43 protein-coding genes and 1 pseudogene (2 of these 44 running past the window's edge) are annotated in these 57,671 nt (G+C 64.2%); 21 read left to right on the top strand and 23 right to left on the bottom strand.

All coding sequences use genetic code 11. The features are described from left to right. The 4 genes in view from ACK2SD_RS23050 to ACK2SD_RS23065 are tightly spaced (at most 31 nt apart) and all read left to right on the top strand, a layout consistent with a single transcriptional unit that may run on beyond the window. Nucleotides 1–7: the 3' portion of a hypothetical protein gene (locus ACK2SD_RS23050; protein ID WP_412460934.1), read on the top strand. The gene continues 164 nt to the left of window position 1, outside the view; only the last 7 of its 171 coding nucleotides appear in the window; its start codon lies beyond the left edge, outside the window; its stop codon occupies nt 5–7. Next, nucleotides 4–795, top strand: a complete 792-nt coding sequence (locus ACK2SD_RS23055; RefSeq protein WP_412460935.1) for a hypothetical protein — start codon at nt 4–6, stop codon at nt 793–795. The genes ACK2SD_RS23050 and ACK2SD_RS23055 overlap by 4 nt, the downstream gene beginning before the upstream one ends. Nucleotides 796–826: 31 nt before the next feature. Next, complete coding sequence (locus tag ACK2SD_RS23060; RefSeq protein ID WP_412460936.1) at nt 827–1,600, top strand: RHS repeat domain-containing protein; 774 nt, start codon at nt 827–829, stop codon at nt 1,598–1,600. After that, nucleotides 1,597–2,733 (top strand): ankyrin repeat domain-containing protein, encoded by a 1,137-nt coding sequence (locus ACK2SD_RS23065; RefSeq protein WP_412460937.1) that lies wholly within the window; start codon nt 1,597–1,599, stop codon nt 2,731–2,733. The genes ACK2SD_RS23060 and ACK2SD_RS23065 overlap by 4 nt, the downstream gene beginning before the upstream one ends. A gap of 85 nt (nt 2,734–2,818) precedes the next feature. Here the strand turns inward: ACK2SD_RS23065 and ACK2SD_RS23070 are convergent, their stop codons facing one another. Continuing rightward, a complete protein-coding gene (locus tag ACK2SD_RS23070; RefSeq protein ID WP_412460938.1) occupies nt 2,819–4,138 on the bottom strand; it encodes an OprD family porin in 1,320 nt (439 codons plus the stop codon). 469 nt (nt 4,139–4,607) lie between these two features. On the opposite strand from ACK2SD_RS23070, the gene ACK2SD_RS23075 reads away from it, so the two are divergent. Together ACK2SD_RS23075 and ACK2SD_RS23080 are read left to right on the top strand one after the other, a co-directional pair. Beyond that, complete coding sequence (locus ACK2SD_RS23075; protein WP_412460939.1) at nt 4,608–6,707, top strand: TonB-dependent receptor; 2,100 nt, start codon at nt 4,608–4,610, stop codon at nt 6,705–6,707. Nucleotides 6,708–6,785: 78 nt separating this feature from the next. Beyond that, nucleotides 6,786–7,229, top strand: coding sequence for a hypothetical protein (locus tag ACK2SD_RS23080; protein ID WP_029613836.1), 444 nt, complete (start codon nt 6,786–6,788; stop codon nt 7,227–7,229). A gap of 71 nt (nt 7,230–7,300) precedes the next feature. Here ACK2SD_RS23080 and secB read toward each other — a convergent pair whose 3' ends face one another. Genes secB through ACK2SD_RS23095 form a run of 3 tightly spaced genes read right to left on the bottom strand, consistent with a single transcriptional unit; the run spans nt 7,301 to nt 8,494 of the window. Then, complete coding sequence (gene secB, locus ACK2SD_RS23085; protein WP_039582608.1) at nt 7,301–7,783, bottom strand: protein-export chaperone SecB; 483 nt, start codon at nt 7,781–7,783, stop codon at nt 7,301–7,303. Between the two features lie 41 nt (nt 7,784–7,824). Continuing rightward, nucleotides 7,825–8,079, bottom strand: a complete 255-nt coding sequence (gene grxC / locus ACK2SD_RS23090; RefSeq protein ID WP_029613837.1) for a glutaredoxin 3 — start codon at nt 8,077–8,079, stop codon at nt 7,825–7,827. A 1-nt stretch (nt 8,080) separates the two neighbouring features. Beyond that, entirely contained in the window at nt 8,081–8,494 is a 414-nt protein-coding gene (locus ACK2SD_RS23095) for a rhodanese-like domain-containing protein (RefSeq protein WP_029613838.1), read from the bottom strand. Nucleotides 8,495–8,700: 206 nt separating this feature from the next. Between ACK2SD_RS23095 and gpmI the strand changes: the two genes are divergently transcribed. Beyond that, nucleotides 8,701–10,236, top strand: coding sequence for a 2,3-bisphosphoglycerate-independent phosphoglycerate mutase (gene gpmI, locus ACK2SD_RS23100; protein WP_039582607.1), 1,536 nt, complete (start codon nt 8,701–8,703; stop codon nt 10,234–10,236). Between the two features lie 65 nt (nt 10,237–10,301). Here the strand turns inward: gpmI and ACK2SD_RS23105 are convergent, their stop codons facing one another. Then, nucleotides 10,302–10,799 carry a sn-glycerol-3-phosphate transporter gene (locus ACK2SD_RS23105; RefSeq protein ID WP_412460940.1) on the bottom strand — a complete coding sequence of 166 codons (498 nt, stop codon included), beginning with the start codon at nt 10,797–10,799 and terminating at the stop codon, nt 10,302–10,304. A gap of 245 nt (nt 10,800–11,044) precedes the next feature. Between ACK2SD_RS23105 and ACK2SD_RS23110 the strand changes: the two genes are divergently transcribed. The 3 genes from ACK2SD_RS23110 to ACK2SD_RS23120 all read left to right on the top strand — a co-directional run bounded on the left by ACK2SD_RS23110 (nt 11,045) and on the right by ACK2SD_RS23120 (nt 14,530). Then, nucleotides 11,045–12,346 (top strand): murein hydrolase activator EnvC family protein, encoded by a 1,302-nt coding sequence (locus ACK2SD_RS23110; RefSeq protein WP_039582605.1) that lies wholly within the window; start codon nt 11,045–11,047, stop codon nt 12,344–12,346. A gap of 85 nt (nt 12,347–12,431) precedes the next feature. Next, a complete protein-coding gene (locus ACK2SD_RS23115) occupies nt 12,432–13,757 on the top strand; it encodes a S41 family peptidase (protein WP_412460941.1) in 1,326 nt (441 codons plus the stop codon). After that, nucleotides 13,757–14,530, top strand: a complete 774-nt coding sequence (locus ACK2SD_RS23120; protein ID WP_412460942.1) for a divergent polysaccharide deacetylase family protein — start codon at nt 13,757–13,759, stop codon at nt 14,528–14,530. The genes ACK2SD_RS23115 and ACK2SD_RS23120 overlap by 1 nt, the downstream gene beginning before the upstream one ends. A gap of 6 nt (nt 14,531–14,536) precedes the next feature. Here ACK2SD_RS23120 and ACK2SD_RS23125 read toward each other — a convergent pair whose 3' ends face one another. Continuing rightward, the gene (locus ACK2SD_RS23125) at nt 14,537–19,192 is read right to left on the bottom strand and encodes a dermonecrotic toxin domain-containing protein (RefSeq protein WP_412460943.1); all 4,656 of its coding nucleotides are present in this window, start codon (nt 19,190–19,192) and stop codon (nt 14,537–14,539) included. 153 nt (nt 19,193–19,345) lie between these two features. Here ACK2SD_RS23125 and ACK2SD_RS23130 point away from each other — a divergent pair, with 153 nt between their 5' ends. Beyond that, nucleotides 19,346–20,815, top strand: a complete 1,470-nt coding sequence (locus ACK2SD_RS23130) for a trypsin-like serine peptidase (protein WP_412460944.1) — start codon at nt 19,346–19,348, stop codon at nt 20,813–20,815. Nucleotides 20,816–20,819: 4 nt separating this feature from the next. Here the strand turns inward: ACK2SD_RS23130 and ACK2SD_RS23135 are convergent, their stop codons facing one another. Further along, complete coding sequence (locus ACK2SD_RS23135; protein WP_304484843.1) at nt 20,820–21,176, bottom strand: hypothetical protein; 357 nt, start codon at nt 21,174–21,176, stop codon at nt 20,820–20,822. 55 nt (nt 21,177–21,231) lie between these two features. Beyond that, nucleotides 21,232–22,766: pseudogene (locus ACK2SD_RS23140) on the bottom strand (BCCT family transporter); the annotation flags it as partial. 537 nt (nt 22,767–23,303) lie between these two features. On the opposite strand from ACK2SD_RS23140, the gene betI reads away from it, so the two are divergent. The 7 genes from betI (at nt 23,304) to trxC (ending at nt 34,771) form a co-directional block, all read left to right on the top strand. After that, nucleotides 23,304–23,963 carry a transcriptional regulator BetI gene (gene betI / locus ACK2SD_RS23145; RefSeq protein WP_029613847.1) on the top strand — a complete coding sequence of 220 codons (660 nt, stop codon included), beginning with the start codon at nt 23,304–23,306 and terminating at the stop codon, nt 23,961–23,963. A gap of 30 nt (nt 23,964–23,993) precedes the next feature. Next, complete coding sequence (gene betB, locus ACK2SD_RS23150) at nt 23,994–25,466, top strand: betaine-aldehyde dehydrogenase (protein WP_116887369.1); 1,473 nt, start codon at nt 23,994–23,996, stop codon at nt 25,464–25,466. Nucleotides 25,467–25,700: 234 nt separating this feature from the next. Next, the gene (betA, locus tag ACK2SD_RS23155) at nt 25,701–27,392 is read left to right on the top strand and encodes a choline dehydrogenase (protein ID WP_342649967.1); all 1,692 of its coding nucleotides are present in this window, start codon (nt 25,701–25,703) and stop codon (nt 27,390–27,392) included. 269 nt (nt 27,393–27,661) lie between these two features. Next, complete coding sequence (locus ACK2SD_RS23160; protein ID WP_039582597.1) at nt 27,662–29,404, top strand: potassium/proton antiporter; 1,743 nt, start codon at nt 27,662–27,664, stop codon at nt 29,402–29,404. Nucleotides 29,405–29,439: 35 nt separating this feature from the next. After that, nucleotides 29,440–32,748 carry a mechanosensitive channel MscK gene (gene mscK / locus ACK2SD_RS23165; RefSeq protein ID WP_295486331.1) on the top strand — a complete coding sequence of 1,103 codons (3,309 nt, stop codon included), beginning with the start codon at nt 29,440–29,442 and terminating at the stop codon, nt 32,746–32,748. 81 nt (nt 32,749–32,829) lie between these two features. Continuing rightward, nucleotides 32,830–34,290: a protein adenylyltransferase SelO gene (selO, locus tag ACK2SD_RS23170; protein WP_412460945.1), complete on the top strand. Its 1,461-nt coding sequence runs from the start codon at nt 32,830–32,832 to the stop codon at nt 34,288–34,290. 46 nt (nt 34,291–34,336) lie between these two features. Further along, entirely contained in the window at nt 34,337–34,771 is a 435-nt protein-coding gene (trxC, locus tag ACK2SD_RS23175; RefSeq protein WP_412460946.1) for a thioredoxin TrxC, read from the top strand. Here trxC and ACK2SD_RS23180 read toward each other — a convergent pair. Continuing rightward, nucleotides 34,768–35,541 carry a ParA family protein gene (locus ACK2SD_RS23180; protein ID WP_029613852.1) on the bottom strand — a complete coding sequence of 258 codons (774 nt, stop codon included), beginning with the start codon at nt 35,539–35,541 and terminating at the stop codon, nt 34,768–34,770. The two genes, trxC and ACK2SD_RS23180, sit on opposite strands and share 4 nt — an antisense overlap. Before the next feature lie 53 nt (nt 35,542–35,594). Further along, on the bottom strand, nt 35,595–36,500 hold the full coding sequence (locus tag ACK2SD_RS23185) for a LysR family transcriptional regulator (protein WP_412460947.1): 906 nt from the start codon (nt 36,498–36,500) through the stop codon (nt 35,595–35,597). 123 nt (nt 36,501–36,623) lie between these two features. On the opposite strand from ACK2SD_RS23185, the gene ACK2SD_RS23190 reads away from it, so the two are divergent. Next, nucleotides 36,624–37,868 (top strand): MFS transporter, encoded by a 1,245-nt coding sequence (locus ACK2SD_RS23190; RefSeq protein ID WP_029614294.1) that lies wholly within the window; start codon nt 36,624–36,626, stop codon nt 37,866–37,868. Between the two features lie 69 nt (nt 37,869–37,937). On the opposite strand, the gene ACK2SD_RS23195 is transcribed toward ACK2SD_RS23190, so the two are convergent. The 11 genes from ACK2SD_RS23195 to pilM all read right to left on the bottom strand — a co-directional run bounded on the left by ACK2SD_RS23195 (nt 37,938) and on the right by pilM (nt 53,004). Next, nucleotides 37,938–38,285 carry a YgiW/YdeI family stress tolerance OB fold protein gene (locus ACK2SD_RS23195; protein WP_412460948.1) on the bottom strand — a complete coding sequence of 116 codons (348 nt, stop codon included), beginning with the start codon at nt 38,283–38,285 and terminating at the stop codon, nt 37,938–37,940. Nucleotides 38,286–38,402: 117 nt separating this feature from the next. Continuing rightward, nucleotides 38,403–39,467, bottom strand: a complete 1,065-nt coding sequence (hemE, locus tag ACK2SD_RS23200) for a uroporphyrinogen decarboxylase (RefSeq protein ID WP_116887366.1) — start codon at nt 39,465–39,467, stop codon at nt 38,403–38,405. Nucleotides 39,468–39,616: 149 nt separating this feature from the next. Further along, nucleotides 39,617–41,035 carry an FAD-dependent oxidoreductase gene (locus ACK2SD_RS23205; RefSeq protein ID WP_029614298.1) on the bottom strand — a complete coding sequence of 473 codons (1,419 nt, stop codon included), beginning with the start codon at nt 41,033–41,035 and terminating at the stop codon, nt 39,617–39,619. A gap of 122 nt (nt 41,036–41,157) precedes the next feature. Beyond that, complete coding sequence (gene gltB / locus ACK2SD_RS23210) at nt 41,158–45,603, bottom strand: glutamate synthase large subunit (RefSeq protein WP_412460949.1); 4,446 nt, start codon at nt 45,601–45,603, stop codon at nt 41,158–41,160. Between the two features lie 371 nt (nt 45,604–45,974). Beyond that, on the bottom strand, nt 45,975–47,600 hold the full coding sequence (locus tag ACK2SD_RS23215) for an AAA family ATPase (protein WP_412460950.1): 1,626 nt from the start codon (nt 47,598–47,600) through the stop codon (nt 45,975–45,977). Continuing rightward, a complete protein-coding gene (gene aroB / locus ACK2SD_RS23220; protein WP_116887365.1) occupies nt 47,597–48,712 on the bottom strand; it encodes a 3-dehydroquinate synthase in 1,116 nt (371 codons plus the stop codon). Before aroB ends, ACK2SD_RS23215 begins: the two co-directional genes overlap by 4 nt. 95 nt (nt 48,713–48,807) lie before the next feature. Beyond that, nucleotides 48,808–49,326 (bottom strand): shikimate kinase AroK, encoded by a 519-nt coding sequence (gene aroK / locus ACK2SD_RS23225; RefSeq protein WP_039582580.1) that lies wholly within the window; start codon nt 49,324–49,326, stop codon nt 48,808–48,810. Between the two features lie 4 nt (nt 49,327–49,330). Next, nucleotides 49,331–50,557: a type IV pilus secretin PilQ gene (locus ACK2SD_RS23230; RefSeq protein ID WP_412462360.1), complete on the bottom strand. Its 1,227-nt coding sequence runs from the start codon at nt 50,555–50,557 to the stop codon at nt 49,331–49,333. After that, complete coding sequence (locus tag ACK2SD_RS23235) at nt 50,523–51,530, bottom strand: pilus assembly protein PilP (RefSeq protein ID WP_412460951.1); 1,008 nt, start codon at nt 51,528–51,530, stop codon at nt 50,523–50,525. Before ACK2SD_RS23235 ends, ACK2SD_RS23230 begins: the two co-directional genes overlap by 35 nt. 14 nt (nt 51,531–51,544) lie before the next feature. Further along, entirely contained in the window at nt 51,545–52,078 is a 534-nt protein-coding gene (locus tag ACK2SD_RS23240) for a PilN domain-containing protein (RefSeq protein WP_412460952.1), read from the bottom strand. Beyond that, nucleotides 52,075–53,004, bottom strand: a complete 930-nt coding sequence (pilM, locus tag ACK2SD_RS23245) for a type IV pilus biogenesis protein PilM (RefSeq protein ID WP_412460953.1) — start codon at nt 53,002–53,004, stop codon at nt 52,075–52,077. The genes ACK2SD_RS23240 and pilM overlap by 4 nt, the downstream gene beginning before the upstream one ends. Nucleotides 53,005–53,126: 122 nt before the next feature. Here pilM and ACK2SD_RS23250 point away from each other — a divergent pair, with 122 nt between their 5' ends. After that, nucleotides 53,127–55,577, top strand: coding sequence for a penicillin-binding protein 1A (locus ACK2SD_RS23250; protein ID WP_412462361.1), 2,451 nt, complete (start codon nt 53,127–53,129; stop codon nt 55,575–55,577). 106 nt (nt 55,578–55,683) lie between these two features. Here ACK2SD_RS23250 and ACK2SD_RS23255 read toward each other — a convergent pair whose 3' ends face one another. Together ACK2SD_RS23255 and rpmE are read right to left on the bottom strand one after the other, a co-directional pair. Next, a complete protein-coding gene (locus ACK2SD_RS23255; protein ID WP_029614302.1) occupies nt 55,684–56,952 on the bottom strand; it encodes a malic enzyme-like NAD(P)-binding protein in 1,269 nt (422 codons plus the stop codon). Between the two features lie 324 nt (nt 56,953–57,276). Beyond that, on the bottom strand, nt 57,277–57,492 hold the full coding sequence (gene rpmE, locus ACK2SD_RS23260) for a 50S ribosomal protein L31 (protein WP_029614303.1): 216 nt from the start codon (nt 57,490–57,492) through the stop codon (nt 57,277–57,279). 167 nt (nt 57,493–57,659) lie between these two features. Here rpmE and ACK2SD_RS23265 point away from each other — a divergent pair, with 167 nt between their 5' ends. Then, on the top strand, nt 57,660–57,671 hold the 5' portion of the coding sequence (locus ACK2SD_RS23265; RefSeq protein ID WP_412460954.1) for a primosomal protein N'. The gene runs 2,208 nt beyond the window's last position; the window shows 12 of its 2,220 coding nt (coding positions 1–12); it begins with the start codon at nt 57,660–57,662; its stop codon lies beyond the right edge, outside the window.

The raw sequence follows: 57,671 nt of genomic DNA on the forward strand, positions 1-57,671 counted from the left end.
CAAATGACGACATCCGAACAATGGAAGGCCATCCGCGAGGCGCTCGAAGCGTATGAGCCAGGCGAGGCGCTCGATCCGCTGCTTGAAAAAGCCGGCTTGGCCCCTGCGAGCCGGACGATGTCCCACGATCAGGTGGTGCAGTGGCTGATGCAGGAATACGCCAAGGCCGATAAAGCGCACATCGTCGCGCAGTTTCTCCAAGGCGTGGAAACCAACCAGGCACATCTGCGCGCTGGCCTCTCCGCGCTGGCGAGCGCGACCCACTTCCCCAGCCACCCCTTCAGCGTTGACAACCAGTTGAACTGCCAGGTATGCGGCGCCTTCGAGCAGATGGACATCGACTTCGTGGCATTGAACCAGACGCGCTACCTGTGCGGCAGCGTCCTGGGTGGCGATATCGCCGAGATGGCATTCTTCCTTCAGGAGGCCACTGCCCTGCCCGGCCAGCCGCCCGCGACGCTGCCGCTCACGGCTGGCATCTTCGACATGATTCGCCACTTGCCGCCCGTCGCCAGACCCAAGGACATGCTCAAAGCGTTACGCAAGCTCAAGGGCATGAAGATGGATGAAGAGCAAGCGCGCAGTCTCATCGACCTATTGGGGCATTGCGGGATATTGCAGGCACCAGGACACCCAGGCCTCTGGCAGCGCTTCACTAATCAGGGCCTGTCGCCCAGCAGCTCGCGCTCATCGGACTGGAGCTATCCGGTGGACTTCTGGAAGGGGGAATACGGCATCAACTCCGAGGCGATGGCGTACTGGTTCGGCGAGTATCCCGAACTTTTGGCGCAGTAGCCGCACATGAAAGCCTTGGCCTGGACCGGGGTTGCGCTTAGACAGTGTGGCGGCCTCCTTTAAGGCCGGCTTCACACAGATGCTGATAAGTCTCTGGCGCGCATCGAGGGTAGGCCCTCACCAGCGGGTACATCACTACCAGAATGACCTCAATGGCCTGCCGGAACGCCTGAGCGACGACACCGGCCAATTACTGTGGCAGGCCCAGTACCAGGTGTGGGGCAATACCGTGCAGGAGGTTCGCCAGGACGGCCTCGCCCAGGAACAGAACTTGCGCATGCAAGGCCAATATCTGGATCGAGAAACAGGCCTGCACTACAACACCTTCCGCTTCTACGACCCGGATATCGGCCGTTTCACACAGCCCGATCCGATTGGTCTGGCGGGCGGCTTGAATCTCTATCAGTACGCTCCGACACCCGCGACCTGGATCGATCCGCTGGGGCTGGAGGTCTGCAGGCTGAACAAAAAGAACATGGCGAAGCTGGACGCCAAGAAACCGACCAACATGGTCCGGCCGCATCGCCACCACATCGTTCGCGAATATGCGCCGCGGAACTGGAAGCAGGAAAATCGCGACTACATCCTCAACGCCCAGGCGATCATGAAAAAGCACAAGATCAACCTGAATACGGACTTGAGGAATTTCACCTGGGCGGAGAATGGCCGTGGGACGCACAGCGTCGCTTCGGCCAGGAAAGTCTACGAGCGCCTGCGGGAAGCCGACGGCGGGGGGCGCAAAGCGGTGATCAAGGAACTCGCCGAGTTGGGCAAAGAATTTACAGCAGGAGACTTCAGCAAATGAACGACGCCCAGCCACTCTTCGAACAGCACGAAGCCGAACTGCGTCGCCTGTACGAGGACATCGCAGAGGGCAAGGTTTCGAAAGTACGTGCCTTCGTGCAGGAGCATGCGGATCTGCTGACCCTGCCCCGCTACGGCAAGAACGACGAGCAAAGCCTGCTGCACATCGCGGCCCGAAATAGCCAGCACGAAATCTGCGCGCTATTGCTGGACGCAGGCCTGGAGCCGAATCGAACCTTCATCGATGGCGGCCACGCTACCGCGCTGGCATTGGCAGCCAGCGAGGGCGATCTGGCAACGTGCACATGCCTGCTGGACGCAGGTGCCTGGCCAGACGGCTCGCCCTGGAGCGTGCGCCCGCCCCTGTACGCAGCCGCCCAAGATGGCCACGACGACGTAGTGTCGCTGCTGCTTCAGCGAGGCGCGCAACCCGACCGACTGCACCTCTACCTCAACAGAAGCCCTCTGGACGCAACGCGTGTTTGGGGCCACCCAAGCACCGAGCGGCTGCTGCAGGACAACGGCGCCCACGGCACGCAAGATCCCGAGACCGGCGTCGAAGACAGTGCAGCGCAGACCCTGGTCAACTTCGTCGACCAGACCCTAGGGCACGTGCTGCCCGCCGCCTTTTCGCCCCCGACCGACGACTCGCGCATCGACCTGCACATCAGCCTGATCGACGGCAAGACCAGCCACAAACTGTTGTTCACCACGGGCCTGTACCAGGCCACGCCGATGACCGAATTGTGCCTGTGCCTGCCAGGCGAGTGGCCCCTACCTCAGGCCGGAATCCCCGACGATGCGGCACGACGCTTTCCGGTCAGCCTGCTGGAGCGCCTGGCTGCGCTTACCTTCGAGGAGGCGCCGCTGAGTGAGGGCACATTGATCCTGCGCAGCGACCCACGCTTCGCCGACCTGGCCTGGCCCGAGAAAACCGACGCCATGCTGACGGTCGACAAGCCCTGGAACAAAGCGGCGGACAGCCGAACGCACACGCCGGACAGCGTTTACCTGCTGACGCTGGCTCCGCTGGCCTTCAAAAAGTGCCCGACCGGTAAAGCCCTGGCTTCGCTGGTGGAGCGCAAGCGCAAGGGAAGCTGGAAGACACTCGCCCTGGCGTTGCCAAACCCATAACGGTGAATTCGCACCTCGCGACCTTGCACGCAAAAACGAAACAGCCCCGACAAATGCCGGGGCTGTTGGTTACGCCAAAACCGGATCAGAAGATGCTGATCGGGTACTCGACGAACACCCGCACTTCGTTGCCGTCGTCGTTGTAAGTATTCTGCCGCACGGCATCGTTGGTGCGCAGGAACGAGCCGCGCAGCTTGACCGACAGGTCTTTGGCCGGGCCTTCCTGGACCACGTAGCGGACCTGGCTGAAGATCTCGCGCTCCTTGCCCTCGCCCCAGCCCTGCGGGTTGCCGACGGTGCGGGTGTTGATGTTGTCACCCACCACATAGGCGATCTTGTAGGTCAGCCCCGGAACGCCGAAGGCGCCGAAGTCCAGGCCGTAGCCCAGCTGCCAGGAACGCTCGTCCTCGGCGTTGAAGTCGGACCAGTAGGAGTTGGCCAGGTAGATGGTCGAACCGCCGTCGCCCACGCCGCCTTCGTTCTGGTACCAGCCGTAGTTGTAGCCGGTGCTGCCGGTGCTGCGCTGGTGGGCCAGGGTGAAGGAGTGCGGACCATAGGCGTAGGTCGCCGCCAGGCTCCAGATGGTGTTGCGGTCGCCATTGAGGCCGGCTTCACGCACGTACTGGCTGTCGATGTCCGACTTGTAGCCGTTGAAGTCCAGGGTCAGGGACTGGTCGGCGGCGATCGGGAAGACGTAGTTCAGGCCCAGGTAGTGGCGCTTCATGACGTCTTCGTTGTCCGCGGTGTACAGCGAGGCAGTGAAGTTGTCGGTGAACTTGTAGCTGCCGCCGAGGACGTTGATCGACTTCAAACCACCGCCGTCACGACGCTGAGCGCTCTTGCGCGCTTCCTGGGTGAAACGACCGGCGTTCAGTTCCAGCCCTTCGATTTCCTTGGAGGTGATCAGGGTGCCGGTGAAGCTTTCAGGCAGCAGGCGCGAATCGTCGTATTGCAGGACCGGCAGCGCGGGCATCTGGTCGCCGTACTTGAGCACGGTGTTGGAGATGCGGAACTTGACGGCGCCGCCTGCGCGGGCGAGGTCGTTGGCCGCATCGCTGCGACCTTGAGCGTCAGTGGTGTTTTCGCGCTTGAAGAAATCGATACCGCCGCCGCCGTTGCGGCCCTTGCCGCCATCCAGGCGCAGTGCATACAGGCCGAAAGCATCGACGCCGACACCGACGGTGCCCTGGGTGAAGCCGGAGGAGAAGTTGGCGATCACACCCTGGCCCCACTGGGACTGGTCGTTGACGCCGTGCTTCTTGTCACGATTGATGAACGCGTTACGCAGAAGGACATTGGCGTGGCTGTCCTCGATGAACCCTTTGCTCTGGGCCTGGTCGTTGGCCTGGGCCTGAGTGGCGGCGATGAGTGCCAGCGCAACCAGGCTGATCCTTGTATTCAACATGTTGTTTTCCTTATTACCGAATCAGAACGCTCTGCTACGTAAACGCCAGGAACCAACGCCCCTTCGTAGGTTCGACGCGTGTATCCAAACGGTGGGCGGCGCTGCTGTGCAGAGCGCGCGCCTCGTCCGGCGCTCGGCCATGGGATGGCCGGCAGGCGTAGAGGCCGCATCCTATCCGCGCGCGCGAACGAATGTCAAAAAAACGTGAAATGAAGGTTGATATAACCAAATTGAAGCTTTGGGCTGGTGTAAATCCGTGGAGATTGGCTCACAGGGAGTTATTCCTTCTCTTTTCGGACGTGTGTACTAAAGCCAGCGCCCTCTCGCTGCGGTCCCAAGCTACTGGCGGGAGGCGAGTTACAAATTGATACATACGTCATAAATCAAGCTGACAAATAGCCAAGCAGTAGCAAATAGCAAGCATTACCATTCGCATCCTTTCTCGCGACCCTTTGTCGGATGCCATGCCATGCCTGCTCCCCGCCGCTTCAGATCCCTACCCTTGGGCTTTTCGCTGATGTTCAGCACCAGTCTCGTCAGCGCCGCCACCCTGCTCCCGGAAATCTCGATTTCGGCCGACACCGACCGTGAACGCGACAACCCCAGGGTCAAGGACGTCAGCACCGCCACCCGTACCTCGACCCCGGTACGCTACGTGCCGCAGGCCATCGACACGGTCAAGACGGCCAATGTACTGGACTACGGCAGCAATAGTCTGGGCAAGGCGCTGGAGGGCATTCCCAACGTCAGCAGCGGCGCCGACACACGCTTCGACAGCCTGCGCATTCGCGGCTTCGATGCCAGCAACGATTTCTATCTGGACGGCGTGCGCGATGACAGCCAGTACGTGCGCGACCTGCACAACATCGAACGCGTCGAAGTGCTCAAAGGCCCGGCCGCGGTGCTTTATGGTCGCGGTAGCCAAGGCGGCATCGTCAACCGGGTGAGCAAGGCGCCGGAGCATGGTCGTCGCTCGAGCCTCGAAGTCCAGGGCGGCAGCGAGGACCTGCGCAGCCTGTACGCCGACCTCAGCACCGACCTGAACGATGACATCAGCGTGCGCCTGAACATGGGCAATCAGGACAACAACAGTTTCCGCGACGGCATCGACGGCAACCGCCAGTTGTTCGCCCCGTCGATGAGCTGGCAACTGAGCCCCGAGCTCAACTGGTTGGTGCAGTACGAATACAGTCGCTACAACCGCACGCCCGATCGCGGCATTCCCGGCGTCGGTGGTCGTCCGGCCGATGTGGGTCGCAGCACCACCTATGGCGATACGCAGCGCGACTTCATCGACGACCGGGCGCAGTCGCTGCGCTCGCGGCTGAACTATCAGCTGGGCGACAACTGGCAACTGCGCCACACCCTGAGTCTGTTCAAGCTCGACAGCGAGTTCGACAACACCTACCTCACCGGCTACATCCCCAGCACCCAGCGGGTGGTTCGTCAGCGCTGGCAGCAGGACCTGAACACCCGCAACCTGTTCAACAACCTCGAAGCCGAGGGCCAAGTCAGCACCTGGGGGCTGGACCACACGCTGTTGCTGGGTGTGGAATTCGGCAACCAACGCCGCGACCCCCGGTTGTACACCGCGCGCGCGGTCAACGCGGGAGGCCAGGCGGTGCCAACGCTGGACCTCAACGCCCCGAACCGACGGCTGCAACACACCGGGCCGATGGTGGTGTCGAGCTACAACCACACGGTGGTCGACAGCCGTGGTGTCTACCTGCAGGACCAGATCCGCCTCAATGATCAATGGCAACTGCTCGCCGGCCTGCGTTTCGATCAATTCGAGGTGCAGACCCAGAACAGGCTGCGGGGCATTTCCGAAAAACAGAACGACAACAGCACCAGTCCGCGCCTTGGTGTGGTGTACTCGCCCTGGCAGGCGCATTCCTTTTACGCCTCCTGGAGCAAGACCTTTTCCCCGGTCGGCGGTGGCTTGATCGGCATTACCCCCGGTGCAGCAGGCAACACCAACGAGACCGCGCCGGAGAACACACGGCAGAAGGAAATCGGGGTCAAGAGCGACTGGCTCGACGACCGCCTGAGCACCACCCTCGCCGTCTACGAACTGGAGCTCTACAACCGCCGTACCAGCGATCCGGACAACCCGGGTATCACCGTGCTCACCGGCCTGCAGCGCTCACGCGGGGTCGAAATGACCGCCCAGGGCAAACTGGTGGGCGACTGGTACCTGCGCGGCGGCGTCGGTCTGCAGGATGCCACCATCGTCAAGGACAACAACGGCCTGGCGGGCAACCGAGTCAACAACGTGGCGCGGCGCAATGCCAGCCTGTTCCTGACCTGGAAGCCGGAGTTGGGCTGGTACGCCGAAACCGGCCTGACCCTGGTGGGTCAACGCTACGCCGACAACCAGAACACCACCGTACTGCCCGGCTATGGCCGCTGGGATGCGCTGGTCGGGTTGCGCACCCATGACTGGGACGTGCGCGCGGCCCTGTCCAACCTCACCGACAAGACCTACTACAGCGCCGCGACCAGCGCCGCGCAGATCCAGTTCGGCGACCCGCGCAGCCTGGTGGTGACCGGCACTTACAGCTTCTGATGCAGCCAGGCTCTATCCAGAACGCCGACTCTAGGCTTCAATACGCGTTTTTTGCGGATACACCCGAGGATTCACGGCATGGCTTCCAACACCAAGCAGCAGAAACGCGCCAAGCGCGCCGCCTCCAAGGCCAAGCAGAACCGGATGGTGCGCAGTGGCCAGGCGGTCAAGGCCAGCTCGGGTGAAAGCACCAGCGTCGAGCAGGTGTTCAACAAGGCCATGGATTCGGGCAGCTACGACGCGTTGTTCGAGAAGATGAAGCAGGCCCAGGAGAACGGCCTGGAGGCGATGATTTCGGTGTTCCTGGTCGACCCGCTGCTGGCGCTGGTGCTCAAGGGTCACAAGGAAGAACACGCCACCGACTATATCGTCTTGGTGTTCACCGCCTACCGCGCCTGGCTCGATGGTGCCGATGACGCGGCCACCATGGTCTGGCTGGAAAGCGATGAATTCCAGGCGGCCTATGTGGCGGCGTCGGAAGCAGTGGCCAAGCAGCAGCAACAGCAGAAACAGTTCGGCTGACGCCATTTCGCAGCCATGAAAAAGCCCCTCGGGTCGATCCCGAGGGGCTTCTTCGTAAGTCGCGCAGGCAATTACTGCAGCGACGGTGCCTCGCCCGCTTCCTGCATGCGCTGCAGTTCCTGGGCATACAGGGCATCGAAGTTCACCGGCGACAGCATCAGCGCCGGGAACGAGCCACGGGTCACCAGGCTGTCGAGGGTTTCACGCGCGTACGGGAACAGGATGTTCGGGCAGAACGCGCCCAAGGTGTGGCTCATCGACTGCCCGTCCAGGCCCGAGATCAGGAAGATGCCGGCCTGCTGGACTTCGGCGATGAACGCCACTTCGTCACCATTCTTGACGGTGACCGACAAGGTCAGCACCACCTCGTGGAAGTCGCCTTCCAGGGCCTTCTGACGGGTATTCAGGTCCAGCGAGACGCTCGGCTCCCACTGCTGGCGGAAAATCTGCGGGCTCTTGGGCGCTTCGAACGACAGGTCGCGCACGTAGATGCGCTGCAGCGAGAATTGCGGGCTGTTCTCTTCGGCAGCGCCGTTGGTCTGTTGGTCAGTCATGGCAGATCCTTGTCTGAAAAAGGGTTGAAAGGGGGCGTGAATCAGGCCTCGAGCAGGGCGTCGAGCTTGCCCGAGCGCTCCAGCGCAAACAAGTCATCGCAACCGCCGACATGGGTGCTGCCAATCCAGATTTGCGGCACCGAGGTACGGCCGGCCTTCTGCGCCATCTCGGCACGCAGTTGCGGCTTGCCGTCGACACGGATTTCCTCGAAGGCCACGTTCTTGCTCGCCAGCAGTTGCTTGGCGCGCATGCAGTAGGGGCAGTAGTCGCTGGAATAGACGATGACCGGTTGCATATCACTTCACCAGGGGCAGGTTGTCGGCTTTCCAGCTGGACACGCCGCCGCTGAGCTTGGCGGCGGTGTAGCCGGCCTTGAGCAGGTCGCGGCAGACGGTGCCGGACTGCTGGCCCATCGCGTCGACGATGATCAGGGTCTTGTCCTTGTGCTTCTCCAGCTCTGCCATGCGGCTGGCGATCTTGTCCTGGGGAATGTTCAGCGCGCCGACGATGTGCCCGGCCGCGTACTCCTTGCCTGGACGGATATCGATCACCACGCCTTTGTCGGCGTTGACCAGCGCGGTCAGTTGACCGTTGCTCAGGCTCTGACCGCCACGGCGGATCTCGTTGAGCAGCAGCAGGATCAGCAGAATGAAGAAGATCGCAACCAGGATGAAGTGATCTGTCGCAAATTGAATCAGGTGAGCAACCATCAGGGGTGTTCCAGGCGATTGAAAATGCCGGCCAGTATACACAGCCACCCAGGCCGGCCAAAGCCCGCCGGGCCGGTGCGAAAACCCGCCTTGCGCAGGATACGGCGGTGCGCTGGTCGTGCGGCCCGACGAATATTCGCCGCCTCTGGCCGATTTCCCCTAAAATGCGTGTCTTTATCATCTTTGAACAACCGTGAGTTTGATCGATGACGAACCTCCCCAAGCCCCTGGTCCTGATCATCCTGGATGGTTTCGGTCACAGCGAAAGCCGCGAATACAACGCCATTCTCGCCGCCAACACGCCGGTCTACGACCGCTTGCGCGCCACCCAGCCGCATGGCCTGATCTCCGGCTCCGGCATGGATGTCGGCCTGCCGGACGGGCAGATGGGCAACTCCGAAGTCGGTCACATGAACCTGGGTGCCGGGCGCGTGGTGTATCAGGACTTCACGCGGGTGACCAAAGCCATCCGTGACGGTGAATTCTTCGAAAACCCCGTGCTTACCGGCGCCGTGGACAAGGCCGTGGCCGCTGGCAAGGCGGTCCACCTGCTGGGTCTGCTGTCCGATGGCGGTGTGCACAGCCACCAGGATCACATCGTCGCCATGGCCGAACTGGCCGCGCAGCGTGGCGCCGAGAAGATCTACCTGCATGCCTTCCTCGATGGCCGCGACACCCCGCCGCGCAGCGCGCAGTCATCCCTCGAACTGCTCGACGCCACCTTCGCCCGACTGGGCAAGGGCCGCATCGCCAGCCTGATCGGCCGCTACTTCGCCATGGACCGCGACAACCGCTGGGACCGCGTCAGCGCGGCCTACAACCTGATCGTCGACAGCGCCGCCGACTACAGTGCCGACAGCGCAGTGGCCGGCCTGGAAGCGGCCTATGCCCGTGACGAGAGCGATGAATTCGTCAAGGCCACGCGGATCGGCGAGGCCGTGAAGGTCGAGGACGGCGATGCGGTGATCTTCATGAACTTCCGCGCCGACCGCGCCCGCGAGCTGTCGCGCGTCTTCGTCGAAGCGGATTTCAACGAGTTCCCCCGCGCGCGCCTGCCGAAACTGGCGGCCTACATCGGTCTGACCCAGTACTCGGCGAAGATCCCGGCTCCCGCCGCATTCGCCCCGGCCAGCTTGCACAACGTGCTCGGCGAGTACCTGGCCAACAACGGCAAGACTCAACTGCGCATCGCCGAGACCGAGAAGTACGCCCATGTCACCTTCTTCTTCTCCGGCGGCCGCGAAGAGCCGTTCGAAGGTGAAGAACGTATTCTCATCCCGTCGCCGAAGGTCGCCACCTACGACCTGCAACCGGAAATGAGCGCACCGGAGGTCACCGACCGCATCGTCGAAGCCATCGAGCAGCAGCGCTTCGACGTGATCGTGGTCAACTACGCCAACGGCGACATGGTCGGCCACACCGGCGTATTCGACGCCGCCGTGAAGGCGGTCGAAGCGCTGGACGGCTGCATGGGCCGTATCGTCACGGCACTGGAAAAAGTCGGCGGCGAAGCGCTGATCACCGCCGACCATGGCAACGTCGAACAGATGGAAGACGAATCTACCGGCCAGGCGCACACCGCGCACACCACCGAGCCGGTGCCGTTCATCTATGTCGGCAAGCGCAAGGTCAAGGTCCGCGAAGGCGGCGTGCTGGCGGACGTGGCGCCGACCATGCTCAAGCTGCTGGGGCTGGAGAAACCCGTCGAAATGACCGGCACGTCGATTCTGCTCGACGCCTGAGCCGGTTCAGCGCTGCACAGTGAAAGCCCGATGCGATTGCATCGGGCTTTTTGCGCTTCAAGGGTTCAGCGAAAGCGATAGCCAACGTTGACCATCATGGCGTTGCCCCCCAGCAGTACCGCCTCGATGCCCACCGGCCCCAGGTGGGTGCCCAGCGCGGGAATGATCACCGGTGCCACGCCAAAGCGATTGAGCGGCAGCTTGTCGCGGTACTTGCCGCGATAACCCTGCAGCAAACCGGCACTGACCTTGGCGTACACCGGCCATCGGTCGTGCTGCCAGGCCTTGCCGCCGTAGGCGTAGACCGAGCGCTGGCGGAACGAATTGCGGAAGGTTGCAGCGCCGTACAGCAGGCCATCGGCGCGATTGCGCTCCAGGCCGATGAGTTCCTGGCGCTCGTTGTGGTCCGGGTCGGGATTGAAGTGTCGGGTGTAGACGCTGGTCTGCAAGGTCCAACTGTCCTGCGCGGTGGATGCAGCAACGGACGGAATGAGGACGATCAGCAGCAAGCCTGCGCACAACAGGCAGTGCCCTAACCGGAGCAAAGGGAAGGATATCGACATGGAAGCTCTCGCACAGCAGGAAGAGGACGGGCAGCCGGATCGGCGTTTGCCACGCAAGGGCCGCCGATGGTAAGCGCGGTCGTCGCAGCGCTTCATGCCGAGCTTTCCGGTCTTCACAACGGATAAGTCCGATATTTCATGCGGCTTTCCTGACAAACGCGGCCCTCCTGCCGCTGGCAGGCGTTTTTTTTGCAAGCCTGGGCGGGCATACTAGGCCAGTCTCCATCCCTGGTACGCCCGATTCCATGCGCCGCGCCCTCATATTCCTCGCCCTGTCATGCCTGCTCGCCCCGGCTATCGCCGACGAGCGCGCCCAGACCCAGCAACAGCTGGACGCCACTCGCCAGGACATCGCCGAGCTCAAGAAGACGCTGGGCAAGCTCCAGGAAGAGAAAGCCGGCGTGCAGAAAGACCTCAAATCCACCGAGACCGATATCGGCAATCTCGAGAAACAGGTGGAGGCGCTGCAGCAAGCGCTAAAAAAGACCGAGGGCGAACTGGAGCGCCTTGACCACGAGAAAAAAAAACTCCAGTCCGCCCGTACTGAACAGCAACGGCTGATCGCTATCCAGGCCCGTTCGGCCTACCAGAGTGGCCGCGAGGAATACCTCAAGCTGCTGCTCAACCAGCAGAATCCCGAGAAGTTCGCGCGCACCCTCACCTATTACGATTACCTGAGCAAGGCGCGCCTGGAACAATTGCGCACCTTCAACGAGACCTTGCGCCAACTGGCCAACGTCGAGCTGGAGATTTCCGGGCAGCAAGAGCAACTGCTGGCCCAGCGCGCCGACCTCGACACCCGCCGCCAGTCACTGGAAGCCGAGCGCAGCAAGCGCCAGCAGGTGCTGGCCAAGCTCAACAGCGACATGAAAGCCCGCGACCAGAAGCTTCAGGCCCGCGAACAGGATCAGGCCGACCTGGCCAAGGTGCTCAAGACCATCGAGGAAACCCTCGCGCGCCAGGCCCGCGAAGCCGAAGAGGCGCGGCAGAAGGCCCTGCTGGCGCGCCAGGAAGAAGAAAAGCGTCGCCGCGAACAGGCCCTGGCCGATGCTCGGCGCGAGGCGCCCGAAGCGCCCGAAGCGCCGCCGAAGAAGGCCCGTACCGTACTTGGTCCGCTGGTTTCCAGCGACGGCGCCAACTACGGCGGCGCCTTTTCCGCGGCCCGTGGAAAACTTCCATGGCCAGTCAATGGTCGACTGCTGGCACGCTTCGGCGATACCCGTGGCGGTGACGCCCGCGCCAAGTGGGATGGGGTGATGATCGCCGCCTCTGCAGGCACCCAGGTGCACGCGGTGCACGGTGGCCGCGTGGTGTTCGCCGACTGGTTGCGCGGTGCCGGACTTCTGGTCATTCTCGACCACGGCAATGGTTACCTGAGCCTGTATGGCCACAACCAGAGCCTGCTCAAGAGTGCCGGAGACATCGTCAAGGCCGGTGAAGCCATCTCCACCGTCGGCGACAGCGGCGGTCAGGACAGCGCGGGCTTGTACTTCGCGATTCGCCAGCAGGGTCGGCCTACCGACCCGGCGCAATGGTGCCGAGGCTAGGCATTTGCATACATGACGGCATCGCCTCTATGGGCGGCGTCGATGCTCCGTCAGGGGCACCTACAGGATCAGGAGTTCGTTCGACATGCTGCACTCGTCTCGCCTCACCCAGCTGGCCCTGAGCATCGCTCTGGTCGTCGGCGCGCCCCTGGCCACCGCCGCCGAGCCGGTCAAGGCCGCCAAGCCTGCGGCCATGCCGGCCACCGAGGTGACGGCCAAGGCGCCGCTGCCGCTGGACGAGCTGCGCACCTTCGCCGAGGTCATGGACCGGATCAAGGCCGCCTACGTCGAGCCAGTGGACGACAAGACCCTGCTGGAGAACGCCATCAAGGGCATGCTCAGCAACCTCGACCCACACTCGGCCTACCTCGGCCCGGAAGACTTCCAGGAACTGCAGGAAAGCACCAGTGGCGAATTCGGCGGCCTGGGCATCGAAGTGGGCCAGGAAGACGGCTTCATCAAGGTGGTCTCGCCCATCGACGACACCCCAGCCTCGCGCGCCGGCATCGAAGCGGGCGACCTGATCGTCAAGATCAACGGCGCGCCCACCCGTGGCCAGACCATGACCGAAGCGGTCGACAAGATGCGCGGCAAGATCGGCCAGAAGATCACCCTGACCCTGGTGCGCGACGGTGGCACGCCGTTCGACGTGACGCTGGCCCGTGCGGTCATCCAGGTCAAGAGCGTGAAGAGCCAGTTGCTGGAAAGCGGGTATGGCTACATCCGCATCACCCAGTTCCAGGTCAAGACCGGCGAGGAAGTCGGCAAGGCACTGGCCAAGCTGCGCAAGGACAACGGCAAGAAGCTGCGCGGCCTGGTCCTGGACCTGCGTAACAACCCAGGTGGCGTGCTGCAGTCGGCCGTGGAAGTGGCCGACCACTTCCTCACCAAAGGGCTGATCGTCTACACCAAGGGCCGTATCGCCAATTCCGAGCTGCGTTTCAGCGCCGACCCGGCCGACGCCAGCGAGGGCGTGCCGCTGGTGGTGCTGATCAACGGCGGCAGCGCCTCGGCATCGGAAATCGTCGCCGGCGCCCTGCAGGACCAGAAGCGCGGCGTGCTGATGGGCACCGACAGCTTCGGCAAAGGCTCGGTGCAAACCGTGCTGCCATTGACCAACGACCGCGCACTGAAGCTCACCACGGCGCTGTACTTCACCCCCAACGGCCGCTCCATCCAGGCCCAGGGCATCGTTCCGGACATCGAGGTGCGCCAGGCCAAGCTCACCGCCGAAGCCGACACCGACAACTTCAAGGAAGCCGACCTGCAGGGCCACCTGGGCAACGGCAACGGCGGCGCCGACCGCCCGACCGGCAGCAGCAAGCGCACCGAGCGCCCGCAGGACAATGACTTCCAGCTCAGCCAGGCCCTGAGCCTGCTCAAGGGCCTGAACATCACCAAGGGCGACTGATGCCCGTCATCCGCGCCCTGCTGCTGACACTGGCCTGCGCACTGGCCGGCACCGCCCACGCGGCGCCGGTCAAGGCGTTCATGAGCATCATCATCGATGACCTGGGACAGAACAGCGAACGCGACAGCCGCACCCTCGCCCTGCCCGGACCGGTCACCCTGGCGGTCATGCCCGATACCCCGCACGCCAGCGATTTCGCCCGCCAGGCCCACAAGGCCGGGCGCACGGTGATCCTGCACATGCCCATGGACCCGGCCACCGGGCCTTATGCTTGGCACCCCGGCCTGCCGATCGAGGAACTGGCGCGGCGTCTGGATGCGGCGCTGATCAAAGTGCCGTTCGCCGCAGGCGTCAACAACCACATGGGCAGCCGCATGACCGCGCAACCCGAGGCCATGGCCTGGCTGATGGGTGAGCTGCAGCGTCGTGAGCTGTTCTTCGTCGACAGCCGCACCAGCGCCGCCACGGTGGCGGCGGCCAAGGCTCAGGAAACGGGGCTGGCCCACGTTTCGCGAGATGTGTTTCTCGACGATGTGCGCACTCCCGAAGCCATCGCGGCCCAACTGCGCCAAGGCGTCGAGCTGGCGCGCAAGCAAGGCTCGGCGGTACTGATCGGCCATCCGTACCCGCAAACGTTGCAGGTGCTGGAGCGGGAAATGCCCCGGTTGGCCAGCCAGGGCATCGAGTTGATCGAGCTGCGCCAGATGATCGCCGAGCGCAGCAATCAGGCCATGCCGGCACATGGTCGGCACGGCCGATACAGCAACCGCTGAGCCGGCTCACTCGAAGGGAATGATGCCCTCGACATCGCCTTTGCGCAGTTGCCCGCGGTATACCTTGAGCACCTGGTTGCGCTTGGCCGCACGCAACTGCGCTTGTGCGCCCAGCTTGCGCTGCTCCCAGAGCTTGAGATGACCCCGGATGAATTCGCGGTCGGCGGTTTCCTCGGCGGGGTAATGGAAATGGGCTTCCCACAGCTTTCTGCCGGTCACCCGCCTGATTTCATAAGTGTCCAAGTAATCACCACCGGACAGCAATAAACGTCGATCACGCCGCTCGATGATGAGCTCACCAATGGAATGAAGGTACTTCAAGGCATTGAGCGTTGGTGTGCGCGTCGTCAGGTAAAGGGTGACCAGCAGATCGCGCTTGCTGTCCTCCAGCTCTTGGATGGCTGCCTGGGCCCTCTCGATCAACTCACCGTCCTGGCCACTGCGTGGCAACTGGGCCAGCCTGTGCTGAAGATCCTTCACATGCAGGTCGATCACCGTCGACAGCCCCAGGGGTTCATCGTGACCGAAGAACCGCTTGGCCATGTTGATGGTTGGGTTCACTCCGGCAATCAGCGCCTGCACCCGAGTGCGCAGAACCTCCGGCTGCGGTGCAGGCCCGACGGCCGGCCTGTCTCTGCGCTCATCCGCCACTTCGCGCCACTGACTGGCTTGGCGACGGAACGTTCTGAGCACATTGTCATGGCTGTCCCTCTGCTGCACGACGGCTTCGCCGTCCTCCCCCGTGGCCTCCACACCCACCACATTGCGCCCGCGCTGGGTTCTGACCACCCGACGAATACCGCCGCGCGGCGCATACACCGGGGTGCGCTGGGGCACCGGCTCGCTCAGTTCGATTTCGCGGACACTGGCGCTCATCTGTTCAGTGGCCAGCGCTTTGAGCCGACGCGCAACGTTGAGAAAAGACTGCAGCTTGTCCTGGCGAATCAGCGCCGGCTGGGTGCTGGTCAGATACTCGGCGCCGCCGATGGTTTCCTCGTAGGCCTCGATCACATCGTTGAGCACCGCCACGCGCTCCTCCTCGGACAGATCGCTGGCCGCCAGTTCGCCATGTGCGCTACCGGCGCTGCGCAAGGCGTCGCTGACCAACAATTCGTCATGGTCCGCGACCTCCTCCTCGGTAGAGCCCTTGAGGCGGTCCAGGCACAGCTCGCCAAGGTCTTCGAGCAAACGAAATTCCACATCCACGGCGTTGTGCCGCCGCTGCTCGATCACCTTGTCCAGTTCATGGTGCTTGTTGACCGGCTGGTCGTCATCGTCGCGAAAGACGATACCGTCGTCCTTGAGCGTGCTTTCCAGCAGCGCGTCGAAACGCCCCGCCTGCGCGACCAGTTCGTTGCCCAACTGCTCGACGCGCTCCAGCGACGCAACCAGGCGCAGATACTGCTGCTTTTCCTCGTCGGTCTCGGGCAGGATCGCGATCGCACGACGTTGAGCGTCGATCTCCTCATCGTTGATGAGCGTCGCCAGCAGGTTGTAGCGATGCTCGCAGGCGGCGATCAGGCCCTGGCGCAACAGGCTGCGCTGATGCAGTAGCGCGTCGGCCACCACCTGACTGGACAGCTTCACAGAGCCGGTGCTCATCAACAGCGCCTCATGTTTGAGGTCATGCTCGATGAGGTTCTTGAGATCCTTCGCCAGCACGTTGCGTTGTGCCCGGCGCACCTGGATGTGCAGGTCGAGCAACTCGCGCTGGCGCTCGTCCAAAGACTCCAGCGCCTGCAACTCGTCGATCTTCGCCGTGGTCTTGTCCACCTCGTCCAGATGCTTACCGAAAGCCTGTCCCAGGCCGTTGCGCTGACCGGTCAGTTGCATGTCCTGCTCCCTCATCCGCGCCTCTGCGGCGATGTTCTCCTCGCGCTTGCGGGCAATGCGGCTTTTCGGCATACCGCCACGCAGTCGTTGCCCGACATCGATTCGCCAGCCGGCACCGTAGCGCTCCACCCAGGGACCTGGGTTGCCTTGCGCGTCGACGATGCGCACACCTTCTTCGCCAAGCGTGACGCGGTAGGCATCGCCACGCAGGCCGACGTAGTGTTGGCCCTCGATGAGGTACAGGCCGGCGGCATCGCCCTGTGCGATCGGGGTCAGACCGCCCAGCACCCGCTCGCTGCGCAGGGCTTCTAACTGGCGAAGTCGTTCCGGTGGCAGCAGGTTGAATCCGCTACCGCCACTGAAGGAGAAGTCCAGCAGTGCCTGCGGCTTGGCCAGCGCGCCGGCCATGAACACCTTGCCCTGCGCAGGCGCGGGGGAGCGCTCGGTGATCGGCAGCGCCGCACCGACCGCTAGGCCGGGCGCCAGCGATGCATCCGGTAGCCTGGCCGGCACTCGCGACACCGCAGGTGCATAGGCGTGCCCTATCACCAGGACCAGGTTCAACAGCATGTCGACCAGGGCGGCAGAGCGCTCGAACGCGCTGCCCTCGCGCACCGCCTGCACATCGGCACTCGCGGCATCGAACATCTGCACCAGCCACAGCACCGTCGCCACCGGGCCGCGTAGCAACAGGCTGGCAACGTCGAACAGCAGCCATGCGCCCTGGACCAGCAGCGCCCAGCGGCTCTCGGCGTTGGACACCGAATCGCGGTCCGCCAGGGTCACCAGCAGATCGCGGTTGGCCTGGTAGAGCTGCAGGTCCACCTCGCTGCGCCAGTAGCGCGGCCAAAACTGCGCCGGTGCCACGGGCGCGGGCAGAATCGAGGTGTCGACGATCGGCGTTCCCAGGTGCGGTTCGGTGAATCCGCCGTGGTCGTAGACCGGGCGCGCCTGCGGCGGCAACCAGTCGAGCAGGCTGGCTTGCAAGTCCTTGTCCTCGCGCACGGCCTGCATCATGGCGTCGATACTCGCAAACTCGAGCACGGCGTCCTTGCCGTACAACGGCCGATAGAGGATGACGTTGTTCAGCGCCGCGTTGAACAGCACGTACATGCCCTGCACCACATCGCATGCCGGGCTGTCGGGCGCACGGCGCAGGGCCAATGGCATCAGCATGCTCGCCGGCAGGCTGGCATCGATGCGTCCTGCGCAGTAGTCGCTGACCGCTTGCAGACTGGGTTCGCAGATCCGTCCGTGCAACCGCGCGCGAAGGGCGCTGAACAGCAGTGCACTGCGCCACTGCCGAGCGAACTGCTGTACGCGCATCGAGTAGCCGGTCGGCTCGTCCAGTTGCGCTGCGACGTACAGTGGATAGGTGCCGCCGATGTCCACCCGCTCCACCAACGCCTTGACGTAGTCGGCGTTCATCCACGCCATGATCAACTGGTCATCGCGGTGACGGATGGCAGTGATGGATGCGCCTTGCAGCGACGCAAGATTGGCGATGGCGAACTGCGTCAGGCTGACACTGCGCCGCTCCAGTGCCCCGTCGCCCGTGCCGGCACCCGCCCCGCCTGGCACGCCCCAGGCGGTGGTGAGCTCGAGCATCAGGTCGTCTGGCCAGTAATTGGCATCGATCGGGTGATCGGCCAGCAGTTGCTGGCGCAGTTGCTGGCTGGCGTAACTGTGCAGGTCCAGCACCTCGCCCAAGGCCGCGGCGCCACCGGACTCGGCCTGGGCCAGCGCCAATTCGTACAGCGCCGATTGGCAGGCGAAGCTGTCCGCTGGACTGAGCCGGAACACGCCCGACGGTGGCACGCCTTTGATCTGCGCCTGGGTGATGTAGCCTTCGATGAACCCGCGTGACGGGTCGGTGAGCGCCAGATACGCCTGCTCCAGTTCAGCCACGCTGCTCAATGACAGACGGTCGAGGGCCTGCACCTGTTCGAGCATGCGCTCCTGCAACAACGCCGTCAGTTGTGCGAAGGGGTCGCCCTCGAGCACGTGGCGATGCCAGGTCAGGCCGACACCCTGGGCAGACGGGGCGTACTCGTCGGCCAAGGCATCGGTCAGCGCACCGAGGCCGTCGAACGCCCAGATCACGCCGGACGGGCGACACCACAGGACCACCTCAGCCTCGTCCCACTGCCCCTGCACGAACAGATCGGTGAGAAACGTGCTGCTCGTGCGGGCGTCGTGCAGCAGGTCGATCTGCACCATGAACACCGTCGGCTGCTCACGTCCGCCCTTGAGCAGGCCATGAATGCACGCCTGCTGGCGCGCATCGAGGCCGTTGAGCGGGAGGTTGTATAGCAGCGCCGCGCGAATCGTTTGCTGCAGGCAGCGGTCTCGGCTAGCGCCCATGCTGCCTGGCGCGCGCCAGTAATCGACCTGCGCTTGACGGAAGTAGGCGGCAGTCAGCAACAGCACATCGTTGAACGGCTCGATCAGGCGCTGCAAGTCGATCTGATCGCCGTCAGCCGTTTCGAACGGATCCTCGATGGCGAACAAGCGTTTGCGATCGAGCGTCAGGTAGGGCTTGGTGTTGGCCACGGCGGGGAAATCCAGCAGGACGCCGTTGAGGCAGGCCTGCAGCACCTCATCGACCAGCGGGCGCAAAGCGACCTGCTCGCCGTCCGGGCTGGGAGTGGCCACGCTGAGCCTGTCGGCGTCGACCAGCTCGGGACGCTGGCGGGCGATCAGCGGGTACTGCTCGACCAGCGCTAGCAGGAGTTGGCGGCTGAGCACCTGTCGCAACGTGGGACGGCTGGCGAACTGGGCGCGCACGAGCAGGCAAAAATCGGGCGATGAAACGACGGTATCGGTCATGACGACGTCTCGCTGGGAACGGACCCCGACCCTAGCTCGGTGCCCACCCCGACTGGCCGTACTTATCGCTGGCATTCGATCGTCAGCACTATGTAACGCGGATGGTCTGCGCCACGGCGGCAACCTCATCGCAACCGTCCAGAGGAATTCGCCATGCCGTCACGCTCCGCCCTATCCGCATCTGCTACCTGGCTTCTGCTGGCGTTTCACGCCGACGTCGTGGTCGCCGCCGATCCAGTGCCGCTGCTCAATGCCCAGTTGCAGAGCGTGCAGTGGAACGGTATCGGCCGCCTGAGCAGCCAACACGGCACGCATCAATGCATCGCCACCTTGCTCGACACCCGCGAGCCCTCAGGCCAGTCGTCCGGGCCTGCCTATGTGGTCACCGCCGCCCATTGCCTGGATCCACGCAACGGCGTGGTCGCCCATAACGTGCCGGCCGAGGGCTCGGTGGCCTTCAACTATTTCATCGACACGTCCGAGCAGCGCGTCACCTTTGCGCTCAAGCAGCGGGTGTGGAGCAGCATGCAGGGCACCGACCTGGCGTTGCTCGAGCTCGATGCCAGCTTGCAGGACGTCATGGCCCAGGGTATCGAGCCCCTACGGTTGGGCGAGCGACCGGACACGGCCGCGCCGGTGATGGTGATTGGCGAGCCCAGTGTGCCTGATGAGGGCCTGCGCCTGATGCGCTGCACGCAACAGCGTACCAGCCATGCCATCGAGTACCCCTGGGTCTGGCGCGACATCGAGCGCAACGACTGCGCGGGCATCGCCGAAGGCGCCTCGGGCAGCCCGGTGATCAGCGAGGACGGGCAACGCTTGATCGCCGTCATCAACAGCGTCGGCGTCGCCGATTCGACGCGCTGCGAGCGCAACAGCCCGTGCGCGTTCGATCATGCCGACGCGGTGACCGGACAGGCGCTCAATTACGCCATGCCGGTGCAACGCTTGTCAGGCTGCTGGCGACAGGGGCGTGCAGACCTGGAAAACCCCGACTGCACCTTGCTGCCCGCTGTGCACATCGAGGTCCAGGAGCGCATCGCATTCATGCGCAAGCTGGCGCTGGATGCCAACGGGCAGATCGAGGCGCCGACGTGGGGCATGACCTTCGCCCTGGAAACGCCGCGCTATCGCTACAAGACCGTGCAGGATCCGAAGGCCTGCGAGGATCCGCTGCACTACAGCGGCACGATCGAGGCCGCGCAGAACCGCATCGACACACCGATTGGCACGACGCCGGGCTGGTACTTCCTGTGCTTGATCGGCGTCGAGGGCGCCGACCAGCGACCCTCGCCAGGCTTGATGGCCAACAGTCTGAGCCTGCCGGTCAATCTGCTTCCCGCTGCGCCAGTACCTGACCCGGACGTGTCGATCCGACGCCTGGAGGACGCCAGCCTGGAGGTGACCTGGACCCGCCACCCGCCGGATCTGGTGCGCTACTTCGTCAAGCGCGGCCCGCCGCAGTCGACCGATTGCGAGAACCCGTCGGGCTACCGACGGGCGCGCCACGAGGTGTATGCCTTCAAGCCCCAGCAACTGCCGTTGAAGCTCTGCACCCGAGGCGAGGACATCAACGGCAGTCATTCGGTGGTACGCACCGACCATCTACTGCCTGCGCCATGACGGCTCAGCTGTAGACGCGGCCCAGCACCTGGCGGTGGCTTTCGAACTGATCCAGCACGTCGCGCACGATCTGCTCGGACGTGAAGCCCATCAGGTCGTATTCCTGGCTGCCGTCATGCAGATAGACCTCGGCACGGTAGAAGCGCTGGCGCACTTCTGCCTCGCCCTCGGGCGACGCCTCGTTCGGTGCAGCCAGATAGCCGTCCAGGCTCACTTCGTAGACGAACGGGTTGCCCTCTTCCATCATCACCCGCACGCCCATCATGTTGCGCGACTGACCGACGCGGGTCTCGACCTGGAAGCCCAGGGCGCGGAGCTGCTCAGCCGCCTCCTTGAGCGCCGGGCTGACCTGGCGGTCCATGAAGCGCTGCACCACGGCCTGGGTCGGCTGCAGTTCGAGTTGGGTCAGGCGCTCGCTGAAGCCGCGACGGCCACGGGCTGCCAGCTCGGCGCGCTCCTGCTCGATCGCCACGTCCTGCTTCATGGCCTTGTACAAGCCGAACATGAACAGCACCAGCACCACCGAGAACGGCAGACCGGCCAGCACCACCATGGTCTGCATGGCCTCGAAGTTGCCAGCGAACAACAGACCGATGGTCACCAGAGTGATGATCACCGACCAGAACACCACCATCCAGTGCGGCGCGTCCTCGTCCACCTGGCCGCCGGTGCAGGAAAGGTTGGCCATCATCACCGCGCCCGAGTCGGCGGGGGTGAGGAACAGCACGAAGCCGACGAACACGGCGACACCGATGACGATCTTGGCTGCCGGGAAGTATTCCAGCAGTTGGTAGATCGACATCGACGGCTGCTCCAGGGCGGTCTTGCCCAGTTCTACGGCGCCGTGGTTCATCACCAGATCCAGCGCGGTATTGCCGAAGATCGACAGCCACGCCAGGGTGAAGCCCAGTGGGATCAGCAGCACGCCGCTGACCAACTGGCGCACGGTGCGACCCTTGGAAATCCGCGCGATGAACATGCCGACGAACGGACCCCAGGAGATCCACCAGGCCCAGTAGAACACGGTCCACAGGCCCAGCCAGCGCTCGGACTTGCCGGCCTCGCCTTCGTAGACATAGAGGTCGAAGGTCTTGAGCACCAGGCCATTGAGGTAGTCGCCGATGTTCTGCACGAAGCCGTTGAGCAGGTGCAGGGTCTCACCGCCGAGCAGTACGAAGATCAGCAGACCGCTGAACAGCACGATGTTGAGGTTGGACAGGCGGCGAATGCCGTTTTCCACACCCGAAACCGCGGCCACGGTGGCAACACCGGCCATCACCAGGATCACCACCAGCAGGTTGGTCTTGCTGTGGTCCATGCCGAACAGGTATTCGAGGCCCGAGGCCACCTGCATCGAGCCGATGCCCAGGTTGGTCACCAGGCCCAGCAGGGTGACGAACATGCCGAAGATGTCCACGGCGTTGCCCGCCGCACCCTTGACCCAGCGTTCACCCACCAGCGGGTACAGCGCCGAGCGCAGCGCCAGCGGCTGGTTGTGGCGATAGGCGAAGTAACCCACGGCCAGGCCAACCAGGGCGTAGATCGCCCAGCCATGCAGGCCCCAGTGCAGGAAGGTCAGTTGCAGGCCCTGGCGCGCCGCTTCCAGGCTGGCGGGCGTGCCTTCGGGCGGGTTGAAGTAGTGGTCCAGCGGCTCGGACGCGCCGAAGTACAGCAGCGAGATGCCGATGCCGGAGGAAAACAGCATGCCGGCCCAGGCGCCATAGCTGAAGTCGGGCTGGTCTTCCTTGCCGCCCAGCTTGAGCTTGCCGTAGTCGGAGAAGGCCAGGTAGATGACGAACAGCAGGTAACCGCAGATCACCAGCATGTAGTACCAGCCGAAGCTGCGTGTCAGCCATTGCTGAGCGACGCTCAGCACCTGACCGGCGGTTTCGGGTACAGCGATAAGCAAGGCAGTCAACGCGAGGATCAGCAGCGCAGAGGTGTAGAACACCACGCGGTTGACCCGAACCCTCTCGGCGGGGGGCTTTGTCAGGGAGGCAGAACTCATTGCACGAATGCTCCGGGCAGTGCGGCGGTGGAGGCTAATTTCAGTCTTGTCCCGAGCAATTGGTGGAATCCCCCCCACTGCGTCAGGTGTTATAAAAGCACCTTGGAAACCGTGAACCCGAACCGAATCGCTGCAAAAAAACAGAGTGGCTGGCCGGATTTCAGCACGATCATCCGCGTGGGATGCGCGCATCTGTCGCAGTTCGCCGGACCCGCTCCAAAGGTCTGCCGCACGGTCGATGACCGCCCGGCGGGATCTGTCGCTGCACCATTCCTACCCGCAAACGCCCTGTATCACGGGGGTTTCACGATTTCCTGGGGTGTCAATCCGTGTCGCTGGAGCAGCCTCAAAAGCTGTCAATGGCACAAATTGTCGCAGAGCTTATTCTTTATTGATTGAACGTTCAATCAAAACAAAATAGACTGGCCCTCGCCGAGTCGGAGGCGTCTCGTCCGCTCGCAGGCCTGAGGAGATAGCACGATGCCCAAGGTCGGTATGCAACCCATCCGCCGCCAGCAGTTGATCGAAGCCACGTTACAGGCGGTCGATCAGGTCGGACTGGGAGATGCCAGCATTGCGCTGATTGCCCGTTTGGCCGGCGTGTCCAACGGCATCATCAGTCACTACTTTCAGGACAAGAACGGCCTGATCGCAGCGACCATGAGTTACGTCATGAAGATGCTCAGCGAAGGGGTCAGCGCACGCCGCGAGGCGCTGCATGAAGACACTCCGCGAGCCCACCTGCAGGCGATCATCGAGGGTAACTTCGATGCCAGCCAGGTGAACGGTCCGGCCATGAAGACCTGGCTGGCGTTCTGGGCCTCGAGCATGCACCAACCGTCCTTGCACAGGTTGCAGCGGATCAACGACCACCGCCTGTACTCCAACCTGTGTTGTCAGTTTCGCCGCGTCCTGCCGCTCTACCATGCGCGCAAGGCAGCTCGCGGCCTGGCGGCCCTGATCGATGGTCTGTGGCTGCGCGGCGCGCTGTCGGGCGATGCGTTCGACACGGAACAGGCGATACGCATCGCCTACGAATACATGGATCTACAACTGGCTAAACAGCACAACCTGGCTCCCCAGGCCGCTGCACAACCGCCCGCGACCGCTGCCCTGAAGGCAGGCGCACGAGGCGGCTAGCCAATCACACACTGCACTTGCGAGGATTCTATGGCCCGTTTCGGAACGCAAAAACTCTACATCGATGGCGGTTATGTCGACGCTGGCAGCGACGCCACCTTCGAAGCCATCAACCCGGCCACCGGCGAAGTGCTGGCCCACGTCCAGCGTGCGACCGAGGCTGACGTCGAGCGCGCCGTCGAGAGCGCCGAGCGGGGCCAGAAAGTCTGGGCCGCGATGACCGCCATGCAGCGTTCGCGCATCCTGCGCCGCGCCGTCGACATCCTGCGCGAGCGCAACGACGAGCTGGCCATGCTGGAAACCCTGGACACCGGCAAGTCGTACTCCGAAACCCGCTACGTCGACATCGTCACCGGCGCCGACGTGCTGGAATACTACGCTGGCCTGGTGCCCGCCATCGAAGGCGAGCAGATCCCGCTGCGCGAATCGTCCTTCGTCTACACCCGTCGCGAACCGCTGGGCGTGACCGCTGGCATTGGCGCGTGGAACTACCCGATCCAGATCGCCCTGTGGAAATCCGCACCAGCCCTGGCCGCCGGCAACGCGATGATCTTCAAGCCGTCGGAAGTCACCTCGCTGACCACCCTGAAACTGGCCGAGATCTACACCGAAGCCGGCCTGCCGGACGGCGTATTCAACGTGCTGACCGGCAGCGGCCGCGAAGTGGGCACCTGGCTCACCGAGCACCCACGCATCGAGAAAGTCTCCTTCACCGGCGGCACCACCACCGGCAAGAAGGTCATGGCCAGCGCTTCGAGCTCCTCGCTCAAGGAAGTGACCATGGAGCTGGGCGGCAAGTCGCCGCTGATCATCTGCGCCGACGCCGACCTGGACAAGGCCGCCGACATCGCCATGATGGCCAACTTCTACAGCTCGGGTCAGGTGTGCACCAACGGCACCCGCGTGTTCATTCCTGCTTCGCTCAAAGCCGCCTTCGAGGCCAAGATCCTCGAGCGCGTCGCGCGCATCCGCGTCGGCAACCCGGAAGATGACAACACCAACTTCGGTCCGCTGGTGAGCTTCGCCCACATGGAAAGCGTGCTGGGCTACATCGCCAAGGGCAAGGAAGAAGGTGCCCGTGTGCTGTGCGGCGGTGAGCGCCTGACCGACGGCGCCTTCGCCAAGGGCGCCTTCGTTGCGCCGACCGTGTTCACCGACTGCCGCGACGACATGACCATCGTCAAGGAAGAGATCTTCGGCCCCGTGATGAGCATCCTCAGCTACGAGACCGAGGAAGAAGCCGTACGCCGCGCCAACGACACCGAGTACGGCCTGGCCGCCGGCGTGTGCACCAACGACCTGAGCCGCGCCCACCGCATCATCCACCAGCTCGAAGCCGGCATCTGCTGGATCAACGCCTGGGGCGAATCGCCGGCCGAAATGCCGGTCGGTGGCTACAAGCAATCGGGCGTTGGCCGCGAAAACGGCGTCAGCTCGCTGGCCCAGTACACCCGTATCAAGTCGGTCCAGGTCGAACTGGGCGGCTACACGTCGGTCTTCTGACAGACAGCCGCGAGCGGCTAGCTGCAAGCTGCAAGAAAGAGCCGGTCGGCGATAGCCGCCGGCCCTTGCAGGCAACGCGCAGCCGTAAGTCCTTAGCGGCAAGCTGCAGGGAACGTGAGGCGCGTATCACCTCACCGATCTTGCAGGACCCAATCAATCGCAAGCTTGGCGCGAACGCTTCTTCTTGAAGCTCGAGGCTTGAAGCTTGCCACTGCTTCCGGAGGAAGCCTCCCCATGGAATACGATTACATCATCGTCGGTGCCGGTTCGGCCGGTAACACCCTGGCCACCCGCCTGACCGAAGACGCCAACGTTTCGGTGCTGCTGCTCGAAGCGGGCGGCCCTGACTATCGCTTCGACTTCCGTACCCAGATGCCCGCCGCCCTGGCCTTCCCGTTGCAGGGCAAGCGCTACAACTGGGCCTACGAGACCGATCCAGAGCCGCACATGGATGGCCGCCGCATGGAATGTGGTCGCGGCAAGGGCCTCGGTGGCTCGTCGCTGATCAACGGCATGTGCTACATCCGCGGCAACGCCATGGACTTCGACGGCTGGGCGAAACTGCCAGGCCTGGAAGACTGGACCTACCTCGACTGCCTGCCCTACTTCCGCAAGGCCGAAACCCGTGACATCGGCCCCAACGACTACCACGGCGGCGAAGGCCCGGTCAGCGTGGCCACGCCCAAGGCCGGCAACAACCCGCTGTTCCACGCCATGGTCGAAGCCGGCGTGCAAGCCGGTTACCCGCGCACCGAAGACCTCAACGGCTACCAGCAGGAAGGCTTCGGCCCGATGGACCGCTCGGTGACCAAGAACGGCCGCCGCTCCAGCACTGCCCGTGGCTACCTGGATCAGGCCAAGAAGCGTCCCAACCTGACCATCGTCACCCACGCCCTGAGCGACCGTATCCTGTTCGAAGGCAAACGCGCCGTCGGCGTGACCTACCTGGTCGGCGACAGCGAAGAGCGCGTGGAAGCGCGTGCACGCAAGGAAGTGATCGTCAGTTCCGGGGCCATCGCCTCGCCGCAACTGCTGCAGCGCTCCGGCGTCGGCCCCCGCGCCCTGCTCGACAGCCTCGACATTCCCGTGGTCCACGAACTGCCGGGCGTCGGCGAGAACCTGCAGGATCACCTGGAACTGTACCTGCAATACGCCTGCACCCAACCGGTGTCGCTGTACCCGTCGCTGCTGTGGTGGAACCAGCCGGCCATCGGTGCCGAGTGGCTATTCAACGGCACTGGCATCGGCGCCAGCAACCAGTTCGAGGCCGGCGGTTTCATCCGGACCCGTCCTGAGTTCGAGTGGCCGAACATCCAGTATCACTTCCTGCCGGTGGCCATCAACTACAACGGCTCCAACGGCGTGAAGGAGCACGGCTTCCAAGCGCACATGGGCTCGATGCGCTCGCCGAGCCGCGGCCGTGTGCAGGCCAAGTCGAAAGATCCGCGCCAGCACCCGAGCATCCTGTTCAACTACATGGCCACCGAGCAGGACTGGCAGGAATTCCGCGACGGCATCCGCCTGACCCGCGAGATCATGGCCCAGCCGGCGCTGGATCCGTATCGGGGTCGTGAGATCAGCCCGGGCGAGCATGTGCAGACCGACGAGGAACTGGACAAATTCATCCGCGAGCACGCCGAGACCGCGTTCCACCCGTCGTGCTCGTGCAAGATGGGCACCGACGACATGGCGGTGGTCGATGGCGAAGGCCGCGTGCACGGCATGCAAGGCCTGCGCGTGGTAGACGCCTCGATCATGCCGATCATCATCACCGGTAACCTCAATGCCACCACGATCATGATCGCCGAGAAAATCGCCGACAAGATCCGCCAGCGCCAGCCGCTGCCGCGCAGCACCGCCAAGTACTATGTGGCCGGCGATGCTCCGGTGAAGGGCAAAGCGATGCGCGAGGTGAAGCAGGGCTAAGCGCGCCCACACAGGTTCTGCGCAGTGCTCTGAAACGGCGCTGCTGCTGATCCCTACTGGGAACCTGTGGGAGCGGGCTTGCCCTGCGATGAGGCCCGCCGCCACACCGCAGCACCCACGAAAGGCACCTCGACGGTGCCTTTCGTACATCTGCAGAAACGCTTTACATGCCGCCAATTCATCAGGTTAGAATCGATTGGCACGCGACCTGCTAGTTCTATTCAGCACTACCACGTCTTCATCCCCGCGAAGTCCCGGAGTACCTGCCTTTGGATGCCAGTACCATCAACAGCCTGTTCCTGATCGGCGCATTGCTGGTGGGCGCAAGCATCCTGGTCAGCTCGCTGTCTTCGCGTCTGGGCATTCCCATCCTGGTCATCATCCTCGCGGTCGGCATGGTTGCCGGCGTGGATGGCGGCGGCATCATCTTCAACAACTACCCGACCGCCTACCTAGTGGGCAACCTGGCCCTGGCGGTGATCCTGCTCGACGGCGGCCTGCGCACACGGGTGGCGAGCTTCCGCGTGGCCTTGTGGCCGGCGCTGTCGCTGGCCACGGTCGGGGTGCTCATCACCACCGCGCTGACCGGCATGGTCGCCGCCTGGCTGTTCGACCTGAGCTTGATCCAAGGCCTGCTGATCGGCGCCATCGTTGGCTCCACCGACGCTGCCGCGGTGTTTTCGCTGCTCGGCGGCAAAGGCCTCAACGAGCGGGTGACCGCCACCCTGGAGATCGAGTCCGGCAGCAACGACCCGATGGCGGTGTTCCTCACCGTGACGCTCATCGACATGATCGCCAGCGGCCAGACCGGCCTGCACTGGAGCCTGCTGACCCACCTGCTGCGCGAGTTCGGCATCGGCGGCCTGCTGGGCCTGGGCGGCGGCTGGCTGATGCTGCAGCTGGTCAACCGTATCAACCTGGCCGGTGGCCTGTACCCGATCCTGGTGGTGGCGGGCGGCCTGGTGGTGTTCTCGCTGACCAACGCCCTGCATGGCAGCGGCTTCCTCGCCGTCTACCTGTGCGGCCTGGTGCTGGGCAACAAGCCGATCCGCAGCCGCCACGGCATCCTGCACATGCTCGACGGCATGGCCTGGCTGGCGCAGATCGGCATGTTCCTGGTGCTCGGCCTGCTGGTCACCCCGCACGACCTGCTGCCCATCGCCCTGCCCGCCCTGGGCCTGGCGCTGTGGATGATTCTCGTCGCCCGGCCGCTGTCGGTGGTCGCTGCGCTGCTGCCGTTCAAGGCCTTCCATGGTCGCGAGAAAGGCTTCATTTCCTGGGTCGGCCTGCGGGGCGCGGTCCCGATCATCCTGGCGGTGTTCCCGCTGATGGCGGGCCTGCCGCAGGCGCAGTTGTTCTTCAACCTGGCGTTCTTCATCGTGCTGGTGTCGCTGCTGGTGCAGGGCACCAGCCTGCCGTGGATGGCCAAGCTGCTGAAGGTCACGGTACCACCGGACCCGGCGCCGATTTCCCGCTCGGCGCTGGAGGTGCACATCACCAGCGAATGGGAGCTGTTCGTCTATCGCCTCGGCGCGGAAAAATGGTGCATCGGCTCGCCCCTGCGCGAGCTGAGGATGCCCGAGGGCACGCGCATCGCCGCGTTGTTCCGCGGCCAACAGTTGCTGCACCCGTCCGGCAGCACCGTGCTGGAGGTCGACGACATGCTCTGCGTGATCGGCCATGAGCACAACCTGCCGGCGCTGGGCAAACTGTTCAGCCAGGCGCCCCAGCGCGGCCTGGACCTGCGCTTCTTCGGTGACTTCGTGCTCGAAGGCGATGCCGAACTGGGCGCGGTGGCCGCACTGTACGGCCTCACGCTCGACGGCCTGGAGGCGTCCACCCCGCTGGCGCAGTTCATCCGACAGAAGGTCGGCGGCGCGCCCATCGTGGGCGACCAGGTGGAATGGCAGGGCACGATCTGGACGGTGGCGACCATGGACGGGAACAAGATCCAGAAAGTGGGCGTCAGATTCCCCGAAGGAACCCGACCCGGACCCGGTCTGTTCCTCTAAACTCCGATTCATGCCCTTTCGCTAGTAGTCTGCCTATGTCCCTGCGCGTATATGCCCGCACAGCCCTGCTCGGGCTGTGCCTCTCCCTGTCGTTCGCCGCCGTGGCGGCCGAGATGCCCACCGCTCCGGGCGTTCAGAACAGCCTCGACAAGATCGCCGAGCGCAAGCTGCCGGAGGCCGAACAGAAGGCGCTGCAGCAAGTGCTGGAGCAAACCCTGACGCTGATCGCCAGCAAGGACGACAGCGACCGCAAGCTCGCCGAACTCAAGCAGCAGCTCGCCAGCGCGCCCCAGGAAACCCGTGACAGCCAGCACGAGCTGGCCAAGCTCAAGACCAGCAAGCCCACCCCGGTGGCGCAGCGCTACGCCAACCTCAGCGTGCCGCAGCTCGAATTGATGCTCAGCGAACGCAGCACCCAGCAGGGCGACCTGCAAAAAGCGCTGTCCGAAGCCAACAGCCTGATCATCAACTCGCAGACCCGCCCCGAGCGTGCCCAGGCCGAGATCAGCAACAACCAGACTCGCGTCCAGCAGATCAACAACGCGCTCAAGTCGGGCAAGGACAACGGCAAGGCGCTGTCCCCCGACCAGCGCAACCAGCTCATCGCCGAACAGGCCTCGCTCAATGCCCTGACCCTGCTGCGCCGCCAGGAGCTGGCCGGCAACAGCCTGCTGCAAGACCTGGGCAGCGCCCGCCATGACCTGCTGATCGAGCGCACCGCGCGCCTGGAACAGGAGATTCAGGACCTGCAGACCCTGATCAACGAAAAGCGCCTGGCGCAGTCCCAGCAGACCGTCACCCAGCAGTCCATCGAGGCGCAGAAGGCCGGCGGCAGCACCCTGCTGGCCAACGAGAGCGCAGCCAACCTCAAGCTCTCCGACTACCTGCTGCGCAGCACCGACCGTCTCAACGAGCTGACCCAGCAGAACCTGCAAACCAAGCAGCAACTCGACACCCTGACCCAGGCCGACCAGGCCCTGGACGAGCAGATCAACGTGCTCAAGGGCAGCCTGCTGCTGTCCAAGATCCTCTACAAGCAGAAGCAAGCTCTGCCGCACCTGAAGCTGGACCGCGACCTGGCCGACCAGATCGCCGATATCCGTCTCTACCAGTTCGAGGTCAACCAGCAGCGCGAGCAGATGAGCAGCCCGATCAGCTACGTCGACGACCTGCTCTCCAAACAGCCCGAGCAGGACGTCACGCCCCAACTGCGCAAAGCCCTGTTGGAAGTGGCCATCACCCGCAGCGACCTGCTCGAACGGCTGAACCGCGAGCTGTCGGCGCTGCTCAACGAATCGATCACCCTGCAGCTCAACCAGAAACAGTTGCTCAGTACCGCGCAAAACCTGCGCACCACCCTCGATGAACAGATGTTCTGGATCCCCAGCAACAAGCCGCTGGACTGGGACTGGCTGCGCTACGTGCCGGAGCGCTTCGCCAACCAGGTCGCCAGCCTGCCGTGGAGCTCGGGCATCAACGAGCTGGCCGATGGCCTGCTACAACGGCCGCTGCTGTTCCTGCCGCTGCTGCTGGTGATCGGCGCACTGCTGTGGCGACGCAAGTACCTGTATCAGCGCCTGGGCAAGGTGCACCAGGACATCGGCCACTTCCGCCGCGACAGCCAGTGGCACACGCCCCAGGCGATTTTGATCAACATCCTCCTGGCGATGCCGCTGAGCTTGGGCCTGGCGTTGTGCAGCTACGCCTTGCAGATCGACGCGCGCGGGCAGAACGCCAACCTCGGCGCCGCACTCTGGCAACTGGCCCAGGCCTGGCTGGTGTTCTACACCGCCTACCGTATCCTCGCCCCCGGCGGCGTGGCGGAAGTGCATTTCCGCTGGCACAAGCCGCAGGTCGAGTTCCTGCGTGGCTGGGTGCGCCGGCTCGGCACCGTGGTGCTGGCCTTGGTCGGCGTGGTGGCCGTGGCTGAGCACCAGCCCTCGGCGCTGGCCGACGACGTGCTCGGCATCGGTGTGGTACTGACCTGCTATGGGCTGATGGCCTGGTTGCTCAGCCGCCTGCTGTTAAGCAGCCCGGCGCACCAGAACACCTCGTTGTTCCGCAAGGCCGTCGGCGTGGCCTTCACCGCCCTGCCCATCGCGCTGTTCGTCGCGGTGTGCTTCGGCTACTACTACACCGCGCTGAAACTCACCGACCGCCTGATCTACACGCTGTACCTGCTGCTGTTCTGGCTGGTGATCGAGGCCGCGTTCGTGCGCGGTCTGTCGGTGGCGGCGCGGCGCCTGGCCTACCAACGCGCGCTGAGCAAGCGTGCGGCGGCCAAGGAAGGCCTGGACGGCGAGGTGATCGTCGAAGAACCGACCCTGGACATCGAGCAGGTCAACCAGCAGTCGCTGCGCCTGATCCGCCTGGCCTTGCTCGGCGGCTTCATCGCCGGCCTGTACTGGGTGTGGTCGGACCTGATCTCGGTGTTCTCCTACCTCAACAACTTCACCCTGTACGAATACACCAGCGGCACCGGCGCCACCGCCAGCATGGTGCCGATCAGCCTCGGCGACCTGCTCGGCGCGTTGGTCATCGCCGGCATCACCATCGCCCTGGCCAGCAACCTGCCGGGCCTGCTGGAGGTGCTGGTGCTGTCACGCCTGAGCCTGGCCCAGGGCAGCGCCTACGCCATCACCACGCTGCTGTCGTACGTGATCGTCGGCGTGGGCATCGTCAGCACCCTGGCCACCCTCGGGGTGAGCTGGGACAAGCTGCAATGGCTGGTCGCCGCCCTGTCGCTGGGCCTGGGCTTCGGCATGCAGGAGATCTTCGCCAACTTCATCTCCGGCATCATGATCCTGTTCGAGCGCCCGGTGCGCATCGGCGACACCATCACCATCGGCAACCTGTCCGGCACGGTGAGCAAGATCCGCATCCGTGCCACCACCATCACTGACTTCGACCGCAAGGACATCATTGTCCCCAACAAGACCTTCATCACCGGGCAGTTGATCAACTGGTCGCTGACCGACACGGTGACCCGAGTGACGCTGAAGCTGGGCATCGACTACGGCTCGGACCTGGACCTGGTGCGTGACCTGCTGCTCAAGGGCGCCCACGAAAATCCCCGGGTGCTCAAGGACCCTGAGCCGCTGGTGTACTTCCTGCAATTCGGCGAGAGCTCGCTGGACCACGAACTGCGTATGCACGTGCGCGACCTGGGCGACCGCAACCCGACGCTGGACGAGATCAACCGCTACATCAACCGCGAGTTCAAGGCCCACGACATCAAGATCTCGGTGCGCCAGGTGGAGGTGTTCCTGATGGACACCAAGAACGGCAAGCAGCAGATGATCCCGCTGGAGAACACACCCGACAGCAGCACGCCACCGAGCTGAATTGGACGCTGACCGGTGCAAGCGCCCAGAATGCCAGTCAACGCTGCACCTGGACCGCCCCTCAACAACCCGGAGCCGCCCGTGAAAACGCTCGACCACCTGCAGTTCGACAACCGCTTCGCCCGCCTCGGCGACGCCTTCTCCACCCAGGTGCTGCCCGAGCCGATCGCCGACCCGCGCCTGGTGGTGGTCAGCGAAGCGGCCCTGGCGTTGCTCGATCTGGATCCGGCGCAGGCCGAGTTGCCAGTGTTCGCCGAGCTGTTCGGCGGTCACACGCTCTGGGAAGACGCCGACCCTCGGGCGATGGTGTATTCCGGCCATCAGTTCGGCGGCTACAACCCGCGCCTGGGCGACGGTCGTGGCCTGCTGCTGGGTGAGGTGGTCAATGACGCGGGCGAGCACTGGGACCTGCACCTCAAGGGCGCCGGCCAGACCCCGTACTCGCGCATGGGCGATGGTCGCGCCGTGCTGCGCTCGTCGATCCGCGAATTCCTCGCCTCCGAAGCCCTGCACGCGCTGGGCATTCCCAGCAGTCGCGCCGTGTGCGTGATCGGTTCGAGCACGCCGGTGTGGCGCGAAACCCAGGAAAGCGCGGCCATGCTGCTGCGCCTGGCGCCCAGCCATGTCCGCTTCGGCCATTTCGAATATTTCTACTACACGCAGCAACCCGAGCAGCAGCGGGTGCTGCTGGATCATGTGCTCGAACAGCACTACCCCGAGTGCCTTGCGGCAGAGCAGCCGTACCTGGCCATGTTCCGCAGCATCGTCGAGCGCAACGCCGAGCTGATCGCGCGCTGGCAAGCCTACGGTTTCTGCCACGGGGTGATGAACACCGACAACATGTCGATCCTCGGCATCACCTTCGACTTCGGCCCGTTCGCCTTCCTCGACGACTTCGATGCCAACTTCATCTGCAACCACTCCGACGACCGTGGCCGCTACAGCTACGCCAACCAAGTGCCGATCGCCCACTGGAACCTCAGCGCGCTGGCCCAGGCGTTGACCACGGTGGTGGAGGTCGAGGCGCTCAAGGACACGCTGGGGCTGTTCCTGCCGCTGTACCAGGCCCATTACCTGGACCTGATGCGTCGCCGCCTCGGCCTGACCTGCGCTGAAGATGACGACCTGGCGCTGGTCGAGCGCCTGCTGCAGTGCATGCAGCGCGGTGCAGTGGATTACACGCTGTTCTTCCGCCGACTCGGCGAGCAACCGGTCGAACAGGCGCTCCACGGGGTGCGTGACGACTTCGTCGACCTCGCCGGCTTCGACGCCTGGGCCGCCGACTACCTGGCACGCTGCCAGCGCGAACCCGACAATGCCCAGGGCCGGCGTGCGCGCATGCACGCGGTCAATCCGCTGTACATCCTGCGCAACTACCTGGCGCAGCAGGCCATCGAAGCGGCCGAAGCGGGCGACTACAGTGAAGTCCGGCGCTTGCATCAGGTGCTGAGCAGGCCGTTCGAGGAACAGCCCGGCATGCAGGCCTACGCCGAGCGCCCGCCAACCTGGGGCAAGCACCTGGAAATCAGTTGCTCGTCCTGAATGCCAGGCGCGGCCTGACAGCCCTATCGCACCCCAAGGAGAAGATATGTCTGAACCCCTGGTCATCCCCTGCCCTCACTGCAACGGCCTCAACCGCCTGCCGGCCGAGCGCCTGGGCGACAGCCCCAAGTGCGGACGCTGCAAGCAGGAGGTGCTGCTTGGCCAGCCCTTCGAGCTGACTGAGCGCAGCTACGCCAGCCAGATCAAGGGCGATCTGTCGCTGCTGGTGGACGTGTGGGCCGACTGGTGCGGGCCGTGCAAGAGCTTCGCCCCGACGTTCACCCAGGCCGCCCGCCAGCTCGCCGGCCGCTGCCGCCTGGCCAAGCTGGACAGCGAAGCCAACCGCAGCCTGGCCGGTCAACTGGGGATTCGCTCGATCCCCAGCCTGATCCTGTTCAAGCAGGGCCGCGAAGTCAGCCGCCAGGCCGGCGCGCTACCACTGCAATCGTTGCTGGAGTGGCTGCGCGGGCAGGGCGTCTAGGCGTTCTCTTCGAGCAGCGAGTGCAGCTCGACGAACTGCTGCGTCAGCTTGTGCCGTGGCTCCAGATGAATCAGCGGCAGGCTGGCGTGGTGCGACTCGCGCATCTTCACCGAGCTGCCCAGGTACACCGGCAACACCGGCAGCCCCTCGGCCAGCAGTTCGTCGAGCATCTGCTGCGGCAGGCTGGCGCGGGACTGGAACTGGTTGACGACGATGCCCTCGACCTCCAAGGCTTCGTTGTGATCGTCCTTGAGTTCCTCGATCTCGGCGAGCAGGCCATACAGGGCCTGGCGCGAGAAGCTGTCGCAATCGAAGGGAATCAGCACGCGATCAGCGGCGATCAGCGCTGAAACCGCGTAGAAGTTCAGCGCGGGCGGCGTATCGATGTAGATCCGTTCGTAGTCTTCGCTCAACTCGTCGAGCAACTTGCGCAGCTTGTTGATCTTGTGTTTGGCCTCGAGCTTGGGCTGAAGGTCGGCGAGTTCCGCCGTGGCGGTGATCACGTGCAGGTTGTCGAACGGGGTCTCGTAGATATCGACCTTGTTCTTCTTCGCGACCGGCCCGCCGGCCAGGCTCTGCTTGAAAAAGTCGGCGATGCCCATGGGGATGTCATCGCCGGTCAGGCCGGTGAGGTACTGGGTGGAGTTGGCCTGGGCATCCAGGTCGATCAACAGGGTGCGATAGCCTTCGCTGGCACTCACCGCCGCCAGGTTGCAGGCGATGCTCGACTTGCCCACGCCACCTTTCTGATTGAACACCACGCGCCGCATGACAGGATCTCCGGGTATCAAGGAATGCCCGAGTATGTGTGCACAGCAACGCTTTATCCAGCGCCTTGGGGCGCTTGCACACCAGCCAACAGCTCGCAAAACGCATTGGCCATCGCCGAGCCTGCTCCCTCGCGGCGCACCAGCCACACGGCGCTGGTCGCCTGCGGGTCGAGCAACGTGCGATAGACCACACCGTCGATGCGAATGCGCTGGAACGAGGCCGGCAGCACCGACACGCCCAACCCGGCCGACACCAGGCCGATGATGGTCAGCGCCTCGCCTGCCTCCTGGGCGAAATGCGGGCTGAAGCCGGCCTGGCGCGCCAGTTCCATCAACTGCGCGTACAGGCCGCTGCCGTAGCTGCGCGGGAAGAACACGAACGGCTCCTGGGCCAGATCAGCCATCTGAACGCCACCGTCACTACACGCCGCCAGCGGGTGGGAGGCGTTGAGCACAGCGACCAGCGGCTCGCGGAACAGCTCGGTGACCGCCAGCCCCTCGGGGACGGGCAACGGGCGCATCAGACCGACCTCGATGGACTCGTCGAACACCGCATCGACCACCTCGCGGCTGCTCATTTCCGTCAAATGCAAGTGAACAGCCGGAAAGCGCTGGCGAAAGGCGTGAATCGCCTGGGGAATACGCGACGTGAACGGCGCCGACGAGGTGAACCCGATCTTCATCTCGCCCAGCTCGCCCAGTTGCGCGCGCCGCGCCACGTCGGCGGCCTTGTCGACCTGCGCCAGCACTTGACGCGCCTCATCGAGAAACAGCCGGCCGGCCTCGCTGAGTGCCACCCGGCGGTTGGTGCGCTCGAACAGTCGGGCACCGAGCTCCTGTTCGAGGGCCTGGATCTGCTGGCTCAATGGCGGCTGGGAAATGCCCAGTTGCTGCGCGGCGCGGCCGAAGTGCAGCTCCTCGGCGACAGCGATGAAATAACGCAGGTGACGCAGCTCCATAGCGCGCTCCAAACAAGTCGTCAAACGTCTCAAATAGGTCGAACAATATATTGGATCTAATCATTAGCCAGCTATATGATTTTTCCATTGCATCACCGACCCCGCGCCTTGAGGTAGTCCGTCGTGAAATCCGCTGTCGCCCCCCTTGCCCTGGAACCCGACCCCGCTGCGCTGACCGATATCTGGATCGAAAAAGGCAGCCCGGCCTTCATGAAGACCGTGCTGGCATTGTTCAGCGGCGGCTTCGCCACCTTCGCCCTGCTCTATTGCGTGCAGCCGATGATGCCGCTGCTGTCGCAGGAGTTCGCCATCAATGCCGCGCAGAGCAGCCTGGTGCTGTCGGTCTCCACGGCGTTGCTCGCCGTGGGACTACTGGTCACCGGGCCGATCTCCGACCGCATCGGGCGCAAGCCGGTGATGGTCATGGCCCTGCTCTGCGCGGCACTGGCGACCCTGGCCAGCGCCGTCATGCCGACCTGGGAAGGCGTATTGGCCACGCGGGCGCTGGTCGGGCTGTCGCTGAGCGGGCTGGCCGCCGTGGCCATGACCTATCTGAGCGAAGAGATTCACCCCCAGCACATCGGCCTGGCCATGGGCCTGTACATCGGTGGCAATGCCATCGGTGGCATGAGCGGTCGACTGATCGCCGGGGTGCTGATCGACTTCGTCAGTTGGCACACGGCGATGCTGGTAATCGGTGGTCTGGCGCTGCTGGCGGCGGTGGTGTTCTGGAAGGTGCTGCCCGAATCGCGCAACTTCCGCGCACAATCGCTGCAACCGCGTCGCCTGCTCGACGGCTTCCTCATGCACTTCAAGGACGCCGGCCTGCCTTGGCTGTTCCTTGAAGCCTTCCTGCTGATGGGCGCGTTCGTCACCCTGTTCAACTACATCGGCTATCGCCTGCTGGCCGAGCCGTACCACATGAACCAGGCATTGGTCGGGTTGCTGTCAGTGGTTTACCTGTCGGGGATCTACAGCTCGGCGCAGGTCGGCGCACTGGCGGACAGACTGGGGCGGCGCCGGGTGTTCTGGGCCAGTATCGGCGTGATGGCGGCGGGCATGCTGATGACGCTGTTCACACCGCTGCCAGTGGTGGTGGTCGGCATGCTGGTGTTCACCTTCGGCTTCTTCGGCGCGCATTCGGTGGCCAGCAGCTGGATCGGCCGACGCGCGCTCAAGGCCAAGGGGCAGGCGTCGTCGTTGTACTTGTTCTGTTACTACGCGGGGTCGAGTGTCGCCGGGACGGCGGGCGGGGTGTTCTGGCACCACTGGGGCTGGAACGGCATCGGGCTGTTCATTGGCAGCCTGCTGGCGGTGGCGTTGCTGGTGGCGCTGCACTTGAGCAAATTGGCGCCCAAATCGGCGTGAGACCTGCGCGGAACGAGCGCGCTGCCATTACTTTCGGCAGGCGCGCTCGTCAGCGAGACAGCGGCTGGATCAGTTGATGATTTCGACGATATCCACATCCACTTCACGGCTCATCAGGTGCTTCTCCACCTCGCCGGTCAGCTTGACCTTGGTCTTTTCATTGAAAGGAGTGACCGGCAGGTCTTCGTTGTCGATCTCGACGGTGATGGTGCCGGTGTTGTCCTTGAACTCGTACTTGTCGTCGTTGTTGACCTTCTTGGTGATGTAGCCCTGCAGCACCACTGGCGTGTCGTCGGCGGCTTCTTTGGCAGCGGCGACGGTGGTGATCGATTGAGCACCCGGGCCGGTGTAGCCAGCCGCCAGGGCGACGGTGCTGAACAGCGGGGCGAGAATCAGCGGCAGGTAACGAATTTTCATGATGATCGGGTCCTGTTTGGGTTTCGATGGGACCAGATTAGCGACGATCGCTGAATTTAACCTTAATGTCACAAAAAACCCGGCACATGGCCGGGCTGGGTGAGGCGTGAAGCGGACTCAGCCGTGGTACTGCGCCGAAAACTCGTGCACGGCATTGATGAACACGCCCGCGTGCTCGGGATCGACTTCCGGGGTGATGCCGTGGCCAAGGTTGAAGACGTGGCCGCTGCCATGGCCATAGCTGGCCAGGATGCGCGCGACTTCCTGGCGGATCGCCTCCGGCTTGGCGTACAGCACCGTCGGGTCCATGTTGCCTTGCAGCGCCACGCGGTCGCCCACACGGCGACGGGCGTCGCCGATATCGCAGGTCCAGTCCAGGCCCAACGCGTCGGCGCCGGCTTCGGCGATGCTTTCCAGCCATAGCCCGCCATTCTTGGTGAACAGGATCACCGGCACCTTGCGGCCTTCGTGCTCGCGGATCAGGCCGCTGACGATCTTGCGCATGTAGGCCAGTGAGAAGGTCTGGTAGGCCGCCGCCGACAGCGCGCCGCCCCAGGTGTCGAAGATCTGCACCGCCTGGGCGCCGGCCTGGATCTGGCCGTTGAGGTAGGCGGTGACCGACTGGGCCAGCTTGTCCAGCAGCAGGTGCATGGCCTCGGGCTGGTCGTAGAGCATGGCCTTGGTCTTGCGGAAGTCTTTCGACGAGCCGCCTTCGATCATGTAGGTGGCCAGGGTCCAGGGGCTGCCGGAGAACCCGATCAGCGGCACGCGGCCGTTCAGTTCGCGGCGGATGGTACTGACCGCATCCATCACGTAGCCCAAGTCCTTGTGCGCATCGGGAATGGGCAGGGCTTCGATATCGGCCGCCGTGCTGACGACCTTCTTGAAGCGCGGACCTTCGCCAGTCTCGAAATACAGGCCCTGGCCCATGGCGTCGGGGATGGTGAGGATGTCGGAGAACAGGATCGCGGCGTCGAGCGGGTAGCGGTCCAGCGGCTGGAGCGTCACCTCGCAGGCGAACTGCGGGTTCTTGCACAGGCTCATGAAGTCGCCGGCGTTGGCACGGCTGGCGCGGTACTCCGGCAGGTAGCGGCCGGCCTGGCGCATCATCCACACCGGGGTGACGTCTACAGGCTGCTTGAGCAATGCACGCAGGAAACGATCGTTCTTCAGGGCAGTCATGTCGGCATCCAGCAAAAAAGTGCGGGCATTTTCTCAGACGCCAGCGCAAAAGGCACGGCTGCGGCCATGGCTTTTGTCTATTGGGTGCCGTGGGTCAAGGATTGTCGGGCGGGATAACGCCGGGGTCGAGTGGCGACCCCGGCGCTCGATCACACCTGCAGGTAGTCGAGGATGCCTTCGGCCGCCGTGCGGCCTTCGAAGATGGCCGTCACTACCAAGTCCGAACCGCGCACCATGTCGCCACCGGCGAAGATCTTCGGGTTGCTGGTCTGGTGCTTGAAGGCGGCCTTCTCCGGGGCCACCACGCGGCCTTGGCTGTCCATCTGGATGCCATGCTGCTCGAACCACGGCGCCGGGCTCGGACGGAAGCCGAAGGCGATCACCACGGCATCGGCCGGCAGGATCTGCTCGGAGCCAGGAATCGGCTCCGGACTGCGGCGACCGCGAGCATCCGGCTCGCCCAGTCGGGTTTCGACCACCTTGACGCCCTCGACCTTGCCGTCGCCGACGATGGCGATGGGCTGGCGGTTGTAGAGGAACTTCACGCCTTCTTCCTTGGCGTTCTTCACCTCTTTGCGCGAGCCTGGCATGTTGGCCTCGTCGCGGCGGTAGGCACAGGTCACCGACTTGGCGCCCTGGCGGATCGAGGTGCGGTTGCAGTCCATCGCCGTGTCGCCACCGCCGAGCACCACTACCTGCTTGCCCTGCATGTCGACGAAGTCTTCCGGCGACTTCTCGAAGCCCAGGTTGCGGTTGACGTTGGCGATCAGGAAGTCCAGCGCGTCATGCACGCCCGGCAGGTCCTCGCCGGGGAAACCGCCCTTCATGTAGGTGTAGGTACCCATGCCCATGAAGACAGCGTCGTAATCGGCGAGCAACTGCTCCAAGGTGATGTCCTTGCCCACTTCGGTGTTCAGGCGGAACTCGATGCCCATGCCGGTGAACACTTCGCGGCGGTTGCTCAGTACGCTCTTTTCCAGCTTGAACTCGGGAATGCCGAAGGTCAGCAAACCGCCGATTTCCGGGTTCTTGTCGAACACCACCGGGGTGACGCCAGCACGCACCAGCACATCGGCGCAGCCCAGCCCAGCCGGGCCGGCACCGATGATGGCAACGCGCTTGCCGGTCGGCTTGACCTTGGACATGTCCGGACGCCAGCCCATGGCGAAGGCGGTGTCGGTGATGTACTTCTCCACCGAGCCGATGGTCACCGCACCGAAACCGTCGTTCAAGGTGCACGCGCCTTCGCACAGACGGTCCTGCGGGCAGACCCGGCCGCAGACTTCCGGCAGGGTATTGGTCTGGTGCGACAGCTCCGCCGCCGCCAGGATGTTGCCCTCGGACACCAGCTTCAACCAGTTGGGGATGAAGTTGTGCACCGGGCACTTCCACTCGCAATACGGGTTGCCGCAGCCCAGGCAGCGATGTGCCTGCTCCACGGACTGCTGCGGCTTGAAGGGCTCGTAGATTTCCACGAACTCCTTCTTACGCTGGCGCAGCAGCTTCTTTTTTGGGTCCTTGCGGCCCACTTCGATGAACTGGAAGTCGTTGCTCAGACGTTCAGCCATTTTTCAAAACCTCTCAACAGCAGCTGCGAGCCAGAAGCTGCAAGCCGCAAGACGATCACGTAAGCCGGGCGAACCCCGTGCTGCTTCTGCTTGCAGCTGGGAGCTCGCCACTTGCAGCTGCTTTACTGCGGGTTGGCGCGGGTGCTGGACAGCAGTTGCTTGAGGTTGGCCGCCTTGGGCTTGACCAACCAGAAGCGCCGTACGTAGTCGTCCAGGTTCTCGGAGAGCTCACGCCCCCACTCGCTGCCGGTCTCGTCCACGTATTCGCCCAGGACACGCGCCAGATGGCTGCGATAGGCCTCCATCGCCTCACCACTGATGCGCTGGATTTCCACCAGCTCGTGGTTGAGTTTGTCGACGAAGGTGTTGTCCAGGTCGAGCACGTAGGCGAAGCCGCCCGTCATGCCGGAGCCGAAGTTGTAACCGGTCTTGCCCAGGACGCAGACAAAGCCACCGGTCATGTATTCGCAGCAATGATCGCCCGTGCCCTCGACCACAGCGTGGGCGCCGGAGTTACGTACCGCGAAGCGCTCGCCTGCGGTGCCAGCGGCGAACAGCTTGCCGCCGGTGGCGCCGTACAGGCAGGTGTTGCCGACGATGGCGCTGTGCTGGGTTTCGAACGGACTGCCCGCCGGCGGTACGATGGTCAGCTTGCCACCGGTCATGCCTTTGCCGACGTAGTCGTTGGCATCGCCTTCCAGGTGCATGTTCAGGCCACCGGCGTTCCACACGCCGAAACTCTGCCCTGCGGTGCCCTTGAAGCGGAAGGTGACCGGCGTGGCCGCCATGCCCTGGTTGCCGTAGAGCTTGGCGATCTCACCGGAGATGCGCGCGCCGATGGAGCGGTCGCAGTTGCAGATGTCGAGGGCGAACTCGCCGCCGGCCTGGTCACGGATTGACGGCAGGGCCATGTCGACCATGCGCTCGGCCAACTCGCCTTTGTCGAACGGCGGGTTGCGGTCCACTTCGCAGAACTGCGGCTTGTCGGCCGGAATGTGCGAGCTGCCCAGCAGTGGCGTGAGGTCCAGGTGCTGTTGGCGCTCGGTATCACCCGGCAGCACGTCGAGCAGGTCGGTACGCCCGATCAGCTCGCCGAGGCTGCTCACGCCCAGCTTGGCCAGCCACTCGCGGGTTTCTTCGGCGACGAAGGTGAAGAAGTTGATCACCATGTCGACGGTGCCGATGTAGTGGTCCTTGCGCAGCTTGTCGTTCTGGGTGGCCACGCCGGTGGCGCAGTTGTTCAGGTGACAGATCCGCAGGTACTTGCAGCCCAGGGCGATCATCGGCGCGGTGCCGAAGCCGAAGCTCTCGGCGCCGAGGATGGCGGCCTTGATCACGTCCAGGCCGGTTTTCAGGCCACCGTCGGTCTGCACCCGCACCTTGCCGCGCAGGTCGTTGCCGCGCAGGGTCTGGTGGGTCTCGGCCAGGCCCAGTTCCCACGGTGCGCCCGCGTACTTGATCGAGGTCAGCGGCGAGGCGCCGGTGCCACCGTCGTAGCCGGAAATGGTGATCAGGTCGGCATAGGCCTTGGCCACGCCTGCCGCGATGGTACCGACACCCGCCTCGGCCACCAGCTTCACCGACACCAGCGCTTGTGGGTTGACCTGCTTGAGGTCATAGATCAACTGCGCGAGGTCTTCGATGGAGTAGATGTCGTGGTGCGGCGGTGGCGAGATCAGGGTGACGCCGGGCACGGCATAACGCAGCTTGGCGATCAGGCCGTTGACCTTGCCGCCAGGCAACTGGCCGCCCTCGCCCGGCTTGGCGCCTTGGGCCACTTTGATCTGCAGCACTTCGGCGTTGACCAGGTACTCCGGGGTCACGCCAAAGCGGCCGGTGGCCACCTGCTTGATCTTCGAGCTCTTGAGCGTGCCATAGCGGGCCGGGTCTTCGCCGCCCTCGCCGGAGTTGGAGCGAGCGCCCAGCCGGTTCATGGCCTCGGCCAGGGCCTCGTGGGCCTCCGGCGACAGCGCACCGAGGGAGATGCCGGCGGAGTCGAAGCGCTTGAGGATGGCCTCGACCGGCTCCACCTGCTCCAGCGCCAGGGGCTGATCGGCCACCTTGACCTTGAGCAGGTCACGCAGCATCGACACCGGACGCTGGTCGACCAGCGCGGTGTACTCCTTGAATTTGCTGTAATCGCCTTGCTGCACGGCGGCCTGCAGGGTGTTGACCACGTCCGGGTTGTAGGCGTGGTACTCGCCGCCATGCACGAATTTGAGCAGGCCACCTTGCTGGATCGGCTTGCGCGCGCTCCAGGCTTCGGCCGCCAGCAGCTTCTGGTCGCTCTCCAAATCCTCGAAGCGCGCACCTTTGATGCGGCTGGACACGCCCTTGAAGCTCAGGCCGACCACCTCGTCCGACAGCCCCACGGCTTCGAACAGCTGGGCGCCACGGTACGAGGCGACGGTGGAGATGCCCATCTTCGAGAGGATCTTCAGCAGGCCTTTGGAAATGCCCTTGCGGTAGTACTTGAACACTTCGTCCAGATCGCCCAGCACTTCGCCGGTACGAATCAGGTCGGCCAGCACTTCGTACGCCAGGTACGGGTAGACGGCCGAGGCACCGAAGCCCAGCAGCACGGCGAAGTGGTGCGGGTCACGGGCGGTGGCGGTCTCCACCAGGATGTTGCTGTCGCAGCGCAGGCCTTGTTCGGTCAGGCGGTGGTGAACCGCCCCGACAGCCAGCGAAGCATGCACGGGCAACTTGCCTGGGGCGATGAAACGGTCGCTCAGCACCAGTTGCGTCTTGCCGCTGCGCACCGCTTCTTCGGCCTGGTCGGCGATGTTGCGAATGGCCGCTTCCAAGCCCAGGCCCTGCTCGTAGTTGAGGTCGATCAACTGACGGTCGAAGCCCTCGCGCTCCAGGTTCATCAGCGAGCGCCACTTGGCTGGCGAGATCACCGGCGAGCTGAGGATCACCCGCGAGGCGTGCTCGGGGGATTCCTGGAAGATGTTGCGCTCGGCGCCCAGGCAGATTTCCAGGGACATCACGATCGCTTCGCGCAGCGGATCGATCGGCGGGTTGGTCACCTGGGCGAACTGCTGGCGGAAGAAGTCGTACGGCGAGCGGACGCGCTGGGAGAGCACGGCCATCGGCGTGTCGTCGCCCATCGAGCCGACCGCTTCCTGGCCCTGCTCGCCGAGCGGACGCAGCACCTGGTCACGCTCCTCGAAGGTGACCTGGAACATTTTCATGTACTGCTTGAGCTGGTCGGCGTCGTAGCTGGCCACGCCCTGGTCGTCGCTCAGGGTCGCCTGGATACGGGTGGCGTGCTGACGCAGCCAGCGCTTGTAGGGATGGCGCGACTTGAGGCGATTGTCGATGGCGTCGGTATCGAGGATCTGGCCGGTCTCGGTGTCCACGGCAAAGATCTGCCCCGGGCCGACGCGACCTTTGGCGATGACGTCCTCGGGCTGGTAGTTCCACACGCCGATTTCCGAGGCCAGGGTGATGTAGCCGTTGCGGGTGGTCACCCAGCGCGCCGGGCGCAGGCCATTGCGGTCGAGCAGGCACACAGCGTGGCGGCCTTCGGTCATGACGATGCCGGCCGGACCGTCCCACGGCTCCATGTGCATGGAGTTGTATTCGTAGAAGGCGCGCAGGTCGGCGTCCATGGTCTCGACGTTCTGCCAGGCTGGCGGCACCAGCATGCGCACGCCGCGGAACAGGTCGATGCCACCGGTGACCATCAGCTCGAGCATGTTGTCCATGCTCGAGGAGTCGGAGCCGACCCGGTTGACCAGCGGGCCGAGCTCTTCCAGATCCGGGATCAGGTCGTTGGCGAACTTGGTGCGCCGGGCCATGGCCCAGTTGCGGTTACCGGTGATGGTGTTGATTTCGCCGTTGTGGGCGAGGAAGCGGAACGGCTGCGCCAGCGGCCACTTGGGCAAGGTGTTGGTGGAGAACCGCTGGTGGAAGACGCAGATCGCGGTCTTCAGGCGCTCGTCGCCGAGGTCTGGGTAGAAGGCGGTGAGGTCCGCCGGCATCATCAGACCTTTGTAGATGATGGTCTTGTGCGAGAAGCTGCAGATGTAGTGGTCGGCGTCGTGGGCGTTGGCCACGGACGAGCGGCGACGGGCACTGAACAGCTTGATGGCCATGTCCTGGTCGGTCAGGCCTTCGCCGCCGATGAACACCTGCTCGATCTGCGGCAGGCGCTCCAGGGCCAGGCGGCCGAGCACGCGGGTATCGATCGGCACCTTGCGCCAACCGATCAGTTGCAGGCCAGCCTGGGTGATCTCGCGGTTCATATTGGCCCGCGCGGCCTCGGCTTTCACCGGGTCCTGATTGAAGAACACCATGCCGACCGCGTACTGCTTGGGCAGCTCGACGGCGAAGTGTTCCTGGGCCACGGCGCGCAGGAACTGATCGGGCTTCTGCATCAGCAGGCCACAACCGTCACCGGTCTTGCCGTCTGCGTTGATCCCACCGCGGTGGGTCATGCAGGTCAGGGCCTCGACGGCGGTTTGCAGGAGGTGGTGGCTCGGCTCGCCCGTCATATGGGCGATCAGGCCAAAACCACAGTTGTCCTTGAATTCTTCGGGATGGTACAGACCTGTTTTCATAGACACATTCTCACCAGGTTCGCCTCTCAACCAAGGCAAATCTCTTTTTAGTACAACCACTTACCATCCACGCCGATCGAATGCCAGCTTTTTTGCGGGGGCAATGGGAAACCATTGTTGCACAGCGACGAAGCCGCCCACAAACAATAACGACGAATCGTTGAAAGTTTATGTCGCAATTTTGAATGTTTTTGCGTCACTCACCGTGTAGGCGAATGGACGTGAGTCTGAAGCGTTTCAGCGGTGACTGCAATCAGGCTTGTGGCCGGCAGTCTGGGACACGAAAGCCTGCCGCGCTCGTGCACAGCAGGCTATCGAGATTCCGGGATTCGCTCAGCAACTGGGCGGCGGGGTGGTGCCGCCCGGAAGGATCAGCGGGCCGTGGCCAGCTCTTGTTGAACGCTGCCGACGGTACGAGGCCAAGGTTTACCAGCCTGGACCTTCGCTGGCAAGTTCTTGATTGCGGCCGCGGCCGCGTCGCGGCTGGCGAAATTGCCGTAAGTGACCACGTACAGGGGTTTGCCCTGCAGGTTTTTCTTGAAGTAGCGGTACTCGCCACCCTGCTCGCGGACGAACGACTGGGCCGCCGACTCATTGCTGGTGCCGAATACCTGGACCACGTAGTTGCCGGCCTTCTGGCCGCTGTACCAACTGCTGTTACCCGCACCGCCGGTCGACTTCTCGACCGCTTTGGGCGCCGGCTTGGCCGTGGCGACCTGGGTCGGTGCCGCAGCCGGCTTGCTGGCAGGGGTGGCGGTTTTCGCCGGCTGCGTGGCAGCCGGTTTCTGCGCGGCAGCAGCCGGCTGGCTCGGTGCGCTGACAACCGGCTGGGCCGGCGTCGGCGCCGGACCTGCAGCGACACCTTGTGGCGGTGCAGTGGTGGTGACGGTCGGCGGCACCGCGGCCGAAGGCGCGGACGGCTGCAGTGCGGTGTTGCCCGCCGGACCACCCTCCTCACCATCCCCCATACCGGCCGCCTGGGCTAGCGGCTCACGCATCACCGGCTGCGACTGACCGACCAGCGGCAGCGGCATCGGTTGCGACGAGCCGGAGAACTCGACCGTCGGGCCGCCATTGCCCGACTGGCCCTGACCCAGTGGCAACTGGGCTTGGGCGGCAGGCGCCTCGGCTGGCGCCTTGTCGCTTTTCTTGGGCATCAGGACCGCCGCCGCAACGGCGACCACGACCACAGCAGACAGTGCGAGCACGTGTTTCTTAGGCATTTTGAACCCCATGGATGGTCGCTTCTCGGTACTGCGAGTGGCGATCATGGCTTCGATCAAGGTATCGCGGGCCACCTGATTGATGTTGCCCGGCCAACCGTCGGAGTTTTCGTGGATATCGGCGATCTGCTCGGCGCTGAACACGTCGAGTCCCCGGCCAGCACCTTCAAGGCGTTGCTCCAGGTACTCGCGGGTTTCCTCTTCGCTGTAGGGGGCGAGCTCGATGATGTGGAAGCGTTCTTCCTCGGCACTGAGCTCGTCCAACCCGGCAATCAGCGAAGGCTCGCCGAACAGGAATACATGCGGGCGTCCTTCCGCAACGCCGGCCGCCAGTTCCAGCAACGCTTGGAGTGCTGACTCTTCGAGTTGTTCCGCATCGTCTACCAGCAGATACACCTCTTGCCCGGTCAGCGCCAACTGCACGACCTGGGAAAGAATGGCCTGTACCTGCGGCTGCGCGACGCCCAGCGCCTGAGCCACTTGGCCGAGCACGCCGGCGGCATCGCTGGCGCCGCGCGCCGATACCACCACGCTCTGCACCGACTGCTTGTTGGTGCTGGCGACCAGTGCCTGGCGCAGCAAGGTCTTGCCGCTGCCATGGGGACCGGTCACCACCAGCATCAGGTGGCTGTAGCGCGCCAGATGATGCAGCTGACCCAGCACCGGCTTGCGCTGGGCAGGAAAGAACTTGAAGCCGGGCACACGCGGCGCGAACGGATCGTGGCTCAACTGGTAATGGTCGAGAAACGCCTCATCGGCATGCAAACTGGTCATTGCGCTGTCACAACCTCACGCTGGGCCACGATTGCGCGGTAGTCCGCCGCCAACGTGGCCTGAAGGATCTCTTTCGGATAGTCGTCGGTGATTACGGCTTCGCCCAACTGGCGCAACAGCACCAGGCGTAGGCGTCCGTCGAGCACCTTCTTGTCGACCGCCATATGTTCCATGAAATGCGCCGGGGTCATTTCCTCTGGAGGCACCACCGGCAGGCCTGCATCCTGCATCAGGCGAATTCCGCGATCACGCGCCGTCTGGTCGATCCAGCCCAGGCGCATGGACATCTCCAGGGCCATCACGGTCCCGGCAGCGACGGCCTCGCCATGCAACCATACCCCGTAACCCATGTGGGTTTCGATGGCGTGGCCGAAGGTGTGGCCGAGGTTCAGGGTGGCACGCACGCCCGATTCGCGTTCGTCGGCACCGACGACCGCCGCTTTGGCCGCGCAGGAGCGGCGAATGGCTTCGGTGAGGGCAGTCGAGTCGAGTTGGCGCAGCGCGACCATGTTGTCTTCCAGCCAGCCGAGGAACGGCTCGTCGCAGATCAGCCCGTACTTGATGACCTCGGCAAGCCCGGCCGATAGTTCGCGGGCTGGCAAGGTGCGCAGGCTGGTGGTGTCGATGAGCACTGCATTGGGCTGGTAGAACGCACCGACCATGTTCTTGCCCAGCGGGTGGTTGATGCCGGTCTTGCCGCCCACCGAAGAGTCCACCTGGGACAGCAGCGTAGTCGGCACCTGGATGAAATCGACGCCGCGCTGATAACAGGCTGCAGCGAAGCCGGCCATGTCACCGATCACGCCGCCACCGAGCGCCACCACCGTGGTGCGCCGATCATGCCGGGCGGTGAGCAGGGCATCGAAGATCAACTGCAGGGTTTCCCAGTTCTTGTGGGCCTCGCCGTCGGGCAGTATCACCGGCAGCACCGACCAAGCCCCAAGGGTCTTGCTCAGGCGCTCGAGATACAGCGGCGCGACGGTTTCGTTGGAGACGATGGCGACCTGCCGTCCGGCAATATGCGGTGCCAGCAGCTCGGGCTGGTCCAACAGGCCCTCGCCAATGTAGATCGGGTAGCTGCGCTCGCCCAGATCGACCTTCAGTGTCTGCATGTATCCCCACAATGTGCTTGGGCGCGGCCTTGGCTGAGCGGCCTGCGCGTACGTTCAACCTCGACCCGGCGTTGGTCGCCGAGAATAGTCCCGCCTCAGCGGGGCGGCAACTGCTGCAGGCGCTCGAGAATGTCGATCACCACCATGCGCGGTGGCCGTTCGTCGGTTTCCACCACCAGATCGGCGATCTCGCGATAGAGCGGGTCGCGCATCTCCAGCAGCGAGCGCAGCGTGGCTTCAGGATTGGCCGTGCGCAGCAGCGGGCGATTGCGATCACGGGCGGTACGGCCCACCTGCTGCTCGACCGAGGCGTGCAGGTAGATGACCCGGCCGCCTTGGTGCAGGGCACGACGGTTGGCCTCGCGCATCACCGCGCCACCGCCTGTGGCGACCACCACGCCGTCGAGTTCGCACAACTCGGCGATCATCGCCTGCTCGCGATCGCGAAAGCCCGGCTCGCCTTCCCTGTCGAAGATCCACGGGATGTTGGCGCCGGTGCGCAGTTCGATTTCCTTGTCGGAATCCTTGAACAGCAGACGCAGCTCTTTGGCCAACAGGCGCCCGATGGTGCTCTTTCCGGCACCCATGGGCCCTACAAGTATCAAATTTCGCACAGAATCAACGACTCACAGCAATCGCCTGGTCATTCATGATACGCGGAGTCAGGAAGACCAGCAGCTCGGATTTTTTCTCTTGTAATGCATCGCGTCGAAACAGCCGTCCAACATACGGCAGATCGCCAAGAAATGGCACCTTGTCGACCACATTGCTATTCGACGTCGAATACACGCCACCAATCACAATGGTCTGACCGTCGGCCACGCGCACCTTGGCGTTGACCTCGTTCTTGCGAATCGGCGGCACGTCGTTGAGGGCATTGGCGTAGTCGGGCTCGTCCTTGGTCACGCGCACCGCCATGATGACTTTGCCGTCAGGGGTGATTTGCGGGGTGACCTCCAATGAAAGCGAGGCCTCGCGGAACGACACCGAGGTGGCGCCACTCTTGCTCGACTGCTGGTACGGCACCTCGGTGCCCTTGAGGATGCGTGCGGTTTCCTTGTCGGCCGTGACCACCTTGGGCTGCGAGATGATCTCGCCATTCCCGCTCTTTTCCATGGCGCTGAGCTGCAGGTCGAGCAGCGCATCGCTGCCCACCAAGCCTAGACCGATGCCGGACGAGGCGGCCGAGGCGCCAAGGTCGACGAACAGTTCGCTGCCCGAGCGTCCCGGCGAGCCGCCATGCTTGGCACCCCAGCGCACGCCGAGCACCTTCTCGTAGTCGACGTTGGCCTCGACGATGCGCGCCTCGATCATCACCTGACGCACCGGCACGTCCAACTGCGCGATCAACTGCCGCAGTTCGGCCAGCCGCGCGGCGGACTGGACGGCGACGAGGGTGTTGGTGCGTGGATCCACGCTCAGCGTGGCGCGCGCATCCGCCGGGTCGTCGTTGGCCAGGCTGGCCAGCAACAGCGGTGCCAGCGCGGACGCATCAGCATGGTGAACCGGCAGCAGTGCGCGCTGCAGCGGCTGCGACCGCGCCTCCAGCAGGCGGTCAGCCTGCGTTTCGCGCGTTTGCTCGGCAAGCTCGGCGGCAGGGGCGATCAGCAATACATTGCCCTGCTCGCGCCTGGCCAATCCGCGACTGCGCAGCACCAGGTCCAGCGCCTGGTCCCAGGGTACGTCCTGCAAGCGCAGCGTAACGTTGCCCTGGACCGTGTCGCTGGCCACCAGATTGACCCCTGCATAGTCGGCCAGCACCTGCAGCACCGCTCGCACTTCCACATCCTGGAAGTTCAGCGACAGCGGCTCACCTTTGTAGGCCGTCGTCGCCAGTGCCTGCATCGACGCCAAGAGCGCCCACAGGCCGATCACCGCGTTTTTTCCAATCATCCGTGCTCCCTGCACTGCTGCCACGGCTCAACGTCAGATAGCTGGAGCGCTCCTGCCATGCTGCATCGTTGAACAACCGTTCCCTGATTTCGACCTGATCCGGATCGACCTTGACCACCTCGCCCTCTTCACGTCCCAGGTGATCCCCCTCAGCCACCCGATACACCCGCCCGGCCCAGCGCACCAAGGCGTGCGTGCTACCCGCGCGCGACAGGCTGCCGACCATCTCCAACTGCTCCAGCGGCACCCCGATCAAGCCTTCTTGCGCCCTGCGCCGTGTAGACCATGGGGCGAACGGGTCGAGTAGCGGCGCTGTGATGCGCTGCCGTGCCGGCTCATCCGCAAGCGAGGCCGGCGCCGGCAACTCCTCGCCGGCCTCCAACGCGTGCACTTGCAGGTGCAGATGCAGCAGCCCGGGCCGTCCTGTTGCAGGCTCCAGTTGCGCACGCACCACTCGCAGCAACCGCACCTGCTGCAGCCATTCGTCAAGCCAGACGCGCAACCCGGCATAGCTGCCGCTGACCTGCATCTGCAGCGGAGTCTGGCGGTACCCGACAGCCTGGACCTCTTGCCCGATATCGAGTTGCTCGAACAGCAGGCCGTGGGAGCGCCCCGTCAGCGCCAGTTGATCGAGCAAGTCGCTCATGCTCGCCCCACCCGACAAGCGCCAGCGCGCCTCCTGCAGTGTGTGCTGCTCCTCGATCAACGCCGCTTCGGCCGCGACCAGCCCCTCTGCCAGCGACCGTCGCGCTTGCAGTGCCTGCATCTGCTGCGCTTCGAGCAACGAGCCCTGGCGATAAACAGCGCGCGTGTCATGGACACGCAGCCAGTAGCCGCCGGACAGCACCAACAGCACCCCAAGCACCACAGCGGCAGCGCGGGAGGCTGGCGAACGCGCAGCACCGTCCTGCCAGCGTGAGAGCACTGACCAGCGCATGATCAAGATGGCGAAACGCGAGCGATCAACAGGAATGCGTCCCCTGCAGCGCGCCCAACGACTTGCTTGAGTTCAAGGTCGTGAACGACCGGTGATCGCTGCAAGTCGCGCATGAACTGAGCCAGCACGGCTGAAGACAGCGCCAGGCCGTTGACCTGCAGGCGCCCGTCTTGAAGATCGAGACGGGTCAATTGCATGCCTTGGGACATCGCCGCCTCCACCTCAGCGAGCAACTGCGGCATCTGGGCCTGCCCCGCGCGCAGTCCAGCGAGCGCCTGGACCTGCCCGCGCATATCCTCGCGCGCGGCATGCAGGCGCTGCACCTGCTGCACCCGCTCGTCCAGCACCTGGAGTTCAGCTTGGCGCAGCACACCGGCTTGCGCCTGTCGTTCGAGGCGCTGATGAGCCAGGCGATCCACCAGCATCACCGCCACGAAGGCCGTGAACAGACTGCCCAGGAACATACACCGGAACCTGCGCAACGCGGCCAAGCGCTGGCGTTCGCGCCAGGGCAGCAGATTCAGGCGCAGGCTCATGCGTCCACTCCCAACGCCAATGCCAGGGGCAGGGCCATCGCGCCGTGGTCCGCAGCAGGCATATCCTTGCGCACGTAGGCGGAGCAAATCGGTTGGCAAACGCGACCTAGATGCTGCTCCAGCACCTGCAGCCAGTTCGACGTGGCCGCCGCACCACCGACCATCAATCCCGCGGCGCTTTTTCCAAGCGCGGCGCTCGCGAGCAGGTCCTCGATGCGCTGCAGGTAAGCTGCCTGCGTGCAGCCATTGTCGAAGCGCTGCTCTACACGCACGCCCAGCGGGGCATCACCCCAGGTATGCAATGCCAGCCCGTCCGCCTCCAGCAGCAGCAAAGGCTGGCGATCCGCGCCCGGCTGCAACCGAGCCAGCGCGACGCTATCCACTTCCACGGCGACGACCTCAAGCCCCGCGTCCTCGAACGGCAGCAGCAGCGTTTCGACAAGGCTCTGGCGCGCCGCGCCTATGAGCACGTCGAGCGACTGGGAAGCCTGGGCCGTCGGGCCAAGCACCTGGAAGTCCATGGCCAGGTCATCCAAAGGAAAAGGGAACAGATGCTCGGCATCGGCCAGCAGCCGCGCCTCGCGTTCAGCCTCAGGGACGGCCGACGGCAACTGCACCACCTTGCAGATCACCTGAGACCCCGGCATGGCCAGGGCGACCCTCCTGGCCCGGCCGCAGCGGCGAGCAGCCTCGCGCAGTGCCTGTGCCAGCGACTCGCTATCTGCGTCCAGCCGGGCTGCAGGTGCCACCACCTGATGAACCCAGGCACTCACCCTGCGTCGCCCTCGGGCGCCGCTCAACTGCAGCATTCGCACCGAATCGGACGTAATTTGCACACCCAACACTGAACCGCCATCCCTGCCAAAGCGTCCAAGCATCGCTATTCCCTTTTTGATGACCGGCATCCCATTGCCGGTCGAACCCATCGTCGCCTGCCCCGCCCGGTCGATGACCCGGAAGGGCGAAATGCTTATAATGCCCAGCGTTTTTGCCCGTCCGCCGGGCCTGCGTGCACTCCATTTATCAACCTGGACACCCCAAAGCCTTGATTCGCCTGCTGAAGTTCTTCTGGTGGTCTTTCGTCGCCGTCATCTGCGCGCTCGTACTCGGTCTGAGCGGGGCGTTTCTGTATCTTAGTCCCAGCCTGCCGTCGGTCGACTCGCTCAGAAGCATCCAGTTGCAGATACCGCTGAGGGTGTACAGCAGCGACGGCAAGCTGATTGCCGAGTTTGGCGAGATGCGGCGCTCTCCCATTCGATTCGCGGAAATTCCCCCGCAGTTCATCCAGGCACTTCTGTCAGCTGAAGACGACAATTTCCTCAACCATTACGGCGTCGATCCAAGCAGCCTGATGCGCGCTGCGACCCAATTGGTGAAATCCGGTCATATCCAGACTGGCGGCAGCACCATCACCATGCAGGTGGCCAAGAATTTCTTCCTCACCAGTGAACGCAGCTTCTCGCGCAAGACCAACGAAATCCTCCTGGCCCTGCAGATCGAACGCGAGCTGACCAAGGACGAAATCCTCGAGCTGTACGTGAACAAGATCTACCTGGGCAATCGTGCCTATGGCATCGATGCGGCAGCGCAGGTGTATTACGGCAAGTCGATCCGTGACGTCAGCCTGGCGCAAATGGCGATGATCGCCGGCCTGCCCAAGGCGCCGTCGCGTTTCAACCCGCTGGCCAACCCGGTGCGCGCCAAAGAGCGCCGCGACTGGATCCTGGGGCGCATGTACAAGCTCGGCAAGATCGACCAGGCGAGCTATCAGGCCGCGCTCGCCGAGCCGCTGAACGCCAGCTATCACGTGCCGGCGCCGGAAGTGAATGCGCCGTTCGTCGCCGAAATGGCGCGGGCCGAAATGGTTGGCCGATACGGCAGCGAGGCCTACACCGAAGGCTATCGCGTCACCACCACGGTCCCCAGCGATACCCAGGAGATCGCCAACAAGGCGGTGCTCAATGGCCTGACCGCCTACGACGAGCGCCACGGCTACCGTGGCCCCGAAGCGCGCTATCCGGGCAAGACGCGCAACGCCTGGCAGCAAGACCTGACCAAACAGCGCACCCTCGGCGGGCTGGAACCGGCCATCGTCACCCAGGTCGACAAGACTGGCCTGAAGGTACTGACCCGTGCCGGACAGGAAGAAGACGTGGCCTGGGACACCATGAAGTGGGCCCGGCCGTTCATCAACAGCAACGCCCAGGGCCGCTCGCCGCAGTCGCCGGCAGACGTGGCGCAGGTCGGCGACCTGATCCGTGTGCAGCGCCTGGACGACGGCACGCTCAAGTTCAGCCAAGTACCGGCGGCGCAGAGCGCGCTGGTGACACTGAACCCGACCGACGGCGCGATCCAAGCGCTGGTCGGCGGCTTCTCGTTCGAGCAGAGCAACTACAACCGCGCCATGCAGGCCAAGCGCCAGCCGGGTTCGAGCTTCAAACCGTTCGTCTACAGCGCTGCGCTGGACAACGGCTACACCGCCGCCAGCCTGGTGAACGACGCACCGATCGTGTTCGTCGACGAGTCCATCGACAAGGTCTGGCGTCCGAAAAACGACACCAACACCTTCCTCGGTCCGATCCGCATGCGCGAGGCGCTGTACAAGTCGCGCAACCTGGTGTCGATCCGCCTGCTGCAAGCCATGGGCGTCGATCGCACCATCGACTACATCGCCAAGTTCGGTTTCAACAAGCAGGACCTGCCGCGCAACCTGTCGCTGGCCTTGGGCACCGCGACGCTCACGCCGATGGAGATCGCCACCGGCTGGAGCACCTTCGCCAACGGCGGCTACAAGATCAACCCGTACCTGATCGAGCGTATCGAGAGCCGTAGCGGCGAGACCCTGTTCACCGCCAATCCGGCGCGGGTACCGCAAGGCCAGCAGGATCAGGCCGGCATCGCTGCACCGGAAGCGCCGATCACCACCCTCGCGCAGCCGGGTACCGCGCCGTCGGCGCTGGGCCAGATCGCCCCGCCGCCACTGACGCCGGTGGTGGCCGAGCGGATCATCGACGGTCGTACCACCTATATCCTCACCAGCATGCTGCAGGATGTGATCAAGCGCGGGACTGGCCGACGTGCCTTGGCCCTGGGCCGCAGCGACCTGGCGGGCAAGACCGGTACCACCAACGAATCCAAGGATGCCTGGTTCTCCGGTTACAACGCCGACTACATGACCACCGTCTGGGTCGGCTTCGATCAGCCGGAGACCTTGGGTCGTCGCGAGTATGGGGGCACCGTCGCGCTGCCGATCTGGATGGACTTCATGGGCCCGGCGCTCAAGGGCAAGCCCGAGCATCCGCCAGCCGAGCCCGAGGGCATTCTCAGCCTGCGGGTCGATCCGGTGAGCGGCCGTGCGGCGACGCCAAGCACGCCGAATGCCTACTTCGAGCTGTTCAAGGCTGAAGACTCGCCACCTTCCGGTGACGAACTGGGCAATGGCGTAGCACCGGGTAGCCCGCTCCCGGCCGATGAATCGGCGCCGATGGACCTGTTCTAAGCGCCGCTCATCTTCTGTCGAGGCGGCGCAGCGCCGCTTCTGCAGGACGCCCACAAAAAAGCCCCGACGCTCACGCGCCGGGGCTTTTCAATGACGCGGCGGCCGATCAGCCGTTGAACACGTCATCCACGCTCTTGAGCGGGTAGTGCTTCGGATACGGCAGGGTGGCCACACCCGACTCGATGGCTGCCTTGGCCACCGCGTCGGAAACGACGGTGATCAGGCGCGCGTCCAGCGGCTTCGGAATGATGTACTCACGGCCGAACTCCAGACCCTCGACGCCGTAGGCTTCGCACACTTCCTTCGGCACAGGCAGCTTGGCCAGATCCTTCAGGGCGACGGCGGCAGCGATCTTCATCTCTTCGTTGATGCGCTTGGCGCGGACGTCCAGCGCACCACGGAAGATGAACGGGAAGCCCAGCACGTTGTTGACCTGGTTCGGGTAGTCAGAACGACCGGTGGCCATGATCACGTCATTGCGGGTGGCGTGCGCCAGCTCAGGGGCGATTTCCGGATCCGGGTTCGAGCAGGCGAACACGATCGGGTTGGCCGCCATCGACTTCAGGCCTTCGGCGCTCAGCAGGTTCGGGCCGGACAGACCCACGAACACGTCAGCGCCGTCCAGGGCATCGGCCAGGGTGCGTTTGTCGGTGGCGTGGGCGAACTGGGCCTTGTACTGGTTCAGGTCGTCGCGACCGGCATGGATCACGCCGTTGCGGTCGATCATGAAGATGTTCTCGACCTTGGCACCCATGCTGACCAGCAGCTTCATGCAGGAGATGGCCGCAGCGCCGGCGCCCAGGCAGACGATCTTCGCGTCTTCCAGGGTTTTACCTGCGATTTCCAGGGCGTTAATCATGCCCGCAGCGGTCACGATGGCGGTGCCATGCTGGTCGTCGTGGAAGACCGGAATGTCGCACTGCTCGATCAGCGTGCGCTCGATCTCGAAGCACTCAGGCGCCTTGATGTCTTCGAGGTTGATGCCGCCGAAGGTGATGGAGATGCGGCGAACGGTGTCGATGAAGGCCTGTGGGCTTTCCGATTCAACTTCGATGTCGAACACGTCGATGCCCGCGAAACGCTTGAACAGAACGCCCTTGCCTTCCATGACCGGCTTGGAGGCCAGCGGGCCAAGGTCGCCCAGGCCCAGGATGGCGGTGCCGTCGGAAATCACCGCGACCAGGTTGCCCTTGCCGGTGTATTTGTAGGCCAGCTCTGGATCACGGCCAATTTCGCGGACCGGCTCGGCAACGCCTGGGCTGTAGGCCAGGGCGAGGTCGCGGGCGGTGGCGGTTGGCTTGGAGAGTTCCACGCTCAGTTTCCCCGGACGAGGTTGAGCGTGGTATTCGAGAGCGGCGGTTTTCAAATCTGACATGGTGGGCATTCCGCTTGTTTACTGTTCTGACGGACCGCCGAGGATACGCAAAGAGTCCGGGAGCGACAAGACTGCCCGGTCACACCTGTCAAGGCCGGTGGCCTACGACTTTACGCTACACCTGACGGGGCTGGCGAAATCGAGTGTGTACAATCCACGCACATAGTGTCTACAACTATTTTCTCTGACCACCTTCTCCTCATGCTCGCACACCCTGCACCTCACCCCCGCCTTACCTGCCAAACGGCAGATACAAAAAAGGCGCCCACAAGGGGCGCCTTCTTTTGCAGCATCGCGAAGCCAGAGGCCTCGCCAGGTGCATGATTACTTCTTGGTACCGAACATACCGAAGCGGTCGGCGAACTTCTGTACGCGACCACCGGTGTCCAGGACTTTCTGCTTGCCAGTGTAGAACGGGTGGCACTGGGAGCAGACGTCGATCGCCAGCGGCTTGGCCAGGGTCGAACGGGTTTCGAATTTGCTGCCGCAGCTGCAGGTGACTGCAACTACTTCGTAGTTCGGATGAATATCGGCTTTCATGGTCACTTCCTCGAGCTGCGTGCCGCCACCCAACACCTATTGTTGAATACCGCACGTAATTAGGCGGCAAATAATACCAGAGCTCGGAGGCAGCGCAAGTGGTCGCTTGCACCGGCTGTCGTCTGCTAGGCTCGCCGACTCATACCCTTCCCACGAAGACCTCCCGCGTGCCCGACGTC

This window comes from Pseudomonas sp. SC11, assembly GCF_047039205.1.
GTDB classification, from domain to species: Bacteria; Pseudomonadota; Gammaproteobacteria; order Pseudomonadales; family Pseudomonadaceae; genus Aquipseudomonas; species Aquipseudomonas boreofloridensis.

Excerpts from the sequence above, each read along its gene's own strand:
- ACK2SD_RS23095 (WP_029613838.1), bottom strand. The coding sequence starts at position 8,494 with ATGGTTGCTCACCTGATTCAATTTGCGACAGATCACTTCATCCTGGTT.
- ACK2SD_RS23230 (WP_412462360.1), bottom strand. The coding sequence starts at position 50,557 with ATGCAGGCACTGGCGACGACGGCCTACAAAGGTGAGCCGCTGTCGCTG.
- ACK2SD_RS23115 (WP_412460941.1), top strand. The coding sequence starts at position 12,432 with ATGCTGCACTCGTCTCGCCTCACCCAGCTGGCCCTGAGCATCGCTCTG.
- ACK2SD_RS23055 (WP_412460935.1), top strand. The coding sequence starts at position 4 with ATGACGACATCCGAACAATGGAAGGCCATCCGCGAGGCGCTCGAAGCG.
- secB (WP_039582608.1), bottom strand. The coding sequence starts at position 7,783 with ATGACTGACCAACAGACCAACGGCGCTGCCGAAGAGAACAGCCCGCAA.
- trxC (WP_412460946.1), top strand. The coding sequence starts at position 34,337 with ATGTCTGAACCCCTGGTCATCCCCTGCCCTCACTGCAACGGCCTCAAC.
- ACK2SD_RS23195 (WP_412460948.1), bottom strand. The coding sequence starts at position 38,285 with ATGAAAATTCGTTACCTGCCGCTGATTCTCGCCCCGCTGTTCAGCACC.
- ACK2SD_RS23215 (WP_412460950.1), bottom strand. The coding sequence starts at position 47,600 with ATGACCAGTTTGCATGCCGATGAGGCGTTTCTCGACCATTACCAGTTG.
- betB (WP_116887369.1), top strand. The coding sequence starts at position 23,994 with ATGGCCCGTTTCGGAACGCAAAAACTCTACATCGATGGCGGTTATGTC.
- ACK2SD_RS23070 (WP_412460938.1), bottom strand. The coding sequence starts at position 4,138 with ATGTTGAATACAAGGATCAGCCTGGTTGCGCTGGCACTCATCGCCGCC.
- gpmI (WP_039582607.1), top strand. The coding sequence starts at position 8,701 with ATGACGAACCTCCCCAAGCCCCTGGTCCTGATCATCCTGGATGGTTTC.
- ACK2SD_RS23080 (WP_029613836.1), top strand. The coding sequence starts at position 6,786 with ATGGCTTCCAACACCAAGCAGCAGAAACGCGCCAAGCGCGCCGCCTCC.
- grxC (WP_029613837.1), bottom strand. The coding sequence starts at position 8,079 with ATGCAACCGGTCATCGTCTATTCCAGCGACTACTGCCCCTACTGCATG.
- hemE (WP_116887366.1), bottom strand. The coding sequence starts at position 39,467 with ATGACTGCCCTGAAGAACGATCGTTTCCTGCGTGCATTGCTCAAGCAG.
- ACK2SD_RS23105 (WP_412460940.1), bottom strand. The coding sequence starts at position 10,799 with ATGTCGATATCCTTCCCTTTGCTCCGGTTAGGGCACTGCCTGTTGTGC.
- mscK (WP_295486331.1), top strand. The coding sequence starts at position 29,440 with ATGTCCCTGCGCGTATATGCCCGCACAGCCCTGCTCGGGCTGTGCCTC.
- ACK2SD_RS23205 (WP_029614298.1), bottom strand. The coding sequence starts at position 41,035 with ATGGCTGAACGTCTGAGCAACGACTTCCAGTTCATCGAAGTGGGCCGC.
- ACK2SD_RS23110 (WP_039582605.1), top strand. The coding sequence starts at position 11,045 with ATGCGCCGCGCCCTCATATTCCTCGCCCTGTCATGCCTGCTCGCCCCG.
- betA (WP_342649967.1), top strand. The coding sequence starts at position 25,701 with ATGGAATACGATTACATCATCGTCGGTGCCGGTTCGGCCGGTAACACC.
- ACK2SD_RS23130 (WP_412460944.1), top strand. The coding sequence starts at position 19,346 with ATGCCGTCACGCTCCGCCCTATCCGCATCTGCTACCTGGCTTCTGCTG.
- ACK2SD_RS23120 (WP_412460942.1), top strand. The coding sequence starts at position 13,757 with ATGCCCGTCATCCGCGCCCTGCTGCTGACACTGGCCTGCGCACTGGCC.
- ACK2SD_RS23065 (WP_412460937.1), top strand. The coding sequence starts at position 1,597 with ATGAACGACGCCCAGCCACTCTTCGAACAGCACGAAGCCGAACTGCGT.
- ACK2SD_RS23185 (WP_412460947.1), bottom strand. The coding sequence starts at position 36,500 with ATGGAGCTGCGTCACCTGCGTTATTTCATCGCTGTCGCCGAGGAGCTG.
- ACK2SD_RS23135 (WP_304484843.1), bottom strand. The coding sequence starts at position 21,176 with ATGGACCGCCAGGTCAGCCCGGCGCTCAAGGAGGCGGCTGAGCAGCTC.
- gltB (WP_412460949.1), bottom strand. The coding sequence starts at position 45,603 with ATGAAAACAGGTCTGTACCATCCCGAAGAATTCAAGGACAACTGTGGT.
- ACK2SD_RS23255 (WP_029614302.1), bottom strand. The coding sequence starts at position 56,952 with ATGTCAGATTTGAAAACCGCCGCTCTCGAATACCACGCTCAACCTCGT.
- ACK2SD_RS23180 (WP_029613852.1), bottom strand. The coding sequence starts at position 35,541 with ATGCGGCGCGTGGTGTTCAATCAGAAAGGTGGCGTGGGCAAGTCGAGC.
- ACK2SD_RS23075 (WP_412460939.1), top strand. The coding sequence starts at position 4,608 with ATGCCTGCTCCCCGCCGCTTCAGATCCCTACCCTTGGGCTTTTCGCTG.
- aroB (WP_116887365.1), bottom strand. The coding sequence starts at position 48,712 with ATGCAGACACTGAAGGTCGATCTGGGCGAGCGCAGCTACCCGATCTAC.
- ACK2SD_RS23125 (WP_412460943.1), bottom strand. The coding sequence starts at position 19,192 with ATGACCGATACCGTCGTTTCATCGCCCGATTTTTGCCTGCTCGTGCGC.
- pilM (WP_412460953.1), bottom strand. The coding sequence starts at position 53,004 with ATGGGTTCGACCGGCAATGGGATGCCGGTCATCAAAAAGGGAATAGCG.
- rpmE (WP_029614303.1), bottom strand. The coding sequence starts at position 57,492 with ATGAAAGCCGATATTCATCCGAACTACGAAGTAGTTGCAGTCACCTGC.
- betI (WP_029613847.1), top strand. The coding sequence starts at position 23,304 with ATGCCCAAGGTCGGTATGCAACCCATCCGCCGCCAGCAGTTGATCGAA.
- ACK2SD_RS23240 (WP_412460952.1), bottom strand. The coding sequence starts at position 52,078 with ATGAGCCTGCGCCTGAATCTGCTGCCCTGGCGCGAACGCCAGCGCTTG.